This window comes from Brucella sp. GW823-FHT04E01 (genome assembly GCF_058796175.1).
The window spans coordinates 1-57,671 of record NZ_JBXAIK010000004.1 but is presented as its reverse complement, the minus strand read 5'-3'; the positions used below and the strand labels follow the sequence as shown (position 1 = coordinate 57,671).

Genomic DNA, 57,671 nt, shown 5'->3' with positions numbered 1-57,671 from the left:
TGGTGGGCTGATACGATCAAGGAAGGGCATGAGGGCCACCATACCCGCGTCGTGTCGCTGCATCTGCGCTACGGCATGATCATGTTCATCGCCTCGGAAGTTATGTTCTTCGTGGCGTGGTTCTGGGCGTTCTTCGATGCAAGCCTCTTCCCGAATGAAGTGCATCAGGTAGCGCGCGCCACGTTCACAGGCGGCGTCTGGCCTCCGAAGGGCATCGAGGTTCTCGATCCGCTGCACCTGCCGCTCTACAACACCGTAATCCTGCTTCTGTCGGGCACGACGCTGACCTGGGCGCACCATGCGCTGCTGCACAATGACCGCAAGGGCATGATCACCGGCCTTGCAATCACCGTGGCTCTGGGTGTCCTGTTCTCCTTTGTGCAGGCATACGAATATATCCACGCACCGTTTGCGTTCAAGGATTCGATCTACGGCGCGACCTTCTTCATGGCGACCGGTTTCCATGGTTTCCACGTTATCGTCGGCACGATCTTCCTTTTGGTCTGCCTCTTCCGCGCAATCGGTGGTGATTTCACGCCAAAGCAGCATTTCGGTTTCGAAGCCGCTGCCTGGTATTGGCACTTCGTTGACGTGGTCTGGCTGTTCCTGTTCTTCGCCATCTATGTATGGGGTGGATGGGGCGCGCCGATGCACGCCGGCTGATCATTAGCGGGTAAAAATTCCGAGGCGGCCCTGGCAACATGGCCGCCTTTTGTTTGTGAAAAGATATTGAGAAGGGAAGCGTAATGCCGGATCAGAACATTTATCCGCCGGTCGATCCCATAAAGAGTGGCATTGCCGGACACTGCCCGCGTTGCGGCGAGGGGAAGCTGTTCGACGGCTTCCTGAAAGTCGCTCCACGCTGCTCGGCTTGCGGACTGGATTACGCGTTTGCTGATTCCGGCGATGGTCCGGCGGCGTTTGTCATTTTGATTATCGGCTTCATCGTCGTTGGTCTTGCGCTCTGGATGGAAGTGAATGTGGGGCCGCCGCTCTGGGTACACTTCATCCTGTGGGTGCCGCTCGCCATTATCCTCAGCCTCGTCGCCATGCGATGGGCCAAAGGCATCCTTATCAATATTCAATATCGCAACAAGGCAGCGCTGGGGCGGATAGACAGCCGACGGGATGACAGTAAATGACGACAGCACAGCAGTCGCATCGCTTTCCGTGGGGTGTGGTGATCGCATCCGCCATAGCGCTCGTCATTTTGCTGGCGCTTGGCACCTGGCAGGTGGAACGCCTGCAATGGAAGGAAGCGCTGATCGAATCGACCGAACAGCGCGTTCATGAAGCGCCTTTGCCGCTTTCCGAAATGGAAAAAATCTACAAGCAGGAGGGATCGGTCGAATATCGCCCGGTGACGGTCTCGGGCACTTTCATGCATCAGGGAGAGCGGCATTTTCTGGCCACCTATGAAGGAGCCGCCGGATATAATGTCTATACGCCGTTGATGCTTGAAGATGGGCGTTTCGTGCTGGTTAATCGCGGCTTCGTTCCCTACGAAAAAAAAGATCCTTCAACACGTGTTGAAGGACAGGTTGATGGCCCGGTGAGTGTGACCGGTCTGGCACGCGACCCCTTGTCGGTTAAGCCCGGGTTTTTCCTTCCAGACAACGATATCGCCAAGAATATCTTCTATTGGAAAGACTGGACGGCGATGGCCGAAAGCGCCGATCTGCCAAATCTGGATGAGGTCGTGCCGTTCTTCGTCGATGCAGATAACAAATCTAATCCAGGTGGTCTGCCTATCGGTGGCGTGACGATTATCGATTTTCCCAACAACCATTTGCAGTATGCAATGACATGGTACGGCCTCGCTCTGGCCCTGATAGGGGTTGTCGGGACGTGGTTGTGGCGCTATCGCTGTCTTAGGAAAAGTGGAGACCGGTTTTCCGTCCGAGACAGCGAGAATAAAGACGAAGAGCGGTGAGGGGTTGACAACGGCCTCGTTGCAGCCCAACTCCGAGACGAGTGCATGTTTCCCAAAAGAGCGCACCAGTTTTGGGGACAAAGACATGTGTGAAACAAAAACTTAAACGCGTTACGCGCTTAAAGTTTCAAGACACGCCGAACCTTACGAGCACGCTTCATGACCAATCAGCGACCATCACTGGAAATTCGTCTTTGCGGGCCGCGCGGCTTTTGTGCCGGAGTGGACCGGGCGATCCAGATTGTTGTGCTGGCGCTGAAGAAATATGGCGCGCCGGTTTATGTTCGTCATGAGATCGTGCACAACCGATATGTAGTTGAGGGTTTGCAGTCCCGTGGCGCGATCTTTGTCGAGGAACTGCACGAAATACCCGCCGAACACTGTGATCAGCCGGTAGTATTCTCCGCCCACGGTGTGCCGAAATCGGTGCCTGCCGATGCGGAAGCCAAGAACCTGTTCTATCTCGACGCAACCTGTCCGCTGGTTTCCAAGGTTCATAAGCAGGCCATGCGTCATCAGCGCCTCGGTCGCCATGTCATTCTGATAGGCCATTCCGGTCATCCGGAAGTGATTGGCACGATGGGGCAATTGCCGGACGGTGCGGTGACACTGATCGAAACGGTTGAGGATGCGCGCAGCTGCCATTTCGATGATGAGAACAATCTCGGCTTCGTGACGCAGACGACGCTTTCGGTGGATGACACAGCAGGCATTATCGAAGAATTACAAGCACGCTTTCCAAACCTTTCCGCGCCTGCTGCGGAATCGATCTGCTATGCCACGACCAACCGGCAGGATGCAGTGCGTTCCGCCGCTCCCGGATGCGATCTTTTTCTGATCGTCGGTGCGCCCAATTCCTCCAACTCCAAGCGACTGGTTGAAGTGGCGGAGAAGGCGGGCGCACGGATGTCGATGCTGGTTCAACGCGCGGCTGATATCGAGTGGGATCGCATCGGTGATATATCGGTTGTGGGGTTATCGGCAGGTGCTTCCGCGCCTGAAATCATCGTCGATGAAATCATCGATGCCTTTAAGGCACGCTTCAACGTGAAGATTGAACTGGCCGAAACTACGGTCGAAACCGAGAATTTCCTTGTGAATCGCGAGATTCGCGACGTGGAACTGACGGTGCAGGATATGGCATTCGTCAACGGGGAACACCGGGTGGTCGGTATTCCGAAATTGATGCCCAAGATCATACAAGGGAAATAAGCGGCATGGCCGTCTATACGGATATCAATGAAATCGAACTTGGCGCTTTCCTGCAGCAGTACGATATCGGCACACTGACATCTTACAAAGGTATCGCGGAGGGAGTGGAGAACTCCAACTATCTTCTGCATACGACTTCTGGTTCATTTATCCTGACGCTTTACGAAAAGCGCACCAATCGCGAAGATCTGCCGTTCTTTCTCGGCCTGATGCAGCATCTGGCTAGCCGTGGGCTGGAATGCCCGCAGCCTGTGGTTCGCCGTGATGGCACGACAATTGGCGAGCTTGCCGGACGGCCTGCTGCAATCGTCACTTTCCTTGAAGGCATGTGGATGCGCCGCCCGACGGTGGAGCATTGCGAAGCGGTCGGCGAAGGGCTGGCACATATGCATCTGGCAGGAGCTGATTTTTCGCTGCGCCGCCGCAATGGCCTGACGCTGGCCGACTGGCGCCCGTTGTGGAACCTGTCGCGTGAGCGCGCGGATACGGTGGAACCGGGCCTCGTCCGCGAGGCGGAAGCTGACCTTGCCTTTCTGGAAAAGAACTGGCCTGCCGACCTGCCGCAGGGCGTGATCCATGCTGATCTTTTTCCGGATAATGTCTTCTTCCTTGGTGACAGGCTTTCGGGCTTCATCGATTTCTATTTCGCTTGCACGGACACTCTGGCCTACGACGTTGCCGTCTGCCTGAACGCATGGTGCTTTGAGAAAGACTTCTCCTACAATCGCACCAAAGGTGCATCACTGCTGCGCGGCTATACTTCGGTTCGTCCGCTCTCTGCGGCGGAAGCCGATGCACTGCCGGTTCTGGCGCGTGGGGCCGCCATCCGCTTCATGCTCACCCGGCTTTATGACTGGCTGAATGTTCCCGAAGGCAGTTTCGTGGTCAAGAAAGACCCAATGGAGTATGTGCGCAAGATCCGCTTCCATCGCCAGATCGAAACTGCTGCCGAATATGGTCTTGAGCAGCAGGGAGCAACTGCGTGAAGCGGATTGAGGCTTATACGGACGGTGCCTGCTCGGGCAATCCCGGCCCCGGCGGCTGGGGCGCAATCCTGCGCTGGAATGATAATGTCAAGGAACTGAAGGGCGGCGAAGCCGACACGACCAACAACCGCATGGAGTTGATGGCGGCTATTTCGGCGCTTTCGGCACTCAAAGAACCGTGCGAAGTCGATCTTTATACGGACTCGGTCTATGTGCGTGACGGCATTTCCGGCTGGATCGAAGGCTGGAAACGCAATGGCTGGAAGACTGCAGCCAAAAAGCCGGTCAAGAATGCTGAGCTTTGGCAGGCGCTTGATGAAGCGCGCAAGCCGCACAAGGTCAACTGGCATTGGGTCAAGGGCCATGCCGGACATCCGGAAAATGAACGCGCCGACGAACTTGCCCGGGAGGGTATGGAGCCATTCAAGTATGGTGGGCGTAAGTCACTGAAAGTGCAATAATTTTTTTGAAAAAGGGCGGCATTGCCGCCCTTTTTTGTTAGAGCGCCGATCTGATCCAGTCAGATCGAAACGCGCTCTAATGAAATCGTTGGAAATGCTCTAGATCAAAGCTGTTCGAGAATGCCCGACGCAGCCGATGTAACCGCCTGTCCGGCCTGCTCTTCGATGTTGAGCGTTGTGACCACACCGTCTTCCACGATTGCCGAATAACGCTTAGAACGAATGCCAAGGCCGCCAGCCGTTGCGTCGAGCTCAAGGCCTGCCGCTTTTGTGAACACTGCTGAACCATCGGCCAGATAGAGGATCTTGCCTTCGCCGCCCGTGCTCTGTGCCCAAGCGCCCATGACAAAAGCATCGTTCACCGCAACAACCGCGATCTGGTCGACACCCTTGGCAAGGATCGCGTCGCGATTATCGAGATAGCCCGGCAGGTGATTGAGGCTGCAGGTCGGCGTAAAGGCGCCTGGAACGGCAAAGAGAACGACTTTCTTGCCCTTGAAGACTTCGTCGGTCGTCATTTCCTTGACGCCGTCTGCGGTCTTCACCTTGAAAGTCGCTGCAGGCAACTTGTCGCCAACTTTGATCGTCATCTAATTTCTCCTCGGGGCAGGGGGCCGTCTGCTCCGCTGCCTACTGTCAAACTCTAATCGCACCGCGAAGCGCGGGCGGCACAGTTAAACCGATAACAGGTCGCTGGACAATTTTAAAACAAGGATAGAAGCAGGAAAAACTAATCCAGCGTCACCTGACCGGAGACGGCTTTCCCGTTCTGCACGATGGTATAGTCAACGACGGCATTATCTGCCTCCCCGTGCACCTTTGCAGTGAAACGGTGGCCGGGCTGACTACTTTCAATTGCGACGGCATCGGAAATCCTGATCTTGTCGCTGGCGACAAACAGCTCCACAGGGGCGGCGGGGTCGGGAACAGCAAGATCGAAGACGGCTTGGTCTCCTTCCCGCTTCACATCGCTTATGCCGAACGTTGAGGTTGCCGCCGTCGGTAGCCGGTCGAACGCAGTCTCAATGATCGTGCGGGCCGCTATCGCTTGTGGCGAATCCTGTTGTCCATCTTCATTGAGTGGGAATTCGAACGTAGCCTGCACCGGAATGCATATTTTTTCACAGACACCAAGGAAAACATGGCCTTTCAGCCGCGTGTCGGCGGCTGTGAGGTGAAAGACTATCGGCAGTGAAACGGGCTGTTTATATCCAATCCCGCCTTCATCTTCTCCGCCAAACCGGACAGGTGCAGGAAAATCGATCTGTGCTTTCGCCTCACCTTCGATGTTGATCTGCGGCGGAACTCCTGCATCGCCGGGATTACGCCAATAGGTTTTCCAGCCTGGCTGCAACTCAACTTGCAAGGCACCGCGCCGTTCGTTGCTGGTCGCGTTGTTCGGGCTGTTGTCTTCAATGATGACGCGAACACGCCCACCGGGCGTCTCGGTCCAGTCAGAGGTCGAGGCCAATGCCGGAAGTACCAGCGAGGCCAACAGAAACGGTGCGAGTGCAAGAGTTCGGATGTTCATGGGCAAAAGATGGAATGAAAAGATGGTCGCTTCAAGTCCAATAATGTCGAGCTGCGACGTCCATCGGTTGCTTGTGCTGAGGAAGCCTAGTTGGTTATCCGAACGAGTTTTCACGTCGAATCCGAGGCGGGAAATAAATGACCATTGTTATTTCGCGTAGTCTTGCTACCTTCATATTCATGACCATTCTCAAGGCGCCAAACAAGGAGCAGGGTTTTCTCAACGGGCAGTTCCTGCTTGCCATGCCCGGAATGAGCGACGAGCGTTTTGCCCGGTCGGTGGTCTATATTTGTGCGCATTCCGATGAAGGCGCGATGGGCTTCATCATCAATCAGCTTCAGCCGGTCGAATTTCCAGACCTTCTGCGTCAAATCGGGGTCATCGATGAGGATGAGCTGATTATTCTGCCGGATCGCGCGCAGCATATGATGGTACGCAATGGCGGGCCTGTGGACCGCACGCGCGGCTTCGTGTTGCATTCCGATGATTACATGGTTGATTCCACCATGCCGGTTTCGGAGGAAGTCTGCCTCACAGCAACGGTCGATATTCTGCGCGCCATTTACGGGGGCAGGGGGCCGTCACGCGCGCTGATGGCGCTAGGCTATTCCGGCTGGGCGCCGGGCCAGATCGAGGTGGAACTTGCCGAGAATGGCTGGCTAACCTGCGACGCGCCGCTCGACATGCTGTTCGACAGCGACATCGAGGGCAAATATTCGCGCCTGATGCTCCATATGGGCATCGATATGTCCCGGCTTGTTTCCGATGCAGGGCATGCCTGAGAGCAGGATTAAGGCAATAGGGCAGTAAGGCAATATGTTTGAATTGCGTATGGCCGAAACGGCCATATTTTCCTACTGCCCTAATCAGGCCGCCGCAGCGTTGAGCTGTTCACGGATCATGCGGGTTGCTTCGTCGCGGCTCGTCGGCTGGCCGAACATGAAGCTCTGCACATATTCGCAACCCATCTGACGAAGCTGAAGCGCATCGCTTTCGCTCTCCACACCTTCGGTCACGACAGCAAGACCAAGATCATGCGCCATGCTCACAATTGAACGCAGCAGGGTGGCTTTCTGCGGCTGGTCGCCCTTCACGAAGGATCGGTCGATCTTGATGATGTCGAACGGGAAGCGCGTGAGATAAGCCAGTGAAGAATATCCGGTTCCGAAATCGTCAAGCGATAAGCCAATACCCATCGTTTTAAGCCGTGCGAGCACGTGTGTGGATTGCTCCGGGTTCTCCATGAGGACGGATTCAGTCAGTTCAAGCTTGAGGCTGCCCGGATTGAGATGAATGCGCGAAAGCACCGAACGGACATCGTTGATGAGGTCCTGACGGATGAGCTGTGTGGATGACAGATTGACCGAAACGAAAAGGTCGAGCTTCGGGAATTGTTCCTGCCATGCGAACAGATCTTCTGCAGCCCGTTGCATCGCAAACAGGCCAAGCTGGATGATAAGGCCGGAATTCTCGGCAATCGGAATGAATTCCGAGGGCGAAATGGCGCCGCGCCGTGGGTGCTCCCAGCGCATGAGCGCTTCGAAACCGGCAATCGTGCCCTCGTCGAGCTTGACGATGGGCTGATAGACGAGGCTGATCTCGTCGCGTTCCAGCGCGCGTCGCAGATCGGATTCAAGCTGGAGTTTGTCGCTGCCGATGGCCCTGAAGGCTGGACGGAATGGCTCGATGCGGTCACCGCTGAAGCGCTTTGCCTGATACATGGCAAGTTCGGCGTCTTTCACGAAGTCTTCGGCGGTTGTTGCCGTCTTCGTCCAGGTAATCAGGCCGACGGACGCTGTCAGAACAATTTCGCGCTTTGCATAGGCAATCGGTGCACGAACGGCTTGACGCAGAGCCTCGGCAAAGGAGGCGATGCGCCCCGGATCGCTTTCAGAGGCGAGCAGCAGGCCGAACTGGTCGGAAGACAGGCGCGAGAGTGTATCCTGCGGCTTCATGAGGCGCGCCAGACGGCGCGAAATCGTCAGGAGGATCGTATCGCCCGCTGACATACCAAGGCTGTCGTTGACCTGCTTGAAGCGGTCTATGTCGATGATGAATACCGTTGGATGCAGATTGCTTTCACCACGCGCCATGTTCATGACATTGCTGAGACGATCGAGGAACAGTTCGCGGTTTGGAAGGCCGGTCAGATTGTCGTGCACCGCATCGTGCAACAGGCGTTCTTCGGCCTTTTTCTGTTCCGTTACATTGACCAGCGTGCCGACACAACGCACCACTTCGCCATCTGAACCAATGACGGGGCGTGCACGAAGCGCATACCAGTGATAGTGGCCATCATTGGCACGGAGCCGGAAAATCTGACCGATACGTCCACGCCGGTTTTCCAAAATGGCATCAAGCGTCGAGCGGAAGCGGTCGCGGTCGTCGGCGTGCATGGCGGGAAGCCAGTTGCGCACCGGACCTTGCAGGCTGTTGGCCGTATTGCCAAGATAATTGGCTATGTCGGGCGTGGTCACCACGCGGTCGCGCGGTACGTCCCAATCCCATACGATATCCCCCGCACCGATGACGGCGAGAGCCTGTCGCTCCATGTCGGACAGAAGGCCCTGTTGCAGCGCCCCGCCAGCGAAGGCGTGCTGCATGACGGTAAAGCCGATCAGAAGAACGATCAGGACAAGACCACCGCCAAGGGCAGGTTGCACGATATCATTATCGAGCCTGCCCGAAACCGTCATCCAGGCACCCAAAAGCCATATGAGGGTAAGAAGCCAGGCTGGTATCAGCATGACGGCGCGATCATACCCTTTGACCGCCAGATAGCCGATAATAGCGACACCGGACACAACGGTAAGTGCCAGCGAAATACGCGCAATACCGGAAGCCACGGGCGGATCGAAGACGGCAACCCCTGCAAGTGCCAGCAGACCCAGAACCCATGTTACCGCGCCGTAGCTGAAATGATCGTGCCAGCGGTTGAGATTGAGATAGGTGAACAGGAAAATCACAAGTGAGGCGGCAAGTGCCACTTCGGTGCCCGCGCGCCAGATTTGCTCATTGCCCGGCGTTATCTCCATCAACTTGTTCCAGAAGCCGAAATCGACGCAGATATAGGCCAGAACCGCCCACGCAAGTGCGGCGGTTGCAGGGAACAGCGAAGTGCCCTTGACGACGAAAAGGATGGTCAGAAACAGCGCCAGCAGTCCGGAAATGCCAAGCAGAATACCGCGATAAAGCGTGTAGGAGTTAACCGCGTCCTTGTAGGCTTCCGGCTCCCAGAGATAGAGCTGGGGCAAGTTGTGCGAAGACAGTTCGGCCACGAAGGTGACAACGCTGCCCGGATTGAGCGTAATGCGGAAAACGTCTGCATCGGCGCTTGGCTGGCGGTCGAGGGCAAAGCCCTCGCTTGGTGTGATCGATGCAATACGCGGGGAGCCAAGATCGGGCCAAATGACGCCGGAGCCGACAAGACGGAAATGCGGAGCCACAATCAGGCGGTCGATCTGCTCGTCGGTGGGATTTGCAATCGAGAAAGCGGCCCAGTCGCCGGATGCCTTACTGTTCTGATCGGCCTGCACTTCGATGCGGCGGACAATGCCGTCAGGGCCCGGAGCAGTCGATACCTGCACGCTTTCACCCTTGTTGCGCAGAAGTTCGACAGCGCGAGACAGGTCGAGGGCAGTATCTTCCTTGGAAATCTTGATCGGTTCAATGGCCGATGCCTGGACGACCGAAACGGTCAGAAAAACCATGAGCGCGAGAAATCGCACACCAGCAACAAACCACTTATCCGCAAAACCCGTCACGAGCGTCCAACCTTGCCATTGATCATGCGGTTATCCGTCATACGTTTGTCGCTTTCTATAAGGGCGAAAAGCAGGTGGTCCTGCCAGAAGCCGTTTATCTTGAGATAGGAACGCAGCAGTCCTTCTCTCTCAAATCCGGCTTTTTCGAGAAGCCGTATCGAACGCTCATTATGAGGGATACAGGCTGCTTCAATCCGGTGCAACCGGAGTTGATCGAATGCGAAGGGGATAACCAGCGATAGGGCTTCGGTCATATAGCCCTTGCCGGCGTAAGGCTCGCCGCTCCAGTAGCCGATCATGCCATTCTGGCCGACACCACGCCGGATATTACCGAGCGTAATGCCGCCGACAAGTTTGTCGTCACTGTTGCGGAACACAAAAAACGGGTAGCCGGTTCCAGCCGATATTTCATCTTGAAAACGCCGCATCCGATGGCGGAAGGCGCTTTTGGTAAGGTCGTCAGCGGGCCATGTCGGCTCCCATGGTGCCAGAAACGCGCGGCTCTGTTCCCGCAAGCTGGCCCAGCTCGCAAAATCACTCATCATCGGCTCGCGCAGATAGATGCGCTGCCCACGCAGGACGGTCGGATTGCTTCTACGGAAAGGCAGGCCGATCATGACATTCAGGGGAGAAAGGGAGTGGAGGGAGAAGGGAGTAGCAAAGACAAAATGTTCAACGTCACATACTCCCCTATTCCCCTAATTACATATTCCCTTAAACAGCGATCTTTCTCGCATGTGCGCTGGTGGAAAGAGCATCCGACAGCCCATCGAAGCTCATCAGTCGTCCAATCGGGCCGACACCGGCGATGGTGGGCTTGCTGTCAAGGAACAGTCGTCCGGCCAGATCCGTCAACCGTTCAGGCGTAATGAGCGAAAGGCGGTCCATCAGCTCGCTATTCTCGACAGGACGCCCATAGAGCAGGAACTGGCGCGCAACCTGTCCCGCACGGCTCGCAGCGCTTTCCTGTGACATAAGAAGGCTTGCACGATATTGCGCGCGGGCGCGGTCCACTTCTTCCAGGCTGATGGAGTCGGCTGCCTTATGCAGTTCATCGATCAGGACGGGAACCAGTTCGACCAGCTCGTCGCGACCCGTTGCAGCGTGGATGCCGAACAAGCCGGTATCCGAGAAGCCCCAATGGAAGGCATAGACGGAATAGCAGAGGCCACGTTTCTCGCGTACTTCCTGGAAGAGGCGTGAAGACATGCCGCCGCCAAGGACCATGGAGAGAAGCTGCGAGGCATAGAAGTCGCGCACATGATAAGCGCGTCCTTCGAAGCCGATCAGAACCTGTGCATCCATGAGTTCGCGATTTTCACGGAAATCGCCGCCGACATAGTGGGCAAGGTCGAGCGTGGGGGCTGTATTGTGGGCGCGGAAGCCTCCGAGGCGTTTTTCGACTTCCTTCACGAAGGCGTCGTGATCGACGCCGCCTGCAGCCGTCACGACCATGCGGTCGGCGCTGTATTGCTCGTCCATATATTGGCGCAGATCGGCGGAGGTGAAAGACATCACCGTCTCAGGTTCGCCGAGAATGGCGCGCCCGATCGGCTGATGGCGGTAAGCTGTTTCGGTGAAACGGTCGAAAACAATATCGTCGGGCGTGTCGTGCGCCGCGCCGATCTCCTGCATGATGACCTGTTTTTCGCGTTCCAGTTCAGCTTCGTCGAACTTGGAGGCAGTCAGGATATCGGAGAGGATATCGATGGCGAGCGGCACGTCATTGCGCAGAACGCGCGCATAATAGGACGTGGTCTCGACGCTGGTGGCGGCATTGATTTCGCCGCCAACATTTTCGATATCCGATGCTATTTGCCAGGCAGTACGGTTTTCAGTTCCCTTGAATGCCATGTGCTCAAGAAGATGAGCAATGCCATGCCTGTCGGCAGCTTCGTTTCGCGCACCGGCCTTGACCCAAATTCCAAGCGCCACGCTTTCCACGTGGGACATCGTATCGGTGGCTATCGTCAATCCATTGGAAAGACGCGTTACTTCAACACCCATAAGCAAACTGCTCCCTGCATTCCCGCTCTGGTTCTCGTCTCGGAGCCGGTATTTTTATGCTCTCGAATGGCGGCGAACGTATTCTTCCACGATTTTCAGGTCGTTGTGAAGAACTGTGAAGCTTTCTTTTCGTTCCATCAAGTCCGAAAGCCATGCAGGAAGCTGCGGTTCGACACCGCTTGCAGCCTTTACAGCATCAGGGAATTTGGCCGGATGTGCGGTTGCTAGGACAACCATAGGCGCTGCATTGGACACATTTTCGCGAGCGACCTTCAGGCCAATTGCCGAATGCGGATCAAGCAGATAGCCGTCCGCCTCAAGCACGGATTTGATCGTTTCCGCGGTCTCATCGACCGTCGAGCGGCCCGCAGAAAATTCGCTGCGGATCGCCGAGAGCGGCTTTTCGGAGATCGAGAAACCGCCCGACTGTTTCAGGCTGTCCATCAGGCCGCGCAGTGCTGCTGCATCGCGTCCATGTGCTTCGAACAGGAGGCGCTCGAAGTTCGAGGAAATCTGGATGTCCATCGAAGGCGATGTCGTCTGTGCAACGCCGCGCATTTCATACGCGCCGGTTTCCAACGTGCGTGAGAGAATGTCGTTATCGTTGGTGGCGATAATCAGCTGGTCGATGGGGAGACCCATGCGCTTGGCGACGTAGCCCGCGAAAATATCGCCGAAATTGCCCGTTGGTACGGTGAAAGATACCGCGCGATCCGGCGCGCCGAGGCTCAGCGCCGCCGTAAAGTAATAGACGACCTGCGGCATGATGCGCGCCCAGTTGATCGAGTTTACACCCGAAAGCGACAGCGCATCGCGAAACTGTAGGTCGTTGAACATGCCTTTCACAAGGTTCTGGCAGTCGTCGAAATTGCCTTCGATGGAAAGGGCATGAACGTTGGAGAAGCCGGACGATGTCATCTGACGCTGCTGCACCGGCGATACGCGACCGTTCGGGAACAGGATAAAGATGTCGGTATTGTCGCGACCGCCGAAGGCTTCAATAGCTGCGCCACCCGTGTCGCCCGATGTGGCGCCGACGATAGTTGCACGTTCGCCGCGTTGTGCCAGCACATAGTCCATCATGCGAGCGAGAAGCTGCATGGCGACGTCCTTGAAGGCGAGTGTCGGGCCGTGGAAAAGCTCAAGCACGAATTCATTAGCGCCGGTTTGAACCAGCGGGCAGACTGCATCGTGACGGAAAGTACCGTAAGCTTCATGCACCATACGGCGGAAATCCGAATGCGGAATTTCGCCATCGACAAATGGAGTGAGCACGGCCAGCGCGATATCCACATAGGATTTTCCGCGCAGGTCGCGGATCTGTTCTGGTGAAAACTGAGGATAATCCTGTGGCAGATAGAGACCGCCATCCCGGGCTAGACCGGCGAGCAATGCATCGCTGAACCCCAGGACCGGCGCTTCCCCACGCGTGCTTACATATTTCATTTCTTGGGCCTTCATTTCGGATCGGAGCGGTTTTGAGCCGGGTAATGCAATAGAGCGTCCCTAAAAAAGCCGCAAGGTTTTAAAGCATGTTGACGCGGATGGGGGTTGCTCTCTGGAGCAAAAAACGGGAAAACGTCATCGCGCTACACACATGCGTGATGTAAAAGACAGGTCGATCAGTGCAGGGAAGCCCGGTTTATGCAAACAGCACCACAGAATCGTTCATCGTTGTTTCCAGTCTTTGCAACGGTTTTGCTCGCAGCCCTTGCAGGCTGCACAACCAGTGGCACTGATAAGGCCGCCGACGGAGGTCCAGGTTCTTCCTTGACCACTCCCGCCGCCACTGGCGACCAGCGCATCAAGGAATCCGAGTTGCGCGCCTTCTGTCCTTCGGTTTCGCTGCGTGACGGCACGGCCTTCTTCAATACATATGAGAAGGGCGGTGACAAGGATCCCGCGCGTGTGATCTATCAAGCCGCCCTGACCGATACGACCCGCGCCTGCCAACATGGCGCAGGGACCATGACGATTGATGTCGCTGCTGCCGGTAAGGTCGTACCCGGACCAAAATACAAGAGCGGCACCATCACTATGCCAATCCGTGTTGCCGTCCGCCAGGGCGATCAAGTCATCTATTCCAAGCTGCACAAGCAGGCGGTTACGATAGCCAATGGAGATACCGCAACGCAGTTTGTCTTCAATGACAAGGCAATCACCGTGCCGACGGCGGACAAAAACAATATCCAGATTTTTGTTGGTTTTGACGAAGGTCCGTACAATACCAAGTAAGGAATTTCCGATAGGTATTTACTGACAGTATAATTCTTTTGAGTAATGCGCGGAGATTTTATCCCGCGCATTAATTATTGATATTTTATTTTTGGGTGAACTGTCGATGGGTCTGCTGAGTTCTCTTATTTTAATCCTGCATTAATGACAGTTTGAATGGTAATCATGCGATCGATCTGTTCCGTGTTATGATTTTTAATGTCGGGTTTTTAGTGGCATCATTAGGCGGCAGCGATAGCTGGAGACGTTAATACCCGGGCATACTGTGATATATTCTAGGGGCACGGATCATATGCGATTTGATCACAGTAAACTTCTACAGCCTGTTCCGCTTATTTTGCTTTTTATGCTGTTTCTAGGTGCAGCTTTCGGGCAGTGGGTAGGTAACAGATTTCGAATAGTCGATGAAGAGCGGCACATGAATATTTACATGGCCGCGTTGGTTGCTCATGCTAATCGTCTGGCCATTTCGGCCCACGAAACAATCGACGCAGCCAATCGTTCCCCCTATAAAATGTGCTCCGCGGAAGAAATGACCTATCTGCGCAAGCTGGTTTTTTCGGGATATCATATCAAAGATATTGGCAGGTTCCGTGGAGATCGCCTGATCTGTTCGACGCTTCTTAGCGATATTCCAGAGCAGCCAAGCCGATCGCCTGCCGACATTCATTTGAGCGATGGCACCTATGTTTATGGCGAGAGATCTCTGATTACACCGGGCAGCCTTGGTTCGGTGATCGGTAATGGCGGGGCCAATGTTGTATTAAGTTCTGTTGCATTCGATCTACTCCACACGCCGCAATACGGCTTCGCTGTTTATATGCGCGACGCGGATCTGAAACATTTCGCACGCCTTTACGGCTATCCCTCAGGCAATCTGCCAGCCCCGAATTTCACTGACCTCGGGCGAAAATACGATGTTTTGAGAAAAATCATCACGGAATATCGTTGCGATGACAACACCGGCATCTGCATTGCTCTCGAAGTGCGGCTGGACAATTCCAGTGCGTCAGCCCGATGGAAATCCTTCATAGCAATCAGTTTTGGTCTGATTATCAGTGCTTCTCTTGGCTTGAGCTGGTTTGCTTATCGTAATCGCGAGCGTCCTCTGGCTTCCATGCTCAACAAAGCGCTGAATGCCCAGCAGCTTGAGATGGTCTACCAGCCGGTGGTCAATGTGGCAGATGCTAAAGTGACAGGCTTTGAGGCCTTGGTGCGTTGGCAGCTGCAAACCGGTGATCTGATTCCGCCTGACGTATTTATCGCGGAAGCAGAAGAGAGAGGCATGGCCGGCCGGGTAACAGCCTATGTCGTCGAACGTGTTATCGAGGAGATGGGGGATTTGCTCCGTCGCAACCGGAACATTCAGATCAATATCAATATTACTGCGAGTGACGTCCAGGCGTCGTTCTTCCAGAACAGTATCCAGCCGAAACTGCGCGATGCAGGTATCGATCCCAGCCAGATCGGTCTTGAGCTTACAGAACGTACAGCGGTGGATTTCTCGAAAGCGTCGGAAGGAATCAGACGGCTTCGTGAACAGGGCCACAGGGTCTATATCGACGATTTCGGAACGGGTTATTCAAGCCTTGCCTATCTTGGCGAGTTACAGATTGATGCGATCAAAATTGACAAGGCATTCACGCGCACCGTCTGTACTGATAGTCAGACGGTGTCTATCGTTCCGCAGATCATATCGATGGCGCGGCAGCATAATCTTGACCTTGTCATTGAAGGGATCGAGACAGAAGCCCAGGCTGATTATTTCCGCAAGATGAAAACGCCGATGACTGCGCAAGGCTGGTTTTATGGCAAACCTATGCGTGCCGATGACGCCGTGACGCTGGTAACCACCGGTTCGCCCAAAGCCAGGCAAAAGCGTAGGAAAGCTGTATCGAGATCTGTTTGAATGAAATGGTCTGTAGAAAAATGCGGATCGATAAAATTCTAATTAAATGCGACTGCCTGCGTGAAATGAATGGCAACAGGTTTACGCTAGTGTGTTCTCATGAAACACAAATATGAACGCATTCTCGAGCCGACGGACACCTGGGCGATCTTCGATACGTCCACTGGCGAACCCGTCATCATGGGAACCCGTATGCTGATCGGCCTCTCGGAGAGCGAAGCCGAAGAGCTTCTAGCAATTCTCAATGCTCCGCCCAAGGGGCGCAACAAGCAATCCGCCGCCTGACAAAAGCCAGGCGTCGGATTAATTCACTCAGGCATCGGTCCAGACGGACAGGGCCTCGATAACGCTCGGCAGGTCCTTGTGGCGATGGATGACGGTTTCCGCACCGGCATCGGTCAGCTTGTCGGCATGCCCCGGATAGGTGTGAGCACCACCCGTAAAGCCGATCACACGCATGCCAGCGGCGCGAGCGCCCTGAATGCCATGTGCAGAATCTTCAATCACGATGACATCTTTCGGATCGACTCCGAATTGCTTGGCCGCATAAAGGAACACGTCTGGCGCAGGCTTGGTCTTTTTAGTGCCGACTTCCTTGGCCGAAAAGATGTTCGGCACAAATAGTTCGTAAAGGCCGACACGTTTCAGCATGCTTTCCAGCCGATGGCTGGTCGAGTTAGAGCAGATGCACTTCGGCAGCTTTAGCGCCGAGACCACTTCCACGATATCCTCAACCGCCTGAACTTCGTTCTCGAGTTTCTCGTCCAGAATCTTTTCAGACTTGTCGAGAAGCGATGCTGAAAGTGGAATTCCGGCTTCGCGCTCTACCGTCAGAAGAATATCCTGCCACGTCAGACCGGCAAAACGCTCGGCCATTTCATCAGCTGCGATCTGATAACCAGCTTCGGTGAGGAGGGCGGATTCGACTTCTGCCGCGATGATTTCGGAATCCACCAAAACGCCATCGCAATCGAAAATGATGAGGGACGGTGCCGCCATGATCATAGCCTTTTTATTGGGAGGAGTGGGCACCGGCAGCAGCCGGAAACACCGCGATTGAGCTACACCTTTATGGCGAAGCCGTCAAATCGCGGCTGGTTCGAATTCAGACCTCACCGGAAACTTCACGGCGTCGCCGGTCCAGTTCTTCGCTGTAGCGACGCAGCGTGTGCGCTTCACTGAGAAGACCGAGCACTTTGCGCTCCTGCGCATTGTTTACAACAGCCAGCGCTTCGCTTTCTGCCCGGTCGAAACGCGCGACGGCCTCCTTGGCATTCATCTGCGGCAACAGGAACTCATCCTGATATTTGAGAAGCTCGCTGATATTGTGCTCTCCGTCGGATGTGTCGAAGCTGTCGGAATAGACTTCCGGAACAGGGATCATGCCGACATAGCGTCCTTCAGCATCGACCGCGATCACGCGTTGGGTCGATCCTAGCGGGAAATCATGCCGGAATGTTTCGATGTCGGTATCTATCAGGACGGTCCGGACATCGTGACGCATCATCCGGTTTACGGTTAGATTGCGTATCCAGCCGATATCGTGGGCGGACCGGATGGCCTCGCCACGGAGGTGGAAACGCCATGTTGCGAAGGAGTAACCGAAGGTCTTCCGCACCATCAGCGAGGACGAGACGACAGCTCCGAGGACTAGCATTGCGATTGGAAAATCGCCGGTAAGTTCCAATGCAAGGAAGGTCATGGTCATCGGACCGCCAACGACGGCGACGGCAAGTGAGCTCATGCCGATAACTGCATATACTTCAGGCGCAAGTGCCAAACCGGCAGGTAAAACTGCTCCGGCCACGGCTGCAAACAGCTTGCCCGTCAGTGCCCCCAGAAATAGCGATGCGAAGAACAAGCCCCCACGAAAGCCAGCACCGATGGAGACGGCGGAAGCGAGAGACTTGGTGAAGATCAGCAGCAACAATGCCGGTATTGTAATGTTTGCATTCAGATCGAGGTGCAACGCTCCGTGGCCCGATGCCAGAACCTGCGGAGAAAAGAATGCGATCATACCGACAACGGCACCACCGATTGCTGGCGCCAAAACATTGGGCACTACGCTGCGTCGGGCGGCCGTTTCAACAAAAGTGACTCCACGCATGATGAGAATTGCAATACCTGCCGAAAAGAAACCCAGAACGAGTGCTGGCACGTAGTCGCGCGGCGTGATGTCGTTTATCTGACCGATATCGATGATGAACGGCGCCCCACCGATTGCCTGGGTCACCAGTGCACCAACTATGGCTGCCACGACCACGGGCGCCAGCGTGGCAATCGAATAGACGCCGATGATGAGTTCGAATGCATAGAATGCACCAGTCAGCGGGGCGTTGAAGGCGCTTGCAATGGCAGCGGCAGCACCACAGCCGACGAGTGTTCGCAAATCTGCGCGACGAAGCTTGAGCGCCCGGCCGATACGGGATGCGAAACCGCTCGCAAGCTGCGTATAGGCAGCTTCAAGCCCGACCGATGCGCCAAATCCATTGGAAATCAGGTTTTGTCCGACGAGAATGAAGCTGTCTGTCAGCGAGAGACGTCCGCCATGGAGCGCATTCGCCTCGATAGGATCGACGATGGGGCGTTTGCGCCAGCGTGCGAGAACCCAAATCACGATCCCCATCAAAATGCCGCCTGCGAGTGGCGCGATATAGGCGCTGGGTTGCAGTGATGCCGCCGAGCTCAGTTTCTCGCCGGGTTCAAGCGCGAAGATTGCCTGATGCATCCATTGGGAAATGCTGCCAATCGCTGCAACCATCAGCCCTGAAATAATGCCGATGACGGTACCAGCTATAACGAGACCTATTTCGCTGCCGCGAACCAGTGCACGCATGCGAAAGGGTACAAAGAGAACCCGCAAATACCGGTTATGTCGCAGTTCAGCGATATTCATCATAAAATACACCGGGCACGCGGGCGGCCCGCATGCCCGCCACGCAAATTCAGAAGTTGACTGCCGATTATAGGCAAAAAGGAATAACCAAGCCTTATCAAGGGCCAGAAGTTAAAGTTACAATTGCATAGCGATCACGGCGTTAAGATGACGGGCGGCAAAATGTCGAATGTCAATTAACCTTGAAAAGCCCGGAACTGCGGACTTTCCTCCTCGATTAAGAAAAGATTTACGATTTCAATCACTTGGCGTTAACTGCATATTTACCCTGCCCGGTAACCATAAGGACAAGTTTTTTGCGTCCACAGGTAATCGAGTATCCCATGTCTCTTGTACGTCTTGCACATGAGTTGCCCATCGAGGCTCCGCGTACCGCGTGGCTTGACTCCATCATCAAAGGTGATTGCGTAGCGGCTCTGGAACGCCTGCCGGATCATTCCGTGGACGTCATTTTTGCCGATCCTCCCTATAACCTCCAGCTGGGTGGCGATTTGCATCGCCCCGATCAGTCGATGGTCAGCGCAGTTGACGATCACTGGGATCAGTTCGAGAGCTTTCAGGCTTATGATGCCTTCACGCGTGCATGGCTTATGGCCTGCCGTCGTGTCCTGAAGCCGAATGGCACCATCTGGGTCATCGGTTCCTACCACAACATCTTCCGGGTCGGTTCGCAGTTGCAGGATCTCGGCTTCTGGCTCCTGAATGACGTCATCTGGCGCAAGACGAACCCGATGCCGAATTTCCGCGGCCGGCGCTTCCAGAACGCCCATGAAACGCTGATCTGGGCTTCGCGCGATCAGAAGGGCAAAGGCTATACCTTCAATTATGAAGCGATGAAGGCCGCCAATGACGACGTACAGATGCGCTCGGACTGGCTCTTCCCGATCTGCACCGGTTCCGAACGCCTGAAAGACGAAAATGGCGACAAGGTTCATCCAACCCAGAAGCCGGAAGCATTGCTTGCCCGCATCATGATGGCCTCTAGCAAGCCAGGCGACGTCATTCTCGATCCGTTCTTCGGTTCCGGGACAACGGGTGCGGTTGCCAAGCGCCTCGGACGCCACTTCGTCGGTATCGAACGCGAGCAGAGCTATATCGATGCAGCAACAGCGCGCATTCATGCTGTAGAACCACTCGGCAAGGCCGAACTGACGGTGATGACCGGCAAGCGGGCCGAACCGCGCGTGGCGTTCACCAGCGTTCTCGAAGCTGGCCTTCTTCGCCCCGGCACGGTGCTTTGTGATGAACGTCGCCGTTTTGCTGCCATTGTTCGCGCCGATGGTACGCTGGCTGCCAACGGTGAAGCGGGTTCAATCCATCGTATCGGTGCAAAGGTTCAGGGCTTTGATGCCTGCAACGGATGGACTTTCTGGCACTACGAGGAAAACGGCGCGCTGAAGCCAATTGATGCCTTGCGCAAGGTCATTCGCGACCAGATGGCAATTGCAGGCGCTTAAAGCACATCCCGAAAGGTGCGAAGCGGTTTTCGGATAAGATGCGCAAACGACAAGTTATCGGACGGCCTCCAGCATAGTCTGATAGTGAGGCGCTCGAAGCATCGGCTTCGGGCGCCTTCGCTATTTTAGGTTTAGAAAGTGAGGCCCAATGCTTTCAAATCGGCGCTCAGCTTGTCCGCATCCGTAAAATGCAGGGCCTGCCATCCGGCCTGTCTGGCGCCATCCACATTGTGCATCGTGTCATCGATGAAAAGCGTTGCCGCAGGATCGAGGTCGAACGATGCAACGTGATAATCGTAGATTTCCCGGTCAGGCTTCAGCATGCGGACGTCGCCCGATACGGTAACACCTCGGCTTTCTGTCAGAAATGGAAAGCGTGTTTGCGCTTCGCGGAAAGTGTCTGAAGCAAAATTCGTCAGCATGGTGACGTCATTACCATTGTCGATCAGGCCGTGCAGAATGTCGACACTGTCCTCGTACGCATGGGGAACCATGCGGTTCCAGTTTTGCCTGAAGGCACGGATATGATCGCTTTTCTCCGGATATGTATTGATCAGGAATTTTTCCGCTTCCTGCCAGGTTCTGCCGCGATCCTGCTCGATATTCCATGCACTGGTGCAGATGTTTTCCAGAAACCAACGCCGTTCCGAAGCATCGGGAATGACATCCAGATAGGCCAGCTCAGGATCATAGTGGATCAGGACCTTACCGATATCGAAGACAACGTGCTTGACGGGACTACTCAATGGTTTCTCCTCCCTTGTTTGAAAGCTTCTGGTATGGCAGCGGTGATCGCCTTTTTCATGACGGTTGGCAGTGCTTCGTCCGAAAGCTCATCTGGTTGGGACCACCACCCCTCGGTGGACAAAGCCTTACTTACATTCTCAGAGCGATAGACCGACAATCGCAGTTCAAAATGCGTAAAAACATGCGTGATTGAACCGGCAGCGGTCCATTGTGCCGGGAACGGTGCTGCATCGATTGTTGCATCTCCGTCTATACGCGCGGTCCAGTGACTGCCCGGAACCTCGGTCATCCCGGCAAGCAATCCTTCACCCTTTCGCTTGCGCAGGAGGATTGAACCATCTCCCGCAATGGCGACGAATGCCGCGCCGGTGCGAACGGGTTTTTCCGCTTTGGGCGCTTTGACCGGAAACGTCTCCGGATCTCGAGATTTGAGAGCCATGCAATCATCATTGAGCGGGCAGATCCCACAGGCCGGGCGTCGCGGCGTACAAATGGTGGCACCTAGATCCATCATAGCCTGAGCGAAATCTCCCGGCCGGTCGTTCGGGGTCAATTGCCCCATAAGTGCGCGGATTTCCGCCTTCGCTGCGGGTAAGGGCGTGTCGATTGTGTAAAGGCGTGAAATTACACGCTCCACGTTGCCGTCAACGACGGCAACCGCTTCGCCAAAGGCAATTGCTGCAATCGCGGCGGAGGTGTAATCCCCGATGCCGGGCAGATCCTTCAATGCAATGGCGTTGTCCGGAAATCTACCGCTATGCTGCGAGGTTACGGCGTCAGCACATTTCTTCAGATTGCGCGCACGCGAATAATAACCGAGCCCGGCCCATGCCCGCAGAATATCGTCTTCGCTTGCCTGTGCCATGGCCTGAACTGAAGGCCAGCGTTCAACGAACTTCATGAAGTATGATTTGACCGCCTCGACTGTCGTCTGCTGAAGCATGATTTCGGAGAGCCAGACCCGATAGGGATCCGGTTTTGCGCCGGATGCCTGTTCGGCAGGACCTACACGCCACGGCAAAACGCGATGGTGTCGGTCATACCAGCGCAGGAGCTTTGTGCTTTGATCGGAAGGGACAGAATTTAGCATGAAAAAGGCATCGGTTAACAGTTGGGCTGCATTCTGATTAATGCCTTATTTTTACAATTGATAGAAACAATGCTGTGCATATCGGAGCCTAGAGCTTAGAAGTCTCGCATGAGTCTCCTGATGTGCCCCATTGGAAAGAGAATAAGTGGACCATTCTGTACCTGTCTATGTCATCAATCTTGCGCGGTCACGGGATCGCTGGGACAGGTTGAAATCCAATGCGGATGCGCTTTCGATCGAACTCCGGCGCGTGGAAGCCGTCGAGGGCAAGCTGTTGTCTCCGGAAGAACTGACGGATTTTGATGATGCAGGATTCCGCCGTTGGCATGGTAAAGTGGCGTTGCCTGCGGAAATCGGCTGCTATTTCAGCCATATAGGGGCATTGGAAACCATAGCCATCGCGCCAGAACCGTTCGCTGTTATCGTGGAAGACGACGTCGTTTTTACCTCTGCATTTCAACCGTTCCTGACGCATTTGACGAAGGTGACGGGTTGGGATGCGATGAAGCTTGTTAATCACAGAGTAGCTGCGTTTCGATCCTTTCAAAGAGTTGACGATCAGTTCTCCATAGGTCGCTGCCTGCATGGTCCGCTGGGTAGTTCAGCGGCATATGTCGTAACCCGTGAAGGTGCGTCGAAAATGCTAAAGGCACTCCGTCCCATGCGACTGCCTTATGATGTCGCATTGGAAAGAGGGTGGGCTGGCGCGTATCAAATTTTTACGACCGACAAGCCGGTCGTCGAGTTTTCCGATATCGCGATTTCTACGATTGCTCAGGGGCGCGCTACCTACGCCAAGAAGCGACTACCGGCATACAAAAGGATAAGCACCCTTTTGTTTCGAGCAACTGACTATGCCAGACGAATCGCCTACGCTCTTCATAAGAAGAGCTTAAGAGAGGGCCAGGGTTGAGTTATTTTAAAAAGTCTTTTCTGATGCGTCGCCGAGTGGACTCTTGGGTCATCGGGGCTGCGTCGGCAGCCATGCCCGTTCGCATCGGGCTTGGACCGCTGATACTTTTCATCTTTTCATGCATCGGTATTTATCTTGCCTGCGGACGTCACGCAACGACGCGTATGTTCGCCAAGAAATTCTATCTCTTTATAATTTTATATGCCGTCTGGTCATTGGGTTTGATCCTGTTTCGCGGTGAGCCTTTCCAGGACAATCGACAGATCGGCTATACTCTGCTGATCACAATTTTCGCTTTTGCCGGGTCAGGAATGGTGCTCGTTCGCGATCCATTGCGAGCCTATGTTCTTGGCTCACGTGTGGGTACTTTGCTTGCTGTTATCGTCGCGCTTTATCTTGCCGTTACTAATGGCGGGCGTATTGGCGTTGGTGGCAATCAGGCAGTTTTTGCATTTGTTGCAGCAGTGGCCGCGATCTCAGCTGCAATTCCGTTGCGCAAGGCCCCGCGCTACTTGCCGAACGGTCCACATTGGCTGGTTCTGGGGTTCACCGCAGTTTTGACCTCTGAAACACGAGCAGTCATCGTGGTGTTGCCGATATTTGCAGCCGTAGAAATCCTTATTTTCCTGAGGCGGTTCAGCATCAGGCAACAGGGAGCGGCTTACGCTGTACTGTTTGCAGCAATCGCGGCTCTTGTCGTTGTCGGTCCCGTCGGCGATATAATCTCCAAACGGTTTTCCGGAATGGTTGAATATTACGACACCGGCAATAGTTCCAATTGGGAGGATAAGGTTTCTGCTGATATCCGCGAGGCAATGTGGAAAAGCGCGTCCAGTGTTATCGTGGCGCACCCGTTTACAGGCGTTGGTTCCTATTCAAAAATGGAATATGTGCGGGCTGAGGCGGGAGACAAGGCTGCGATGCTGGACGGTTTCCGCCATGTGCACAATACGGTCCTCGATGAATTGCTGAACGATGGCATTGTCGGTCTCATCTTCATGGCTGGCGCTTTTATCTCGATCTTCGTCTATCTGTGGCGAACTGCCGACAGTTGGGCGATGCGGCGAGCCTTGGTTTACTTCGCGGTGGTGTGTGGCAGTTACGGCATGTTGCACAATCCACTTTTGCACGAGGTCACCATATCCTCGACCATGTTCTTCCTCGCAGCATTGAACGCTGCTGCATCTCGGCGGGTCATGGCGGCAAGGCGCACAGGACTCACTTCGTATATTTTTGGAAAGAAATCACCGGCATGAAAGCGATTGTAACGGGTGCAGCCGGATTTATCGGGTTTCATACGGCACAGCGTTTGCTGGATGAAGGCTGGCAGGTCATCGGCATCGACAATGTGAACGACTACTATCCGGTCGTATTGAAAGAAACCCGCCTTTCCAAGCTTCATATGCGTGACAGCTTCCGGTTTGCGAAGGCAGATATCTCCGATGCAGAAGCGTTCAACACGGCAATCGGCTCTGATCGAGATGCGGATGTCATTGTGCACCTCGCAGCACAGGCAGGTGTGCGATATTCCATTGAGAACCCAACGGCCTATATTTCTGCCAATGTGCAGGGGCAGATAACCGTTTTCGAAACCGCATTGAGAATGGAGAAGCGTCCGCCTGTCGTTTATGCCAGCTCATCATCGGTCTATGGTGCAAATGAAAAGGTACCTTTCTCCGAAAGCGATCCTGTCGATCACCCTGTTTCGATCTATGCTGCAACAAAGCGCTCCGGCGAATTACTGGCCTACTCATACCGTCACGTGCACAAACTCTACTCCACCGGTTTGCGTTTCTTTACGGTCTACGGTCCCTATGGGCGGCCTGACATGGCGCCGTGGCTGTTCACATCCGCGATCCTTAAAGGCGAGCCGATCCGCGTGTTCAATAATGGTGAGATGCAGCGGGACTTCACGTTCGTGGAGGATATCGTCAGTGGTGTGATTGGCGCGGTGAGACGTATTCTCGCCAAGCCTGAAGATACAGCGCCCGTTTATAATCTCGGCAACAATCGGCCGGTCATGCTCAACGATTTTATTGCCGCGATTGAAAAAGCGACCGGCAAGGAAGCGATACGCAAGCTGGAGCCGATGCCTGCTGCTGATGTGCCTCGCACCTATGCCGACATAGCACTTGCTGCACGTGACCTTGGCTTTAGCCCGAAAACCACGCTCGATCAGGGTATTCCTTTGTTTGTGGAATGGTTTCGCGGCTATAATGGAGCGCGATGAGCGAACCAACATCCAGACGCGGTTTCAGACCGCTGGCAGATATGGCTTCGGGTCTGGTGGATCCGATGCTGCAAAAGCGTGCCGGTATCAATCTCGCCTTGCTTCAGTCATGGGAAGATATTGTCGGTCCCGCCATCGGCGCAACCTCACGCCCTTTGCGTATTATCTGGCCGCGTCGTCTGCGCGAGGATGATCCGTTTTCACCTGCAACGCTGATTATAGCCTGCGAAGGGTTCGCAGCCCTGCAGGTTCAGCATGAAACAGGCGAGATCATCAGCCGCATCAATGGCTTTCTCGGCTTCTCCGCAGTTGGGCGCATTCGCATCGAGCAGAAGCCGCCGATCATCCCGGTCAAGCGCCGCGTAAAGCGGCTGGCACCGCTTGGGCCTGCCGAAGAGCGTCGCATCGAAAAGGCTACGGACGGTATCGAAGACGATGCGCTTCGTGCAGCTCTTGCGCGCCTTGGCAAGAACATTCTCGCAGAGAAGCGGACAGCGGGTCGAAAAGACAAGGATAGTTGAATTTGGCTCGCTGCCATAAATTTGATGCAAGCTTTCAGCAGTTTGTGTTTGGCATCCTGGTTTATTGTCGCAAATTTGAAGACAAATAATCCAAGGTGCTGACTTTCATGTGAACGCTGTGGGTCTAGCGAAGTGCGGCCTGCCGCTTTAGATTGTGTGTCGAAGTCAACTATTGAAACAGGACTGGATGATTCGGATGCCTGCAGCGTTTAATCGCAGACACGTTATTTCTCTTGCTGGAGCGGCCGCTGCCGGGCTGGCTTTTGCCGGTGGCGCGAATGCGCAGCAGCGCGATCCTGAAGGCACTGTCGATGCGGCCAAGATTGCCGAACCCGGCAAGCTCAAGGACATGGTCTACGGCAAGGCTGATGCGCCGGTCACCATCGTTGAATATGCATCGCTGACCTGCCCGCACTGCGCGGATTTCACGATCAATACATTCCCGAAAATCAAGGAAAAATATATCGATACGGGCAAAGCACGGCTCATCTTCCGTGAGTTCCCGTTCGATCCGCGCGCGACCGCCGCTTTCATGCTCGCACGCTGCGCACCGGAAGACCGTTACTTCCCTATGGTCGACGTTTTCTTCAAGCAGCAGCAGCAGTGGGCGACCGCTGAAGATGGTGAAGCAGCTCTCCTACAAATTGCAAAACTTGCCGGTTTTACACAGGAGTCCTTCAAGGCTTGCTTGACGAACCAGCAAGTTCTCGATGATGTGAGAGCAACGATGGAGCGTGGATCGAAGGATTTCGGTGTGAGTGCAACGCCGACTTTCTTCATTAACGGACAAAAATACGCTGGAGCGCTTTCGGTTGACGAAATGTCGGCAATCATCGACAAGCTTCTCTAATCCGTTTTTCAGATCGAAAAGCGGGCGCTCCTCTGCGCCCGCTTTTTGCGTTTCTGAAGTCATATTGGGAGGGGCATTCTGATGCGCTTCTCCAAGCTGCGCCTTGTCGGTTTCAAATCCTTCGTCGAGCCCATGGAGTTCGTCATCGAAGGCGGACTGACCGGCGTCGTCGGCCCGAATGGCTGCGGCAAGTCCAATCTGGTTGAAGCGCTGCGCTGGGTGATGGGTGAAAACTCATACAAGAACATGCGCGCCTCCGGCATGGACGATGTGATCTTTTCCGGCTCGGCCACGCGGCCCGCACGCAATACTGCGGAAGTCACGCTTTTTCTCGACAATTCTGACCGCACCGCGCCTGCAGCTTACAATGATGCGGACGAATTGCAGATCTCTCGCCGCATTGAACGGGAGTCGGGATCGGTCTATCGCATCAATGGCAAGGAAGCGCGCGCCAAGGACGTGCAACTTCTCTTTGCGGACCAGTCCACCGGCGCACGTTCACCGTCGATGGTCGGGCAGGGGCGTATTGGTGAGCTTATTCAGGCAAAGCCTCAAGCCCGTCGTGCGCTTCTGGAAGAAGCGGCTGGCATCTCGGGCCTGCATACGCGCCGTCATGAGGCCGAGCTGCGCTTGCGTGCTGCTGAAACCAATCTCGAGCGTCTGGACGATGTGGTTGGCGAACTTGGAAGCCAGATCGAAAGTCTGAAACGTCAGGCGCGTCAGGCGAACCGCTTCAAGGCACTTTCCGCAGATATTCGCCGAGCGGAAGCCGCACTTTTGCATTTGCGCTGGTCGCAGGCAAAGATGCAGGAAGGCGAGGCGCAAAGCGCTCTGGCGCAGGCAACCTCGACTGTCGGTGACATGGCGCAAGCCCAGATGAACGCGGCGAAAGTACAGGCGGTCGGCGCGCACAAACTGCCCGAACTGCGTGAGGCTGAAGCGAAAGCCGCCGCCGCATTGCAGCGTCTTTCCATCGCCAGAACTCAGCTTGATGAGGAAGGTGACCGTCTTCGTGCTCGCCGGGCAGAGTTGATAAAGCGTCTTGAGCAGCTTTCCGCCGACATCGCGCGCGAAGAAGAAATAATGCGTGAGAACGCCGATATTCTGGCGCGTCTCGATGACGAAGAACAGGAACTGATCGTTTCCGCCGAAGAATCCGGCGAGCGTGATCAGGAACTGCATGCACTGTTTGAGGAAGCGGAAGTTCGCTTGCAGGATAGCGAGAACGCTTTGTCCCGCGTGACGGCTGAACGTGCCGAAGCTGTCGCAGAGCGCGTGCAGATCGAACGGGCATTGAAGGAAACACGTGATCGTCGTGACCGCCTTTCTGTCCAGATGGAAGCGATCGAGCGCGACATTGCTGCTGTCGCGGAACAGATCGGTGGCCTGTTCGATCCGGCGGAAAAGCGGATCGTGGTCGACCGTTGCACGGAAGCACTGGCATCGGCCGAGGAACTGGTTGCCAGCGCGGAAGAGCTTGTTGCAAGTGCACGCGAAGCGGAAGCTGCCAGCCGCCAGCCTTTGAGCGAAGCGCGCACGGAGCTGAACCGTATCGAAACGGAAGCGCAGACGCTGGCCCGCATTCTAAATGCGGGCGAGACGGGACAATTTCCGCCAGTGGTGGAAGAACTGCGTGTCGAGAAAGGCTATGAAGTAGCACTTGGTGCGGCACTCGGCGAAGATCTCGATGCAGCCAGCGATGAACACGCGCCGGTCTACTGGGCTTACAATCCCGCAGCCAATGCCGATCCCGCTCTGCCCGACGGCGTGACACCTTTGGATCGGCTGGTAGAAGGCCCGCAGCAATTGCGCCGTAGACTGGCACAGGTCGGCGTTGTCTCGGAAAGTGAAGGCAAGCGCCTGCAGGCCATGTTGCGGCCCGGCCAGCGGCTTGTCAGCAAAACTGGTGCGCTTTGGCGCTGGGATGGTTATACAGCGAGCGCCGATGCGCCGACCCCGGCAGCCCAGCGACTGGCACAAAAAAACCGGCTGGCGGAACTAGAACAGGAAGCGATTGCAGCGCGCAGGCGCGTCGAACAGGCCGAGCAGGATGTGCTACGCATAGAGGCCTGCGTCCGCGAGGCTGTAGAGCAGGAGCGTGTTGCACGCGATCAATGGCGTGCCAACCAGCGCAAGCTTGATGAAGCGCGTGAGGCTCTCGCGGTTGCGGAACGTGCAGCAGGCCAGTTGGCAACACGCCGTGCCGGTCTGGAAGACAGCAAGGCGCATCTGGAAGAAAATCTCGAAGAAGCGCAGATCCGTGTCACGGAAGCCGAAGAGCGGCTTGGCGAAATGCCGGATATCGATGCGATTGGCGAACGCCTTGCCGCATTGAGCAGCGAAGTCATGTCGGACCGCACGGCTCTGGCAGAAGCGCGCGCCGCCTATGATGGGCTGCGGCGCGAGGCTGATGCTCGCAAACGGCGGCTGGAAATGATTGCGCTGGAGCGCCGCAATTGGAAATCCCGCGCCGAAAATGCTGACCGCCATATCGCAGCCTTGAATGATCGCCGTGCGGAAACGGCGGATGAGGCGGAGGCGCTTGCGGAAGCGCCTGACGAAATCGAAAGCCGCCGCCGGGCACTGTTGAACGAGCTTTCGCAGGCTGATGCTCTTCGAAAACAGGCTGGCGATATTCTGGCCGAGGCTGAGGCTGCGCAGGCGGAACTCGACAAGACGGCGACCCTTGCCATCCAGCAACTGGCGGCAAGTCGCGAACAGCGTGCGCGTGCCGAAGAACGTCTTGCAGCGGCAGAAGAACGACGCAAGGATGCCGAAGCCCGGATCGCCGAAGCGCTGAACTGTCCACCGCACGAGGCTATTCGCCAGACGGGTTTAAGGCCGGATGAGGCTTTGCCCGATCCCGATCAGCTTGAACGCCAGTTGGAGCGGTTGAAGATTGAGCGGGAGCGGCTCGGTGCAGTCAATCTGCGCGCCGACGAGGAACAGGAGGAACTTTCCGGACGCCTCGATACTATCGTCTCCGAGCGTGAAGACGTGATTGAGGCGATCAAGAAACTGCGCCAGGCGATCCAGAGCCTCAATCGCGAGGGACGCGAACGCCTGCTGGCTGCGTTCGACGTGGTGAACGTACAGTTCCAGCGCCTGTTCACGCATCTCTTTGGCGGCGGCACGGCTGAACTGCAACTGATCGAAAGCGACGATCCGCTGGAAGCCGGTCTGGAAATCCTCGCCCGTCCGCCCGGCAAGAAGCCGCAGACCATGACGCTGCTGTCTGGCGGCGAGCAGGCGCTGACGGCCATGGCGCTCATTTTTGCGGTGTTCCTCACCAATCCGGCACCGATTTGCGTGCTGGACGAAGTGGATGCACCGCTCGATGATCATAATGTCGAGCGCTACTGCAATCTGATGGATGAAATGGCGGCTTCGACCGAAACGCGCTTTGTGGTCATCACGCATAACCCGATCACCATGGCGCGCATGAACCGTCTCTTCGGCGTGACCATGGGCGAACAGGGTGTGAGCCAACTCGTTTCGGTGGACTTGCAGACCGCGGAACAGCTTCGCGAAGCAAGCTAAACATAATCTCTAAGGAGGGCGGTATGAGCGGCGATCATGACCATGGAGACGTCAGCGATACCCCGCTTCCGAGACTATGGATCGCCTTTGCGCTGACCAGTCTTTTCATGATCGCCGAGATCATCGGCAGTTTCGTCACCGGCAGTCTCGCACTTTTATCCGATGCCATGCACATGGCGACAGACAGTTTTGCGCTTCTCCTTGCCCTGATCGCCATCTATCTGGGCCGACGGCCAGCTGATATCCTTCGCACCTATGGCTATGCCCGCTTTGAAATTCTAGCGGCAACGGTCAATGCGCTTCTGTTGCTGGGTGTGGCTTTCTATATCCTCTATGAAGCCTATGAACGACTTTCGCGCCCCGCCGATGTGCAGTCCGTGGGCATGATGGTCGTTGCCGTGCTTGGCCTGATCGTCAACCTGATGTCCATGCGGGTCTTGATGGGGCACAAGGATGAAAGCCTCAACGTCAAGGGCGCTTATCTGGAGGTCTGGGCGGATATGCTCGGCTCCATCGGCGTGATTATCGGCGCTGTGGTCATTTATCTGACCGGATGGGAATGGGTGGATTCCCTGATCGCCATCGGTATCGGCTTCATGGTCTTTCCGCGCACATGGGTTCTGCTCAAGGAATGCATCAATATTCTGCTGGAAGGGGTTCCGGCTGGACTGGACCTGAATGATCTGCAGAAAGCCGTTCTGGCGGTTCCCGGTGTGGGGAACCTCCACGATCTTCATGTCTGGTCGCTGACCAAGAACCAGAAATCCCTGACTGCGCATATCGTGCTGGCCAATGGGGCAGACAGCGAGATCGTGCGTCGCGCGGTTGAGCAGGTATTGCAGGAAAAGTTTGATCTCCACCACACCACCTTGCAGATGGAAACGGTAGATCGCGCTTCCGTCGAGCATATTCACTAAAGCTCGATATACTGCCACCGCAAACGGAATTACCGGTCGCTCCAGACAGCCAGTTCATTTCCGGCCGGATCGGTGAAATGAAAACGCCGTCCGCCGGGGAAAGAGAATATGGGCTTTACGATAGTGCCGCCCGCCTCGGTAACCGCTTCCAGCGCACTTTCCAGCCGCGCAGCGAAGAGTACGGGCAAAGGCTTTGCCGTAGCTTGCCCATCGGCGTCAAATCCGCCATCCAGCCCTTCCGAAAATGCTGAATAGGTCGGGCCATAATCTGTGAAAGACCAGCCAAAGGCCCGTGCATAGAAACTCTTCGTCGCATCAAGCGATCCGTTTGCCGCGGGCATTTCCAGATAGTCGAGCTTTCCTGTGATACGCATTGCATTCACCCTTCATGTTCACTATTTGTTCATTTCTGGCTGAAGGTTACAGGTTTTGTCAAGGCAAAGGAACAAGGCTAATTTTCTCGTGCCGTTAATCCAGTGCCTCTAACATCGTTTTGCGGCCATCGCGCAAGCGCTAATACATCGTTGATGTTGCCTGGTGTCTCGCCATTTCTATCAGCCTGAAGAAACTTCTGATCAACGGAAGATGGCTAGGGGCGAGCCACAATTGCTATTCGAAATTGAGTTTTCCGCGAGCGGTATTGAACAGGGATATGTTTGCCTTCACTTGAAGCCGCTTATCTGGATTCCGCACGATTAGATCTACGAGATGAGATCTCTACCTGCCTGTTCATACATAGAGAAATTCTATGATTGAGATTAACTGTATGAATATTTTCATGTTTGCGTATTTGGCTGATTTGTAAGTTCATGCATTTTCGTCCGGTACTGACGGTCTTTCTTCAGCAGAAAGCTACCTAAACTCAAATTTGACTATATAAAATATTTATAGTTTAATCATCTCGACGGTCAACGTTGGGTGACGTTTCTCCTATGGGGCTGTCTTCGGACGTTTGTTCTAGTGGAGCCTAGTCGCTGGCATTGTCAAATGGACAGGAGAATATTGTGGCGATCATGTTCGTGCGAGCGCAGATGATCAGCAGAGGGGCAGGACGTAACATTATCTCTGCGGCCTCTTATCGTCATCGCACCCGGATGAGAGACGAACAGACCGGAACCTTGTTTAACTATCGCGGCGACGATGATTTGGTCCATGAAGAACTGGCTTTGCCGGAAGATATTCCAGCGTGGCTGCAGACTGCAATCGAGGGGAAAACGGTGGCTGCGGCAAGCGAGACACTGTGGAATGCGGTTGACGCATTTGAGACGCGTGTGAACGCACAGTTTGCCCGCGAATTGATTATGGCACTGCCGGAGGAACTGACGCTTAAGGAAAACATCGCCCTGGTGCGTGAGTTTGTGAGAGACCAATTGACCGCAAGGGGCATGATCGCCGACTGGGTCTATCACGACAGGGACGGCAATCCACATGTACATGTTCTGACAACGCTCAGGCCCCTGACAGCGCAAGGGTTCGGCCTCAAGGTCATGCCTGTCCCCGGCGATGACGGAAAGCCACTGCGTGTGGCGGCCGGGGACCAGCCGAAGGGCAGGATCGTCTACACAGTCTGGGCGGGTAACAGGGAGACGATGAAGGCATGGAAGATCGCCTGGGCGCAGACGGCCAGCCGGTATCTGGCACTGGCTGGCCGTGACATCCGCCTTGACGGTCGTTCCCATGCCGAACAGGGACTTGAGGGGATTGCCCAGCGGCATCTGGGACCCGGAAAGTCGGCGATGATGCGCAAGGGCGTCGAGATGTATTTTGCACCCGCCGACCTGGCACGCCGGCAGAAAATGACCGCCCGGCTGCTTGCCGATCCGGGGCCTCTCCTCAGGCAGCTCGGCAATGAGCGCTCCACCTTTGACGAGAAGGATATCGCAAGGGTGATACACCGCTACGTCGATGATGCGGCAGACTTTGCCAACATCCGTGCACGACTGATGGCCTCTCCTGATCTGGTGCTCCTGAAACCGCAGCAGGCCGACCCGATGACTGGCCCGATGACTGGTCGTGTGAATGGCCGGGTGACTGGCGAGGCAACGGAACCGGCGATCTTCACCACCCGCCAGATCCTGCGCACCGAACATGACATGATGCGTTCAGCCGATATCCTGTCGGGGAGGAGGGGGTTCGGGATTTCGGACGCAGGACGCGCGGGCGCAGTGCGTTTCGTCGAGGGGGACAATCCGCTGAAGCCGTTCAGGCTGGATCCCGGGCAGATTGAAGCCATTCGGCATGTGACGGGCGACAGCGGCATCGCTGCTGTCGTCGGTCTTGCCGGTACGGGCAAGTCGACATTGCTTGCAGCTGCACGCCTTGCCTGGGAGCGCGGGCATCACCGTGTCCTTGGCGCGGCACTTTCCGGCAAGGCTGCCGAGGGGCTGGAGGAGAGTTCCGGTATCAGATCGCGAACGCTTGCCGCGTGGGAGCATGCCTGGAACAACCGGCGTGACGGGCTGATGCGCGGTGACATCCTCGTGATTGACGAGGCAGGCATGGTCTCGTCGTTGCAAATGGCACGTGTGCTGGATGCTGCAGAAAAGGCTGGCGCCAAGGTTGTTCTGGTCGGCGATGCCATGCAGCTTCAGCCGATCGGGGCCGGTGCGGCTTTCCGGGCAATAGCGGAACGGATCGGTTCTGCCGAACTTGCCGGTGTGCGCCGGCAACAGGATCAATGGGCACGTGATGCCTCAAGTCACCTCGCCCGCGGCGACACCGCAGCCGGACTGGAGATCTACGCCAGACGCGGGCATCTGGTCGAGGCGGAAACCCGGGATGCACTGATCGGGCGTCTGGTCAGGGACTGGACGGATGCGCGGCGGAAACTGATCCCGCCATCACAGCCGGGACGAGGCGTGTGGCCCGGGAAGGGGATCGCAGCACCAAACGGTGGTGGCCAGTTGCGGGGTGATGCGTTGCTGGTGCTGGCGCACACCAACAGGGATGTCCACAGGCTGAATGAAGCCTTGCGCAAGGTGATGAGGGAAGAGGGAGCGCTCGATGGCGCGCGCAGCTTCCGGACGGAGCGGGGCATGCGGGAGTTTGCTGCAGGCGACCGGATCATCTTTCTCGAGAACGCCCGTTTCCTCGAACCGCGTGCAGGGGGGAACAGTCCGCAATATGTCAGGAACGGCATGTTCGGCACGGTGGTCTCGACCGGCAATGCGTTGCGCGCGCCGCTTCTTTCTGTCCGGCTCGACAGCGGCAGCGGGATTGTTCTCAGTGAGGACAGCTACCGCAACATCGATCACGGCTATGCCGTGACCATCCACAAGTCGCAGGGCGCGACGGTCGACCGGACCCTTGTGCTTGCCAGCGGCATGATGGACAGGCACCTGACCTATGTGTCCATGACCCGCCATCGTCACAGGGCTGATCTTTATGCTGCACGCGAGGACTTCAGGCCCGGACGCGAGGACAAGGCCCCTGTTGACCACGCGAAGGGGATCACCGGCGAGCTGGTCGAAACCGGGGTGACAAAATTCCGGCCCGGGGATGAGGACACGAATGATACGCCCTATGCCGATGTGCAGGTTGATGGCGGGAAGGTCCATCGCCTCTGGGGTGTCGGTCTGCCGGCAGCCCTGTCGGCTGCGGGAGCTTCCAGAGGTGATATGGTCACGCTTCGCAAGGATGGCGTCGAGACCGTGAAGGTAAAAATTGCAGTCCCTGATGCGCAAGGCGGTGAAAGACGCCTTGAGGAACGCACGGTTGAACGCAATGTCTGGACGGCCAGGCTGCATGAAGTCACAGATGTCCGCCGCAAAAGCATTGAAGGGGAAAGCCACACGCCGGAATTGTTCCGGCAACTGGCCAGACGCCTCGGGCGTTCGGGCGCCAAAACCACGACGCTGGATTTTGCTGGCGAGGCTGGCTACCAGGCACATGTCCGGGACTTTGCCCGCAGGCGTGGCATTGAAGCACTTGCCGAAGTGATGGCCGAAACAGGGGCAGGAGCACGACGCCAGCTGGCGTGGCTGGCACAAAAGCGCCAGCAGGTGGCAATGCTGTGGGAGCGGGCAGGTGCGGCGCTCGGTTTGGCAATCGATCGGGAACGCAGGATCTCTTGTCATGAGAGGCAATCCGGAAGATTCCCCATACAGAATCCGACAGCCCGGATGTCCGTGGATCGAAATTCTCCGGGTTCGTCCCGGACCCGGCCGACTGGCAATATCGGGCAGGGCTCGAAAGCTCGCAACATACCGCCGCTGCTTTCTGCCGTGACAGGGTTTACAACCCCGGTGGAGGTTGAGGCGCGCGAGAGGGCATCCGCGGCAGCCCACTACCGCCATAACCGAACGGCACTTGCCAAAACGGCCTCTCATCTCTGGCGGGAACCCGCCAGTGCTGTCGATACGATCGAGGCACTGATCCGGAAAGGCATTGCGGGCGGGCGGATTGCGGCAGCCATTGCCAATGATCCTGCGGCCTATGGTGCCCTGCGCGGCTCCAGTCGGCTGAGGGACAGGCTTCTGGCCGGTGGCCGCGAGCGAAAGACAGCACTGGAAGCCGTGCCGGATGTGCAGGCAAGTGTCCGCTCGCTGGGATCGGGCTGGGCCTCAGCCCTGAAGGCTGCAACGACAGCAATCGCCGCAGAGCGTCAGCAGATGGCAACCGCCATTCCCGGATTGTCAGAAGAAGCCGGTGAAGAGCTCCGTCGCATCACAGCCGCGATGCAAGAAAAGGACGCACGGCCTGATATCCTCGCCGGTTCGCTCGAACCGCATGTTCGTCGGGAGTTTACAAGCGTCAGCCGCGCCCTTGATCTCAGGTTCGGGCGCAATGCAATCCTGCGCGGCGACAGTGACAACGTCAATCGTGTGTCTCCCGCACAACGTTCCGTCTTCGAGGCGCTTCAGGACAAGTTGAAGATTTTGCAGCAAACAGTTCGCCACCAAGAAAGCCAATGTGTCATGACAGAACGCAGGCAACGCAACATCAATCCGGAGCAGAGCTTATCGCGTTAAGCCGAACGTGATACCTGACATTCGAAGATTTCTGTTAGAACGGTTGGGAAGCCTTCCAAGTTTGTCGACAGTTGCAAGATCACTGGACGAGGCATCATGAATCCCAAATAGCGAGAGACCAGATTAGTCAGTCGTTCTCCATTTGGTATAGAATCTAAGTTGGTCTCATTTTATCCAGATGTTGAGAACACAGTTGCTCTATTTGGGTGATGAGCAGGTTAATCTGCTCTAGGAGCCAGCGCAGCGCTTCCTCGGTGATGTCAAAATGCGGCGAATAGCGCGCTTTCACATAAGCTTCGTTGACGATATTGAACCAGGCTTTGTAACGCTGTTGGTCCTGAGGCCAGGCTTTGGCGAGCTCGTTTTTTTGTCCTTCGGCAAGACGGCGTAGAAATTTGAGATTATGCGAAGCTGGTGAATAATTCGTGGTAACCAGTAGAAAAGTTGAATAGGCCTGCTCGACTGCTTGATGCAGGATGAACGCAGCCTCGTTCAACTCGCCATGGTCGATGCCAAGCTCACCCCATCTGACAAAAGCTTTTGCATGCGGCAACCGTCGGTCGAAATACTCTTTCGCGATGCGATAGGCATCTTTGGGATTAAGAGTGCCGGGTTGGGCGAGCGGTTCGGGCTCGAGTTCGTAAAGCACGATGCCTTCCCGACGGATGTCCGTAAAGAAATATCGCCCTTCCTTAATTCGTGTGTTTACCTCCCGGAGCGAGTGCACGATGAAATTCACAGGTGTTTGCACATCGCGAAGCCGCATCAACCGGTCCTCCGCTTTATGCCAATATGTTTCGAAATCGGCCAGTTTTCGGTTGTTGACGATAATCAACAGATCGAAATCTGAACGGTAGCCTTTGCCAGTGTGCGGTTCGTCAACCTGTGTGCCGCGTGCATATGATCCGAACAGAATAATTTTCAGAATCCGACCGCGTTTTTTAAACTCAGCTGAACCTTCCTTGAGTGCGTCGTCGAACTCCTCAAAAAGAATCTCTACAATACGCCGCAACTCGTGCTGCTTGACGTAGGGCAGGTGATCGATACGGTCTTTCATCAGCACGGGGGGCACCTGTCAGTTTGAAATTCGGACGGACGATTTTGCATGTCGGTACAGGATGCAAAATTCAATGAGGGGGATCAACTAAACGATTGCAAAGTTTTGACAAAGATCCCTTCATAAACTATCTGGTCAACGCTCGTCTGTTTCTAGCTACTGATGTGAATAGGCGCTCATTTTAAACTCTATTAAAAAATTAATTTTCTTCAGGACTAGTGAGTTGAGAGCCTTTGCCGCCGGGAAAAGAAGTAGGGTTCACGATGGATGGCTCTCGCAGGTGCCGTTTCCTGCTGCGTGCAAGTCTTTTGGATCACCCGGTGAACGGGCTTAAATTCTCCTTTCAGTCTTCGTTACATGGAGCGATTTATCTTTCACTTGAATTGTCTTGGTCGCGGTGCACGCGATCAGTAATGCCAATCCGTTGTGGTGCCCCTGCTGGCTGAGCACGTCTCTAATCGATTCTATTGTCGCGGCTCGTCTTTTTTGGTTGGCAGTAGCCTTGCGGATCGCATAAGCAACGGGAAGCAGGTTCTGGGAGTGCTTGCAGCGGTTGCAAGCCTTTCATGGGCCTATCCTGCATCAAGGAGGCCATGATGGCGAAGTGGGTGTACACGTTCGGCGACGGCAAGGCAGAAGGTGCGGCAAGCGACCGCAATCTTCTCGGCGGCAAGGGAGCGAACCTGGCTGAAATGAGCAGCCTTGGTCTTCCAGTGCCTCCGGGCTTTACCATTACGACCGAAGTCTGCACCTATTATTATGATCATGAGCGTACCTATCCGACTGAACTGAACGATCAGGTTCAGGCGGCTCTGGCCCATATTGCGAAAGTGACGGGGCGTAATTTCGGCGATGCCGAAAAGCCGCTTTTGGTGTCGGTGCGTTCTGGCGCCCGTGCTTCAATGCCGGGCATGATGGATACGGTTCTCAATCTCGGTCTCAATGACGAGACCGTGCAGGCTATCGCCCGCGAGGCGGGTGACGAGCGTTTTGCCTATGACAGCTACCGTCGCTTCATCCAGATGTATTCGGATGTAGTGCTGGGTGTCGATCATGGCTTCTTCGAAGAAATTCTCGAAGACAAGAAGGCCGATCTCGGCATTGAGGTCGATACGGCACTGACGGCCGAAGACTGGAAGGGGGTCATCGCCTCCTACAAGGCCAAGGTCGAGGAAGAACTCGGCCAGCCTTTCCCGCAAGACCCGCGCGAACAGCTATGGGGCGCCATCGGCGCCGTCTTTTCTAGCTGGATGAATGCACGCGCCATCACCTATCGGCGGCTGCATAATATCCCGGCGGCCTGGGGCACGGCGGTTAATGTGCAGGCCATGGTATTCGGCAATATGGGTGAAACCTCTGCGACTGGCGTTGCCTTCACACGCAATCCTTCGACAGGCGAGAAGAAGCTTTACGGCGAGTTTCTCGTCAATGCGCAGGGTGAAGATGTCGTAGCCGGTATCCGCACGCCGCAAAACATCACCGAGGAAGCGCGCATTGCGGCCGGTTCTGACAAGCCGTCGCTCGAAAAGGTAATGCCGGAAGCCTTCGCTGAATTCCTCAAGGTCGCTGACCGGCTGGAACAGCACTATCGCGACATGCAAGACCTCGAATTCACCATCGAACGTGGCAAATTGTGGATGCTCCAGACCCGTTCAGGCAAGCGCACTGCAAAGGCGGCATTGAAGATGGCCGTCGAAATGGCAGGCGAAGGCCTCATTTCCGAGGAAGAAGCGGTTCTGCGCGTCGATCCGGCAGCGCTTGACCAGCTTCTGCACCCGACCATTGACCCGCGTGCGGAGCGTCAGATCATTGGTCAGGGCCTCCCAGCGTCGCCGGGCGCTGCAACGGGCGAAATCGTCTTCTCTTCGGAAGAAGCCGAACAGGCAAAGTCGGAGGGCCGCAAGGTCATTCTCGTTCGCATCGAGACCAGCCCGGAAGATATTCACGGCATGCACGCCGCAGAAGGCATTCTGACGACGCGCGGCGGCATGACCAGTCACGCAGCCGTTGTCGCACGCGGCATGGGCAAGCCATGCGTTTCCGGTGCGGGGTCGCTTCGCGTCGACTATCGCAATGGCATCATGCTTGCAGCAGGCCAGACCTTCAAGAAGGGCGATGTCGTTACCGTTGATGGTGGCACCGGGCAGGTCCTGAAAGGCGCGGTAGCCATGCTGCAGCCCGAGCTTTCCGGCGATTTCGGCAGGCTGATGGAATGGGCTGACCGGACCCGCCGGATGAAGGTTCGCGCCAATGCAGAAACCCCGGCGGATGCCCGCACGGCGCGTTCGTTTGGTGCGGAAGGCATAGGCCTCTGCCGTACTGAACACATGTTCTTCGACGGAAGCCGGATCGTCGCCATGCGCGAAATGATCCTTTCCGACAATGAAGAAGGCCGCCGCACGGCTCTCGCAAAGCTTTTGCCGATGCAGCGTTCGGATTTCGTCGAACTTTTCGAGATCATGAAGGGGCTCCCGGTTACGATCCGTCTGCTTGATCCGCCATTGCACGAGTTCCTGCCGCATACGGACGAGGAAGTCGCAGAGGTTGCCCGGTCGATGGGTGTCGATGCGGCAAAGCTGCACGAGCGCGCTGATGCCCTGCATGAATTCAACCCGATGTTGGGCCATCGCGGCTGCCGTCTGGCTGTATCCTATCCGGAAATCGCGGAAATGCAGGCCCGGGCGATTTTTGAAGCTGCCGTCGAAGCAGGCAAAAAAACCGGCGAACATGTGGTGCCGGAAGTGATGGTGCCGCTGGTCGGTCTGAAAGCCGAACTCGATTTCGTCAAGGCGCGCATTGATGCTGTTGCCAAGGAAGTCATGGCCGAGGCAAGCGTCAAGATCGACTATATGGTCGGCACGATGATCGAACTGCCGCGTGCGGCCTTGCGCGCTGCGGAAATCGCCGAAACGGCTGAGTTCTTCTCGTTTGGCACCAATGATTTGACGCAAACGACATTCGGCATTTCACGCGACGATGCGTCGTCGTTCCTGACCTCCTATCAGCAGCGTGGCGTGATCGAACAGGACCCGTTCGTGTCGCTCGATCTCGAAGGCGTAGGTGAACTGGTGGAAATCGCCGCTGAACGCGGACGAAAGACCCGCGAAAAACTGAAGCTTGGCATCTGCGGCGAGCATGGTGGTGATCCGGCGTCGATCGCCTTCTGCGAAAAGACAGGTCTCGACTATGTTTCCTGTTCGCCGTTCCGTGTGCCGATTGCCCGTCTTGCCGCTGCGCAGTCGGCCATACGCAAGGTTTGACAGCACGCCACAATTTGGCTTAGCTGCCGGAATAATCTCCGGTGGTTAAGCCATTTTCAGAAGATATTGTCATGCTTCGTTTTATTGCTTCGGCAGGAGCCGTCATTCTCGCCACGGCTGGCATTGCCAGCGCATACGATATCTCGCCGCAGGAGCGCGCGGAGAATAAGGCTGCGCACGACACGATCAAGATCGTTGAGCCGCAATTGCATATCGCGCGGGGTGGTGCTGCAGCGCCCCAGGTGGCACTGACGCTTGATGCCTGTATGGGCAAGACTGACCATCGCATTCTGGATATGCTGGTGCAGAACCGTATTCCAGCGACGATCTTCGTGACGGGGCGATGGATAAAGCAGAACCCGGCCGCCATGGCGGTTTTGAAGGCCAATGCCGATCTGTTCGATATCGAGAACCATGGCGCAATGCATGTTCCGGCCATTACCAACGAGCAGAAAATGTATGGCATCAAGACAGCAGGATCACTTGAGGCGGTTCATCTGGAAATCGATGCCGGCGCGACGGCGATCACTGATGTCGGAGTGTCGAAGCCTGTCTGGTATCGCGATGCGACTGCCCGTTATTCGACCGATGCCATCAAGCTGGCAACAAGCATGGGCTACAAGATCGGTGGCTATTCGCTGAATGGCGATCAGGGCGCCTCGTTGCTGGCGCCGACGGTTGAGCGCCGCATCGCCGCTGCGCGTGACGGCGACGTCATCATCTCGCATATCAACCAACCAACGCGGTCGGCGGGTGAAGGGGTAGCCAAAGGCGTCCTGGCCTTGAAGGCGAAGGGGATGAAATTCGTGCGCCTCAAGGATGTCGAGACGACGATGACATTCAACCCGGTTGCTCCGCACAATCTTCATGCGGGCGTTCCAAAGCCTGTCGCGCCGAAATAATCCCGTTCAGGCGCCGTTGACTTTTTCCTTCGGGGAAAGACTTTTCATGACGGCGGCGTAGTTGCGGCCAAGGCTTTCAAAAACGGCATTTTCGCCTGTTGGCGGTTCAACGGACAGCGTCGTGCCGTCGTTGCGCAATGTGACGAAGATAACCTGATCTTCCGGTTGCCCGGCAATGGCAATTGCACCGATGCGTTGTGCTTCGCTGGTGTCGAGAGCAGGCATATTGAACAGAACTTCGCCGCCAACGCGTTCTGCTGCCTTGGCGAGCGCGGAATCAAAACCTTCGATAAGGACGTCGATGGCTCCAAGCGCAAACTCCAGTTCGACGGCTTCAAGCGTCATCGCATCCTCTGCGGTTGTGCCGTCCGATGACTGGTTGCCATTTTGAAGGGCGCGATCCATTCCGTCCTCTCCGACGATTGCAATATAAGCCCCCACATACCCAATCATGCCTTCTGTTAGCGGTTGCTGCAATGCCTTTTTATTTGATTTACCTAGCTTTTTCTCACTTATTCTTAAAGCTGGTGATCTTTGCAGGCTAAGAACGCATCCCGAAAAGTGCAAAACGGTTTTCGGATCAGATGCGTGCTGAACAAACAATTGGAGCGCCAATCTGCCGTAATCAGATTGAATTGCGCTCCTGGAGGGTGCTGCCCCTAATGCGATTTGCCTAATCTATCAAGCACGCCAAACGTGCATTAGCTGTTGCTTTTGTAGATCGCTAAATATTCCCCCGACAGGTTTTGATCGCGGTCAATGCTCTTTCATCCCGAATCTTCGACGTTCTCCTCATCACAAGGGAATTGGTGTCGGAGGGCACATGAAACTGATCTGGAAAGCGGCGGTCGGCGGCGCGGGTGCGCTAGCCGCAGCTTGGCTCTTTGCGCTTTCAACACCCCATTGGCTGACGGCGAAACACGAAGCCGCCGTCGATGTCACCGACAAGGCTTTGATCGAGAAAGGCGAGTATATCGCCCATGCGGGCGACTGCGCTGCGTGTCATACGGCTCCGGGAGGCAAGGCGTTTGCGGGCGGGCTTGGCATGCAGACGCCGCTTGGCACGATTTATTCCACAAACATCACGCCAGACAGTAAAACCGGTATCGGCGGCTACAGCTATGCCGACTTCGAGCGCGCCGTACGGCAGGGGGTGCGTCAGGATAATGTCCATCTTTATCCGGCAATGCCCTTTGTTTCCTATACGGTCGTGAATGACGAGGACATGAAGGCGCTTTATGCGTTCTTCATGTCGAAGGTGGAGCCGGTACAACAGGATAACCAGCCCAGCACCTTGCCGTGGCCAACCAACATGCGCTGGCCACTCGCCTACTGGCAGCTTTTCTTTGGAAATTCGCGTCCGTTCGAAATTGCAGAGGACACTGATCCGGTGATCGCACGCGGCGCTTATCTGGTCGAGGGGCTCGGTCATTGCGGCGCGTGCCATACGCCACGTGGTCTCGCCTATGAAGAAAAAGCGGTGAAGAACGATCCGAAGGGCAAGTTCCTGTCCGGCTCGGTTCTGGAAGGCTGGTATGCGAAAAACCTGCGCGATCAGGATACAGGCCTTTCGAGCTGGGCCGAAGAGGAGATCGTCACCTTCCTCAAGACCGGGCGCACCGATCGCACGGCGGCGTTCGGCTCGATGGCCGATGTCGTGCAGCATTCGACCCAATACCTTGCGGAAGATGATTTGCGTGCGATTGCCCGTTATTTGAAGTCGCTCCCACCAAGCGAAGGACGCGAACGTGAATGGCAACCGAAGGAAGGTGTGACGACGGCGGCCCTCAAGGCGGGAGATTTCAGTGCACCGGGCGCTCTGTCCTATGTCGAGCAATGTTCGGTCTGCCATCGTATGGACGGCAAGGGCGCACCGCGCATCTATCCGGCGCTTGCTGGCAACTCGATTGTCTTTGCCGATGATCCAAGCTCGCTCATTCAGGTCACTTTGACCGGGGGCAGGACGCCTGACACGTCGGCGGACAAGATGGCTTTCACTATGCCGGGCTTCGCCGATCTTCCGAACTGGCAGGTCGCCGAAATCCTGAACTTCATTCGCAACGGCTGGGGCAACCACGGCGCTGCCATAACGGAGCAGGATATCGCGCGTATGCGGCGTGAAATCGCTCACAAGCCCGTCCATTACGTTCCGGAGAACAAGCAATGAAAACCAGTACGATTGTCGTTCTTGGTGCCAGTTTTGCCGTGGCAGTAACGGGCGGCGCATTTCTCTTCAATCACCTGCGGCCTTCACTGGATGCCCCGGCTCCCAAAGCCTATGCGGTTCTGGACAAGGACAAAAATCAGGTCGGTACCTATGTCATCCCGCCGGACCGTGACATTCCCAAGCAGCCGAACGCGCCTGAAATCATGCACGGCAAGAGGTTGCTCAACGAAACCGCGCGGCTTCTGCCCGACAATGTCGGCAACGGTCTGAATTGCAACTCCTGCCACATGGGGCAGGGCAAGATGGATAATGTTGCTTCCTATATCAACAGCAGCAATTTCTATCCCGCTGTCATGCCCCGTGCTGGCAAGGAAGTCGATCTGGTGATGCGCATCAATGGCTGCTTCCAGCGTTCGATGAACGGCAAGCCGCTGCCGCCTGACGGGGCCGACATGAAGGCGATGGTCGCCTATATGGACTGGTTGCGACAGGATGTGAAAAGGGGCACCAAAGTGGCGATCCGCAATGCCGGTCCCATCGATGAAAGCCTTGTTCCTGATCCAGTCAATGGCGCCAGAATCTATGCCGCACAATGCTCGACCTGTCATGGCGCGGGTGGCGAAGGCATGAAGGACCAGGCCGGTGACTATATCTTCCCGCCGCTTTGGGGGGATGAAAGCTTCAACATCGGAGCCGGACTGGCCCGGACTTACAAGGCGGCACAATTCGTCAAATATGCGATGCCGCCAGCCCAGAACTACAATCTGCCCATCGGGCAGGGCGGAGTTCTGACCGATCAGGAAGCCATTGATGTGTCGGAATATTTCACCCACATGCCGCGTCCCGACTTCGCAGGCAAGGTGAAGGACTGGCCCAACATGAAGAAGCCGAAAGATGCGCGTTACTAGAGCATTTCCAGCAAAAGTGCGAAGCGGTTTTGCGTGGGACAATGCGACGAAACAAATAGTTAGAGCGGTTCCGGCAACCCCGTTTTGACCGGAGCTGCTCTAAAGAACATCGCCAGGAAAAGTGCCCCGCCATGTCCAAGCCAGGTGGGGCATTTGAATTTCTACGCCGAAGTTTTGCCGAGCGAAAATCTCTCTGCTATTCATACTGCGTGAAAACAGAGAGACAGAGCGGCTCCAATGATTCAGTATAAGCTGGAAATGTTCTCGGAGACTGCATGAGAAAACTTCGCTACCAGCGGCGTCAGTCGCGCTCTGCAGTGTGGGCGCTTCGGCTTGGTGTTTTTGCGCTCGTGCTGCTTGCGATGGCGTTTCTTCTGCATCGCTTCTGGACACTGGAGACACCGGATCTGGTGCTGCTTGCCGGATTGAGCACTGGTCTTGCCGCTCTGGCCCTTCTTTGCTCGGCTAAAGGTTTTCGCAATCTCTGGGTCAATGGCGACAAGGGCGGCGCGCGCTCCTTCTGGGGCGGCATATTCGCTTGTGCAGTGTTGCTTCCAGTCGGGCTGGTAACGTCACTGTGGTATCTCTCTCCGCCGCTTTACGACATCTCCACCGATTTCGAGACGCCGCCGCAATTCCCGTCCAACATGCTGCCACGTCTTCAATGGATGAACCCGCTGACAGTGACCGTGAGTGGCGATTCGCTGACACAGTTGACCGCCTATCCTGATGTGGTTGGACGCCGCTATGAAGCCGCACCCGACCGCGTTGCGCAAGGGGTCGAGACGGTTCTCAGGACTTTCGGATGGCAGGAGATCGCGCGTAATGCTTCTTCGCCGGAACAGAACACCACGCGATTTGCAGTGACGGCGCACAGTTTCATTCTGGGCCTGAAAAGCGATATCGTTATCCGGCTGCTTGACGAAGGCGAAACCACCTATGTCGATGTGCGTTCGCTGTCACGCTATGGCAAACGCGATATGGGGCAGAATGCCGGTTTCATAACCGATTTTCTGGGAGCGCTGGAAGGCGAGGTCAACAAGGCTCCCGCTGACGTGGAATAATCAGCCGGGAAGATAGATACTGTCGAGCGACGGATGGCCATCGGTCGTGACCTCCCCGCGTCCGACAAGATCTTCCAGATGCGCCAGCACGGACAGCGCAGCCGCACCATGCAATCGCGGATCGGTGTCGCGATAGATCACTTTCACCATGTCGCCGATTGTCCGGTCGCCCTGTAGAACACGCTCTAAAATGGCACGTTCGCGCATCTTGCGATGGGCACGCAGGCCACGAACGAAGGCGGCAGGCTTGGTGACAGCGCCGCCATGCCCCGGCAGATAGACCTTGTCGTCGCGTGCCAGCAGTTTTTCAAGTGAGACCATGTAGTCATTCATCGAGCCGTCCGGCGGTGCGACGATGGACGTCGCCCAGGCCATGACATGGTCTGCGGAGAAAAGAATGCCGGTTCCTTTCAGGCCGAATGCCATATGATTGGCGGCATGTCCGGGAGTATGAACTCCTTCCAGAGCCCAGCCATCACCTTCGATCATGCTTCCGTCGGTCAGTGCAACATCTGGAACGAACTCCGTATCGGCGCTTGCCTCAAGCACGTTTGTTTCGCCGGCATAATAGGGGCGGGCAGGGCGATGCGGTCCCTCGGCAACGGTGCGAGCGCCAAGGCTTTCCTTCAGACGCTGGGCCAAAGGTGAATGATCTCGATGGGTGTGGCTGACGAAGATATGGCTGACCGGACGACCGGCAATGGCTGCGATCAAGGCGTTGTAATGCGCCTCATCTTCAGGGCCGGGATCGATGATCGCCAGAGTATCCGTGCCGATAAGATAGCTGTTGGTGCCGTGAAAGGTGAAAGCGCTCGGATTATTGACGGTAAGGCGCAAAATGCCTTTACTCAGTTCAACCGGTTTCCCATATTGGGGCGTGAAACTGCTGTCGAAAACAAGCGCCATTGAAGCGGCTTCCATTCTTCTTTGGTTTGATTGATGAGACGGCATAGGCCTTATATAGTCGGGTTGCAAACGTGAACAGTCACGCGGGCTGACAATCGCGTCAGCGGGCAGTTTCCGGAGAATTTCGCATCCTGGTGTCTGTCGCCGCGTCAAAAGTGGAGTTGGATATGCCTCATAGAGCAAAGTCTCGCGTCGCCACCGCCTCTCTCGCCGCAGAATATCTGCCGACAAGACAACTGGCCCGTGCTTTCTGGTTTGTCGGGCTTGCGCTGATCGGAACGGCTGTTCTCACCATTTCTGCCAAGATCAAAGTCGATCTGGTCTACGTCAATGTGACGATGCAGACCTTCGCTCTCTTTGCAATTTCAGCGCTTTACGGTTCGCGGCTCGCCGTGGCGACTGTCGCTCTTTATCTGCTAGAAGGTGCGCTTGGCATGCCGGTTTTCACCGGAACGCCGGAGAAGGGCATCGGTCTTGCCTATATGGTTGGTCCGACAGGTGGTTATCTGCTCTCCTACCTTGCCGCTGCCTGGATCGTCGGACGTGCTGCCGACAAGGGACTGGCGCGTAACCCACTCGCTCTCGGCGGTGCAATGCTGCTCGCAGAAGCCGTCATTCTTTTGATGGGTGCTGGCTGGATGGCTTATCTTTTCGGTCTGGAAAAGGCGATTGCCTTCGGGTTCGGTGCCTTTATCGTCGGCGATCTCGTGAAACTCGCACTTGCCGCATGCGGTGTCCCTGCGGTGATGTCACTTTTGAAGCGCTGAATTTTTATCGGTTCTGCATGTTGAAAGCCGGGTCGTTGGCCCGGCTTTTTCTTGTTTCGGTTGAAACTGCTTCGCAATTGACAGAGACCTCTTCAACAAGCTTTGTCGTTATAAGAAATCTGCTTTTACGGGGAGGATGATTTGCACGTCGAAACTCTGGTGGTCGAGCCGCTGACAAAAGACGCTTTTGCGCCATTTGGTGATGTCATCGAGACAGAAGGAGCTGAGCTTCGTCTGATCAACAACGGAACGACCGAGCGATACCACGATCTCGCGCGTGTCGAAGCTACTGGTACCGAAGCAAGGGTTCTTGTCAATATTTTCCGCGGACAATCGTTTGAAGCGCCAATCGACATCGTCATGATGGAACGTCATCCTTTCGGCTCGCAGGCATTCGTTCCATTGAACGGCAGGCCGTTCCTTGTGATCGTCGCCGAGGATGACGGAGGCAAGCCTGCACGTCCGCGTGTTTTCCTTGCGCGCGGTGATCAGGGCGTCAATTATCTGCGCAATGTGTGGCACCACCCGCTACTGGCGCTTGAGCAGAAATCCGATTTTCTGATTGTCGACCGGGCAGGCAAGGAAGACAATCTGGAGGAGTTTTTCTTCTCCGATACCGCCTACCGCATTGAAACGACGCAACCTGCCTGAGCTTTATCGAGGGATATTATGGGTAAACTTTCCACACATGTTCTCGACACTGCCCACGGCAGTCCAGCGGCGGCGATGCGCATTGAGCTTTATCGTATCGCCACAAACGGCGTTTCCGAACTCATCAAGCGGACGGTGACCAATCTCGACGGACGCACGGACGCGCCTTTGCTTTCCGGTGATGAATTGCGCACCGGCACTTACGAGTTGCAGTTCCATGTTGCCGAATATTTTGAGGGACGCGGTGCGGACCAAGCCAATCCGCCGTTTCTTGACCTAATTCCGATCCGCTTCGCAATCGCCGATGTTGATGGAAACTATCATGTGCCGCTGCTTGTCAGCCCGTGGTCCTATTCCACCTATCGCGGAAGCTGATCCGGACTTATCCTCTTTTCGGGCAGACGAACTAGACTCCTCGCATTATCCACTGCGAGGAGCTGTTCATGGACCAAACCCCAAATCTGAAAATGCCCTATATTCTGCCCAGTCAGGTGCAGAAGCATGTCACTCATAATGAGGCATGGCGGCAGCTCGATGCCGTCGAGCATCTGAGCGTCAAGTCGCGGAATCGAGCCGAAGCGCCGGAACACCTGTCAGTGGAGATCGCTATCTCGTGGCTGCGCCTGCTATCGGCTGGCAGGCCTATGTCGAGGACGAAGCGCACCTGATCGTTTTTGATGGCCCTCTCTGGAAGGGTGTTTCATCGGTTCCGGAAAACCTGTCCCTGTGGTGCTCGGTGTTCATGCCACTGCCGATGCGGTCAATCGGCTTGCGATCTCGTCGGATGCAAGCTTATTCAACAATGCCGGTGCAGGCCATCAGGTGAAGGTGAACAAACAGGCGGTCAGCGATACCGCAAGCCTTCTGTATCAGACCAACTGGACCGGCTTTGCGGAGATGGGGCTAAACGGCAGTAATGATTTCAGCGTGAAGGTTAGCAGCGATACCGGACAATGGCGGGAGGCAATCCGGGTCGATCACGCGACCGGCAATGTTGCTGTCGGTTCGATCTGGCCGCAGACGCGGCTTGATGTTGATGGTCCTATACGTCCCGCATTCTATACCGTCTCGATGCTGCCCTTTCCCGCAATTCACGGCGCAGGCGCAATGGTCTTCGTGACCAACGCTCCATCCGGTACTGAGATGGCCTATTCTGATGGCACCAATTGGCGCAGCATTCGCACCAACACCATAATTGCCTGACAACAAATGCGGCGGATTGGCCTGCATTGTTGCCTGGACGCAGTCTACAGGCCGTAATTTCGCCAAAAGATGTTTGTTAAGCCTCTGAAACGGCAATTGATATAGTCCTACCGGAGGACTCATGTTAACGGTGGCGTGAAATTAGAATGCTTCGCAGCTACGGCGTGCAGCACGCCGCGAAGGGATTAACTAAGCTTTAATCCCCATTAGTAGTATAAATAGCCTTATGGCGCTGGAATCGTTCCGGTATTTCTCTCCGGCGGAGAGCGGGATAACACGCGTATGAGTTTGAAATATCCATGGCAGAGATTGGCGCTTTTGCCCCGCGCCAGCAAACAGATCATTCTGATGCTGAGCGACTGTGTCCTGCTGTTGTTGAGTGCTTATCTGGCCTTTGTTATCCGTCTCGGCTTCGTTTTCGTGCCGAACGAAGGGCAGACGTTTCTTATTTTCATCGCGCCCGTTCTGGCAATTCCGGTTTTCATTCGCTTCGGACTCTACCGCGCCATCATCCGTTATCTGGCTGAACGTGCAATCTGGCCGATCTTTCAGGCTACCGCCATCGCCGCGCTTTTCTGGGTCGCGCTCGTTTTCCTGATGGAACTCTACGGCAGTGCCGGTCTGCCGCGCTCTGTTCCGTTGCTTTACTGGCTTTTGAGCACTGTATTCATCGCTGCCAGCCGTTTCGGTGCGAAATGGCTTTTGCGTAGTTCCGAGTCGGACAAACGTTATACGAGTTCAGCACTGATTATCGGCGTGGGCGAGCCCGCCCGCCAGCTCGCGACGGCGCTCCGCAGCCATAGCGACACTCTGGTCGTCGGCTTCGTCGATCCCGATGGCCAGCTTAATGGCATGGATATTATCGGGCTGCGGGTCTATGGCGTGGAAGATATTCCCGTCTTGATCGAAAATTACGGCATTAAGCAGGTGGTGGTATCGGAACCGGCGCTGGAACAGAAGCAGCGCCAGGATTTCGCGCGGCTTTTGGGGCGCCTTCCGGTCAATACGCGTATTCTTCCGCCGATCGCCGATCTGACGGCTGGGAAATATCTGGTCAGCTCGCTGCGCAATGTCGAGATCGACGATCTGCTCGGGCGTTCGCCCGTGCCGCCTGATGCGGCCTTGTTGCGAGAAGTGGTCGAAGGCCGGCGCATTATGGTGACGGGAGCGGGCGGCTCGATTGGCAGCCAGCTTTGCCGTACCATTTCACAATGGAACCCGGCCTGCATCGTTTTGTTCGAGTCGAGTGAATTCGCACTTTACAATATTGAAAGGCAGCTCAGGCAGATCGCCAGTTGCGAGATTGTGCCGATCCTTGGGACGGTTAGCAACCGGGACTGCGTCGAGAAAGCCATTCGCGACAACAATGTCGATACGGTCTATCATTGCGCAGCGTACAAGCATGTGCCGCTTGTCGAGAAAAACCCGCTGGTCGGTATATTTAACAATGTGTTCGGCACGCTGGAAGTGGCGCAGGCCGCTCTCAACACCGATGTTGAGCGCATGGTCCTCATCTCGTCCGACAAGGCTGTACGACCGACGAATGTGATGGGCGCAACCAAACGCTGGGCTGAGCTGGTCGTCTATTATTGCGGTTTGCTGGCCGAGCAATCGGGAAAGAAGAAGGCGTTCTATTCTGTCCGTTTTGGCAATGTGCTCGGGTCGAACGGTTCTGTCGTCCCGCTTTTCCGTGAGCAGATTGCCGGTGGTGGTCCGATTACGCTGACGCATGAGGACATGACCCGCTACTTCATGTCGATCAAGGAAGCTGCCGAGCTTATCGTGCAATCTGGTGGCATCGCCGCCTCGGGCGATACGGTTCTGCTCGAAATGGGCGAACCGGTGAAGATTCGTGATCTGGCCGAGAACATGATCCTGCTGGCAGGACTGACTGTTCGAAACAACGAGAATCCACACGGCGATATTGCAATTGAGACGACAGGGATTCGTGAAGGCGAGAAGATGTATGAAGAGCTCTTCTACGATCCTTCACAGGCGAAGCCGACCCGCCATCCCAAGATCATGCGCGCCCCGCAGGGCAAAAAGGCTGCAGTGGATGTTCCGGCAAGTCTTACGGCCCTGCGTGTTGCCATGGAAAGCGGCGATATCGATGCCGTTCGCAAGGTGCTGTTCGACGTTATAGCTTCCTGAAGCGCCCGCGAAAATCCAGCAGCAGAACCAGTGTCGCGACAATGGCCACAAGCAGGAAAGCGATCTGGGTAATTGTGTGATCGAGAGCGAGCAACGCTATGGCACAGGCAATGAGGATCATGTTCAGAAGCGCCACGTGGCCGACGACCTTGAGCACGCTCCAGCCTGAGCGCTTCGCCGTCTGATAGGCATGTTTGGAATGCGCTTTCAGTATGTTCTCTCCTTGGCTTAACCGCATCACGATGGTCGTGCCTGCGTCGAGAATATAATAGAGCGGCAGGATCAGCGCGACGGCGATATGCGTTTCCCGTGCGAGCAGGATTAGCGCTGTTCCTGTGATCAGGCCAAGTGGCAGGCTTCCAGAGTCACCCAGAAAAATCGTTGCTGGTGGACGGTTGAACAGGGCAAAGCCCAGCACTCCACCTGCCGCGATGACGCCGATACCGCCACTTTCGAGCCCGGCAAGGCCAAGGGCGGCCAGAATGCCGATCCCCGCCAGCGGAATCCCTATGCCCGCGGCAGTCATAAGATCGAGACCGTCCATGAAGTTAGTCACATTGATGGCCACCACCAGCGCGAAGACAATGAGAGTTGCCTCCAGCCAGTTGGGCAGGAGGTCCGGCAGCAACCGGAAATCCGGACCCAGGCCGTAGACAACCAGTCCGGCGGCAATGAACTGCGATCCCAGTCTGATGATCTCTGAAAGCTCATAGTGGTCATCCAGTCCGCCGACGATCCAGAGCAGCAGCGAGGCCCCGGAAAGGCAAAGCGCCAGAAATGCGTTGATTTCCAGATCCGGCGCAAAGATCAACAGCGTTGCGATGATTGCGGGAATAAGTGCCAATCCGCCGATCTGCCGCGCTACCGTCGTATGGTTGGAACGCGAACTCATGCGAGCCGCGAGAAAGCGCTCGGGCAGGAGCCGGTTTAGCAGATAGAGACCGATGCCGCACAAGGCAGCGCTGACGAGAAACGAAATCAACAAAAACAGCATAGTGAATACCGAAAACACACTCTTCCGTAGGAAGTAGCAGCTTTGAAGCCGGACGCAAATCAGCGGTTTCGTTTTAGGGAACGAGGAGCGATGATATGCGGTTGAAAACGTTGTTCACAGGGCCTGTAATCCTGAACGGGATTTCGCGATTAGGCGATTGCGCTCGGGTTTCGAAGCGGCTATAAGGCCGCGCAACCGATTGCTTCGGTTTGATTTGTTGGGGCGTAGCCAAGCGGTAAGGCAGCGGTTTTTGGTACCGCCATTCCCTGGTTCGAATCCAGGCGCCCCAGCCATAAATCGTGAGTAAGTTTGAAGTTTGACGCTTCCCAAGTATTTCTGTTTGGGAGTGTTGATATCTATATATTGCTCTACGCTCCACTGCGCAGAATGAGCCCGATCTCATTTCAAGCAAGTCGTCCAGTCGGAAATGAAGAGGCTGGTTGACATGCTCTGGCCAAATTGGTCGGTTTGAATAGGTAGATTCTCATAGCAAGCCGAATCAGTCAGGTTAAGTGCGATAGAATCTAAATGCTTCGCAATCACGAATAAGACAGAGTTGACTCTCGGCCTATGTTTCTTCAAGTACGCTACAGACTAGAGGCAAAATTTCCGAAAAAACGGCTGTTGCGATGAAGACAACCTTGGCCAGGACAGGATCATGAATACCAAACTTTCAGGTGTCGACGATATTGATACGTTGGCTACGGCGGAGCCGACGAGAGGCGTCGCGGTTGCCTTGCGTGATATCGGAGAGGCCCTTTCAAAGTATCGGCTCGCGCTGATCTTTGGGTGGCAGGATGTCGCACAGCGTTATCGCCGCTCGCGTGTTGGAGCGTTTTGGCTCACGCTTAATATGGCTGTTTTCATCGGTGCGCTTGGGTTGATTTTCGGTACGCTTTTCAAAACAGATATGCGCGATTTTCTGCCCCATTTGTGCGCAGGTATTATAATGTGGGGCTTCATTTCAACTTCATTATCCGAAGGGTGTACTGCTTTTAGTTCTTCTGATGGCATCATTCTTCAGGTAAAAATGCCATTATTCACGCACATAATGCGAACGCTGTGGAGAAATATAATTATATTCTTCCATAATATTGTAATATTTCCTGTCCTGATACTCATTCTTGGTAGGGGAGCTAATTATAATATTTTCCTGGCTGTTCCGGGATTTGTACTGGTTTGTATCAATTTGGCCTGGATGATGCTGATACTCGCTGTTCTGTGCGCAAGGTTCCGCGATATGACGCAGGTTGTGGCAAATGTTCTGCAGATAATGCTTTATGCGACGCCGATAATGTGGATGGTCAAAACGCTACCCAGCCACGTTCCGCAAGCGTTGATTTTCTGGAACCCGTTTTATCATTTCATTCAGCTCGTTCGTGCGCCATTATTCGGAGAATCTCCGACGTTGTTGAGTTGGTGTGTCGTCGCCGGGCTGGCAATCATCGGATGGGCGGCGGCAATCGCTTTCTTTGGAAAATACAAATCTCGTGTAGCATATTGGCTGTAAGCAATGAGTTATATTCAACTAAAAAACGTAAGTGTAGAGTTTCCAATCTATAATGCTTCCAGCCGATCCTTGAAAAATCGCGTTCTCAATATTGCAACCGGGGGCAAAATTGAGCGGCGTACGGATAGTCTGGTCGTTATACGTGGGCTCACCGATGTGTCTTTGGCTTTGCATGAGGGTGATCGTGTCGGGCTAATCGGGCACAATGGCTCTGGCAAAACCACAATGTTAAGAGTCTTCTCTGGTATATACACTCCAACTCAGGGCGAGGCCGTGGTGAGCGGTGACTGTGTTTCGCTAATCAATATCAATCTCGGTATTGATCCTGAAGCAACTGGGCGTGAAAATATACGATTGCGTTCGGCGATAATGGGGATGGATCCAAAGGAAACTGTGGCCAAGCTTGAAGATATCGCCGAGTTTTCAGGACTGGGTGACTTTCTGGATATGCCTTTCAGAACCTATTCCTCTGGTATGCAATTGAGGTTGGCGTTCGCAACGTCTACTGCGGTCAGGCCGGAAATCCTCATCATGGATGAATGGTTGTCCACTGGAGATGAAGATTTTAAAGAACGCGCTAATCAGCGCATGCGGGAGTTGGTGGACTCCACGAAAATTCTCATACTAGCCTCCCACTCGAGAGAGCTTCTGGAGAAAAACTGTAATAGAATTATCTGGCTGGAGCACGGTCGGGTAAAAATGGATGGCAGCGTTGATGAAATACTCGCGGCCTACTTTGGTTAAGTTAAATGTGAAATATTACCGTGCTTGGTTGAGGCAAAATGGGTATCTCACAGGAGCAGAGAATGCGTTATAGTTGGCCATATATTGAATGAAGCAAAAAAGAATTCTTGTTGTTATTATGATATTTTGTTTGATGTGATGATAGTATTCATGGAGTCGGAATAAATGAAGCGGGCTGGAATAGCGTTTTTTTACGATGAATATGGTGTTGTAGATGAATATATGATTCATCTATTAAAGTCGTTTAAGCCATTTCTGGAGCGTTTGGTTTTTGTTTCCAACGGCCCTCTTTCAAAAGACGCCGAGCAGGTCGTTTCGAAGGTTGTCGATGATCTCATTATTCGTGAGAATAAGGGTTTCGATGTCTGGGCCTATAAAGAAGGTTTGGACTTTATCGGCTTTGACAAGTTGGCTGATTTTGATGAGTTGTTGCTTTTTAATCATACGTTTTATGGCCCGATTTTCCCATTGTCTGAAATGTTTGATGCTATGGCGGAAAAGCCTATAGATTTTTGGGGTATTTCAACCCACGCGAAAATGAAACCCAATCCGTTTACAAACCAGGGTGTATTACCGGAGCATATTAATTCTCATTTTATTGCCGTTCGACAGCCCATGCTTTCATCAGCTTCTTTCAAAGCCTATTGGGAAACGATGCCGGAGATTAACACCTATGTTGACTCGGTGCTCAAGCATGAATCCCGTTTTACTAAATATTTTAACGATTTGGGATATGAGTATGATGCCTATGTCACTCCTAAGGAGTATGGGTCAAGGTATCCTGTTTTTATCGATATTGCGGAGACAATCAAGAACAGGTCGCCGATTCTTAAACGCCGTTCTCTATTCCATACCCATCTGTTTCATGATCTGAACGGCATAGATGTTCCGAGAGCATTACGGCTGATCGAAAAGAATAGTAATTATGACGTTAATCTAATTTGGGAAAACGCTGCTCGGACTTCCAAACTACGAGAATTGGGAACGAATGCAGCCCTTTTGAGGATTATTGGGAATAACCCGGTAGATATTGGGGTAGCGGATCAGAAGATTGCGGTCTGTGCACATATCTATTATGTAGATTTATTGGATGAAATCCTTTCTTACAGCGATAACATTCCGTGCAATTACGACTTCATCTGTACGACAGATTCTTCCAAAAAGAAGAGTGAGATTGAAACAATCTTGGCTTCCAAAAAGAAAATTGACAATTATGAAGTACGGATCGTCGAGCAAAATCGTGGGCGTGACATGTCCGCACTTTTCATAACGTTCAGAGACGTATTCTTGAGTGACAAGTATGATCTGGTCTGTAGACTACATACCAAGAAATCGCCTCAGGTAGAGCAAGCGCAGAGCCTAGTTTTCAAACGGCATCTTTTGGATAATCTCCTTTATAGCAAGGAGTATGTTTCTGGTGTACTCAAGCTTTTCAAGGAAACTGCGACGGTAGGTCTCGCATATCCACCTGCTATTCATACGGGATACTCCACATTGGGGCACGGTTGGTGGGCAAACAGGCCTTGGGTAAGGGAAATTCATGAGCGTCTCAAGTTGAAAACGCCGCTGGACGACGACACACCTGTAGCACCCTACGGCACGATGTTTTGGTTCCGTCCTATCGCGTTAAGGAAGCTTTTTGAATATGAATGGAAATGGTCTGACTTCAACAAGGAGCCAGATCATGTGGATGGCGGTTTAGCTCACGGTCTCGAACGTATCATATCCTACGTCGCGGGTGACCAAGGCTATATAACCATGCAGATTATGAACGCGGATAGTGCAGCCTATAATTATACGTCACTAGAGTATAAGTATCAGGCCATCATGGCAAAGTTGCCTGCGGGCAGTGTTGCGCACGTCGCATCACTCATTGAAGATTCTAATGTATCAAGCACTGTACGGCAGTCTTTCAAACGGTTAGTTCTCTCAATCAAAAGATCGTTGCTATTCAGGTCACCCACGTTATTTAGATTATTGAGGCCGTTCTATCGGTTGGTTCGCTGGTGTACATTTCCTTTCCGAAAAAAATGACAGCTTTGGGGATGAACTTACACCGCAACAATAAGCAAGGGCTTTACATGAAAATTCTGGTCACAGGAGCGAATGGCTACATAGGTCGCTACGTTGTGAGTTCGCTGATCAGCAAAGGGCACCAGGTGGTGGTTGCTGTCAGAAACGAAACGAAACCCGCAGTTCAGTGTGAAGTTTTTAAAGGCAACATACTGGAGTCCGATTCCGATATCTTCGATAAAACTGGTCGTCCAGATGTGCTCGTGCATATGGCCTGGGAGGACGGTTTCGTTCACAGGAGTGAAAGCCATCTGTCCAATGTCCAAAAGCATGTCAGGTTTTTGGAGAACATGCTCAAAGGAGGTTTGCAGCAGGTCGTTACTGCTGGCACTTCGCATGAGATAGGATATCATATTGGACCGGTGGATGAGGGAACGCCTACGCGTCCCATGCACCCTTACGGCATCGCAAAAAATTATCTGCGCGAAGTGCAGACATACCTCTGCCAGTCATATGGTGCTGTTAGTCAATGGGCGAGGTGTTATTACATCTGGGGTGATGACACTAAGAACAATTCTATCTTCACGAAGATGCTGGAAGCCGAAGCTGAAGGAAAAGAGACGTTCCCGCTAAATCACGGGGAGCTACTTTATGATTTTGTAAATGTAAAAGAACTTGGCAATATGATAGCCGAAGTCGCACTCCAGAAAGAAGTGGCAGGTATAATTAACTGTTCTTCCGGTGAACCTATATCCTTAAAGACCATGGTTTTGAGGTTTATCGAGATGAACAATCTTAAGATCACTCCGGTGTGGGGTGAGTTTCCTATACGCTCTTATGATTCCAGGGCGATATGGGGAGATAATACCAAGATCAAACAGGTCATGGAGAGTGCGGTCCAGAGCTGAGCCTAACAGTTGGCAATGGATACTACTCCTTATGCAGGCGGCAGCAAGAGTGTCGGCAAGAAAGCTGATCACACAGAATAGCAATGAGCTGGACTCCTTCATGCTGTGAAAAGCGCGCTGGGTTGCGTTTGGGCTGTAGCTGTCGGGAAGTTTAAATGTAACTGACGTGCCCCAGTAAAAATGGTCCAGATTTAATATTATTTTTCCGGCGGATTTTCCCTGACGTGCTCCCAATAAATTAGGCCATTCAGAACTGGAATTTTCCACTTATGATCCCTTATCTGGGAGAAGGAGAGT

At 54.9% G+C, this 57,671-nt stretch carries 47 protein-coding genes, 1 tRNA gene and 1 pseudogene (1 of these 49 running past the window's edge); 34 read left to right on the top strand and 15 right to left on the bottom strand.

Annotated features, from left to right (window positions below):
* The 6 genes from AC1RHM_RS15425 to rnhA all read left to right on the top strand — a co-directional run.
* On the top strand, positions 1–663 hold the 3' portion of the coding sequence (locus AC1RHM_RS15425; protein ID WP_012090850.1) for a cytochrome c oxidase subunit 3. Its footprint begins 216 nt before the window's first position; 663 of the gene's 879 nt are visible here — the last part of the coding sequence; its start codon lies beyond the left edge, outside the window; the stop codon is at positions 661–663.
* A gap of 83 nt (positions 664–746) precedes the next feature.
* The gene (locus AC1RHM_RS15420; RefSeq protein WP_029925511.1) at positions 747–1,142 is read left to right on the top strand and encodes a DUF983 domain-containing protein; all 396 of its coding nucleotides are present in this window, start codon (positions 747–749) and stop codon (positions 1,140–1,142) included.
* The gene (locus tag AC1RHM_RS15415; RefSeq protein WP_036581287.1) at positions 1,139–1,933 is read left to right on the top strand and encodes an SURF1 family protein; all 795 of its coding nucleotides are present in this window, start codon (positions 1,139–1,141) and stop codon (positions 1,931–1,933) included. The genes AC1RHM_RS15420 and AC1RHM_RS15415 overlap by 4 nt, the downstream gene beginning before the upstream one ends.
* A 159-nt stretch (positions 1,934–2,092) precedes the next feature.
* Entirely contained in the window at positions 2,093–3,145 is a 1,053-nt protein-coding gene (gene ispH / locus AC1RHM_RS15410) for a 4-hydroxy-3-methylbut-2-enyl diphosphate reductase (RefSeq protein WP_036585942.1), read from the top strand.
* 5 nt (positions 3,146–3,150) lie between these two features.
* Positions 3,151–4,131, top strand: coding sequence for a homoserine kinase (locus AC1RHM_RS15405; protein ID WP_036581282.1), 981 nt, complete (start codon positions 3,151–3,153; stop codon positions 4,129–4,131).
* Positions 4,128–4,592, top strand: coding sequence for a ribonuclease HI (gene rnhA, locus AC1RHM_RS15400; RefSeq protein WP_012090854.1), 465 nt, complete (start codon positions 4,128–4,130; stop codon positions 4,590–4,592). Before AC1RHM_RS15405 ends, rnhA begins: the two co-directional genes overlap by 4 nt.
* Before the next feature lie 104 nt (positions 4,593–4,696).
* Here rnhA and AC1RHM_RS15395 read toward each other — a convergent pair whose 3' ends face one another.
* Both AC1RHM_RS15395 and AC1RHM_RS15390 read right to left on the bottom strand, forming a co-directional pair.
* Entirely contained in the window at positions 4,697–5,182 is a 486-nt protein-coding gene (locus tag AC1RHM_RS15395; protein ID WP_010658408.1) for a peroxiredoxin, read from the bottom strand.
* A 140-nt stretch (positions 5,183–5,322) separates the two neighbouring features.
* Positions 5,323–6,123 carry a protein-disulfide reductase DsbD domain-containing protein gene (locus AC1RHM_RS15390; protein ID WP_036581273.1) on the bottom strand — a complete coding sequence of 267 codons (801 nt, stop codon included), beginning with the start codon at positions 6,121–6,123 and terminating at the stop codon, positions 5,323–5,325.
* Positions 6,124–6,302: 179 nt separating this feature from the next.
* Between AC1RHM_RS15390 and AC1RHM_RS15385 the strand changes: the two genes are divergently transcribed.
* Entirely contained in the window at positions 6,303–6,905 is a 603-nt protein-coding gene (locus AC1RHM_RS15385; protein ID WP_029925498.1) for a YqgE/AlgH family protein, read from the top strand.
* A gap of 84 nt (positions 6,906–6,989) precedes the next feature.
* Here AC1RHM_RS15385 and pdeA read toward each other — a convergent pair whose 3' ends face one another.
* The 4 genes from pdeA to thrC form a co-directional block, all read right to left on the bottom strand.
* Positions 6,990–9,833, bottom strand: a complete 2,844-nt coding sequence (gene pdeA, locus AC1RHM_RS15380; protein ID WP_051517785.1) for a phosphodiesterase PdeA — start codon at positions 9,831–9,833, stop codon at positions 6,990–6,992.
* A gap of 50 nt (positions 9,834–9,883) precedes the next feature.
* Positions 9,884–10,504, bottom strand: a complete 621-nt coding sequence (locus AC1RHM_RS15375) for a GNAT family N-acetyltransferase (RefSeq protein WP_036581253.1) — start codon at positions 10,502–10,504, stop codon at positions 9,884–9,886.
* Between the two features lie 97 nt (positions 10,505–10,601).
* The gene (locus AC1RHM_RS15370; protein ID WP_010658413.1) at positions 10,602–11,894 is read right to left on the bottom strand and encodes a M16 family metallopeptidase; all 1,293 of its coding nucleotides are present in this window, start codon (positions 11,892–11,894) and stop codon (positions 10,602–10,604) included.
* A gap of 54 nt (positions 11,895–11,948) precedes the next feature.
* Positions 11,949–13,340, bottom strand: coding sequence for a threonine synthase (thrC, locus tag AC1RHM_RS15365; protein WP_029925493.1), 1,392 nt, complete (start codon positions 13,338–13,340; stop codon positions 11,949–11,951).
* Positions 13,341–13,538: 198 nt separating this feature from the next.
* Here thrC and AC1RHM_RS15360 point away from each other — a divergent pair, with 198 nt between their 5' ends.
* From AC1RHM_RS15360 to AC1RHM_RS15350, 3 genes are all read left to right on the top strand, one after another.
* Positions 13,539–14,129: a hypothetical protein gene (locus tag AC1RHM_RS15360; protein ID WP_010658415.1), complete on the top strand. Its 591-nt coding sequence runs from the start codon at positions 13,539–13,541 to the stop codon at positions 14,127–14,129.
* Positions 14,130–14,421: 292 nt separating this feature from the next.
* On the top strand, positions 14,422–16,038 hold the full coding sequence (locus AC1RHM_RS15355; protein ID WP_162998247.1) for an EAL domain-containing protein: 1,617 nt from the start codon (positions 14,422–14,424) through the stop codon (positions 16,036–16,038).
* Between the two features lie 99 nt (positions 16,039–16,137).
* Positions 16,138–16,323: a hypothetical protein gene (locus AC1RHM_RS15350; RefSeq protein WP_010658417.1), complete on the top strand. Its 186-nt coding sequence runs from the start codon at positions 16,138–16,140 to the stop codon at positions 16,321–16,323.
* A gap of 27 nt (positions 16,324–16,350) precedes the next feature.
* On the opposite strand, the gene AC1RHM_RS15345 is transcribed toward AC1RHM_RS15350, so the two are convergent.
* Together AC1RHM_RS15345 and AC1RHM_RS15340 are read right to left on the bottom strand one after the other, a co-directional pair.
* Positions 16,351–17,037 (bottom strand): HAD family hydrolase, encoded by a 687-nt coding sequence (locus tag AC1RHM_RS15345; RefSeq protein WP_010658418.1) that lies wholly within the window; start codon positions 17,035–17,037, stop codon positions 16,351–16,353.
* Positions 17,038–17,143: 106 nt separating this feature from the next.
* A complete protein-coding gene (locus AC1RHM_RS15340) occupies positions 17,144–18,934 on the bottom strand; it encodes a chloride channel protein (protein ID WP_029925486.1) in 1,791 nt (596 codons plus the stop codon).
* Between the two features lie 323 nt (positions 18,935–19,257).
* On the opposite strand from AC1RHM_RS15340, the gene AC1RHM_RS15335 reads away from it, so the two are divergent.
* Entirely contained in the window at positions 19,258–20,391 is a 1,134-nt protein-coding gene (locus tag AC1RHM_RS15335; RefSeq protein ID WP_492332583.1) for a site-specific DNA-methyltransferase, read from the top strand.
* 131 nt (positions 20,392–20,522) lie between these two features.
* Here the strand turns inward: AC1RHM_RS15335 and AC1RHM_RS15330 are convergent, their stop codons facing one another.
* Entirely contained in the window at positions 20,523–21,137 is a 615-nt protein-coding gene (locus tag AC1RHM_RS15330) for an HAD family hydrolase (RefSeq protein ID WP_492332582.1), read from the bottom strand.
* A complete protein-coding gene (gene mutY / locus AC1RHM_RS15325; protein ID WP_492332581.1) occupies positions 21,134–22,228 on the bottom strand; it encodes an A/G-specific adenine glycosylase in 1,095 nt (364 codons plus the stop codon). Before mutY ends, AC1RHM_RS15330 begins: the two co-directional genes overlap by 4 nt.
* A 145-nt stretch (positions 22,229–22,373) precedes the next feature.
* On the opposite strand from mutY, the gene AC1RHM_RS15320 reads away from it, so the two are divergent.
* From AC1RHM_RS15320 to AC1RHM_RS15290, 7 genes are all read left to right on the top strand, one after another.
* On the top strand, positions 22,374–23,141 hold the full coding sequence (locus tag AC1RHM_RS15320; protein ID WP_010658423.1) for a glycosyltransferase family 25 protein: 768 nt from the start codon (positions 22,374–22,376) through the stop codon (positions 23,139–23,141).
* A gap of 35 nt (positions 23,142–23,176) precedes the next feature.
* Complete coding sequence (locus AC1RHM_RS15315; protein ID WP_235822938.1) at positions 23,177–24,397, top strand: O-antigen ligase family protein; 1,221 nt, start codon at positions 23,177–23,179, stop codon at positions 24,395–24,397.
* On the top strand, positions 24,394–25,371 hold the full coding sequence (locus AC1RHM_RS15310) for an SDR family NAD(P)-dependent oxidoreductase (protein WP_492332580.1): 978 nt from the start codon (positions 24,394–24,396) through the stop codon (positions 25,369–25,371). Before AC1RHM_RS15315 ends, AC1RHM_RS15310 begins: the two co-directional genes overlap by 4 nt.
* Entirely contained in the window at positions 25,368–25,892 is a 525-nt protein-coding gene (locus AC1RHM_RS15305; protein ID WP_010658426.1) for a DUF721 domain-containing protein, read from the top strand. Before AC1RHM_RS15310 ends, AC1RHM_RS15305 begins: the two co-directional genes overlap by 4 nt.
* A gap of 196 nt (positions 25,893–26,088) precedes the next feature.
* Positions 26,089–26,742 carry a DsbA family protein gene (locus tag AC1RHM_RS15300; RefSeq protein ID WP_010658427.1) on the top strand — a complete coding sequence of 218 codons (654 nt, stop codon included), beginning with the start codon at positions 26,089–26,091 and terminating at the stop codon, positions 26,740–26,742.
* Between the two features lie 81 nt (positions 26,743–26,823).
* The gene (gene smc / locus AC1RHM_RS15295; protein WP_492332579.1) at positions 26,824–30,282 is read left to right on the top strand and encodes a chromosome segregation protein SMC; all 3,459 of its coding nucleotides are present in this window, start codon (positions 26,824–26,826) and stop codon (positions 30,280–30,282) included.
* Between the two features lie 23 nt (positions 30,283–30,305).
* Positions 30,306–31,199 carry a cation diffusion facilitator family transporter gene (locus tag AC1RHM_RS15290; protein ID WP_492332578.1) on the top strand — a complete coding sequence of 298 codons (894 nt, stop codon included), beginning with the start codon at positions 30,306–30,308 and terminating at the stop codon, positions 31,197–31,199.
* A 29-nt stretch (positions 31,200–31,228) separates the two neighbouring features.
* On the opposite strand, the gene AC1RHM_RS15285 is transcribed toward AC1RHM_RS15290, so the two are convergent.
* Positions 31,229–31,573 carry a VOC family protein gene (locus tag AC1RHM_RS15285; protein ID WP_043062658.1) on the bottom strand — a complete coding sequence of 115 codons (345 nt, stop codon included), beginning with the start codon at positions 31,571–31,573 and terminating at the stop codon, positions 31,229–31,231.
* A 630-nt stretch (positions 31,574–32,203) separates the two neighbouring features.
* Here AC1RHM_RS15285 and traA point away from each other — a divergent pair.
* Positions 32,204–36,169, top strand: a complete 3,966-nt coding sequence (traA, locus tag AC1RHM_RS15280; RefSeq protein WP_492332577.1) for a Ti-type conjugative transfer relaxase TraA — start codon at positions 32,204–32,206, stop codon at positions 36,167–36,169.
* 154 nt (positions 36,170–36,323) lie between these two features.
* Here the strand turns inward: traA and AC1RHM_RS15275 are convergent, their stop codons facing one another.
* Positions 36,324–37,226 carry a nucleotidyltransferase and HEPN domain-containing protein gene (locus AC1RHM_RS15275; RefSeq protein WP_492332576.1) on the bottom strand — a complete coding sequence of 301 codons (903 nt, stop codon included), beginning with the start codon at positions 37,224–37,226 and terminating at the stop codon, positions 36,324–36,326.
* Between the two features lie 596 nt (positions 37,227–37,822).
* Between AC1RHM_RS15275 and ppdK the strand changes: the two genes are divergently transcribed.
* Entirely contained in the window at positions 37,823–40,486 is a 2,664-nt protein-coding gene (ppdK, locus tag AC1RHM_RS15270) for a pyruvate, phosphate dikinase (RefSeq protein ID WP_492332575.1), read from the top strand.
* A gap of 71 nt (positions 40,487–40,557) precedes the next feature.
* Positions 40,558–41,388 carry a polysaccharide deacetylase family protein gene (locus AC1RHM_RS15265; RefSeq protein WP_492332574.1) on the top strand — a complete coding sequence of 277 codons (831 nt, stop codon included), beginning with the start codon at positions 40,558–40,560 and terminating at the stop codon, positions 41,386–41,388.
* 6 nt (positions 41,389–41,394) lie between these two features.
* Here AC1RHM_RS15265 and AC1RHM_RS15260 read toward each other — a convergent pair whose 3' ends face one another.
* Positions 41,395–41,793 carry a hypothetical protein gene (locus AC1RHM_RS15260; RefSeq protein ID WP_094513442.1) on the bottom strand — a complete coding sequence of 133 codons (399 nt, stop codon included), beginning with the start codon at positions 41,791–41,793 and terminating at the stop codon, positions 41,395–41,397.
* 418 nt (positions 41,794–42,211) lie between these two features.
* Here AC1RHM_RS15260 and AC1RHM_RS15255 point away from each other — a divergent pair, with 418 nt between their 5' ends.
* The 3 genes from AC1RHM_RS15255 to AC1RHM_RS15245 all read left to right on the top strand — a co-directional run bounded on the left by AC1RHM_RS15255 (position 42,212) and on the right by AC1RHM_RS15245 (position 45,527).
* Positions 42,212–43,555, top strand: coding sequence for a c-type cytochrome (locus AC1RHM_RS15255; protein WP_492332573.1), 1,344 nt, complete (start codon positions 42,212–42,214; stop codon positions 43,553–43,555).
* A complete protein-coding gene (locus tag AC1RHM_RS15250; protein WP_123218573.1) occupies positions 43,552–44,463 on the top strand; it encodes a c-type cytochrome in 912 nt (303 codons plus the stop codon). Before AC1RHM_RS15255 ends, AC1RHM_RS15250 begins: the two co-directional genes overlap by 4 nt.
* A 275-nt stretch (positions 44,464–44,738) precedes the next feature.
* Entirely contained in the window at positions 44,739–45,527 is a 789-nt protein-coding gene (locus AC1RHM_RS15245) for a DUF1499 domain-containing protein (protein WP_492332572.1), read from the top strand.
* On the opposite strand, the gene AC1RHM_RS15240 is transcribed toward AC1RHM_RS15245, so the two are convergent.
* A complete protein-coding gene (locus AC1RHM_RS15240; protein ID WP_492332571.1) occupies positions 45,528–46,433 on the bottom strand; it encodes an MBL fold metallo-hydrolase in 906 nt (301 codons plus the stop codon).
* Between the two features lie 167 nt (positions 46,434–46,600).
* Here AC1RHM_RS15240 and AC1RHM_RS15235 point away from each other — a divergent pair, with 167 nt between their 5' ends.
* From AC1RHM_RS15235 to AC1RHM_RS15215, 5 genes and pseudogenes are all read left to right on the top strand, one after another.
* Complete coding sequence (locus tag AC1RHM_RS15235) at positions 46,601–47,200, top strand: biotin transporter BioY (RefSeq protein ID WP_036578020.1); 600 nt, start codon at positions 46,601–46,603, stop codon at positions 47,198–47,200.
* A gap of 141 nt (positions 47,201–47,341) precedes the next feature.
* Positions 47,342–47,851, top strand: a complete 510-nt coding sequence (locus AC1RHM_RS15230; RefSeq protein ID WP_123218569.1) for an ureidoglycolate lyase — start codon at positions 47,342–47,344, stop codon at positions 47,849–47,851.
* An 18-nt stretch (positions 47,852–47,869) separates the two neighbouring features.
* A complete protein-coding gene (gene uraH / locus AC1RHM_RS15225; RefSeq protein WP_043061880.1) occupies positions 47,870–48,226 on the top strand; it encodes a hydroxyisourate hydrolase in 357 nt (118 codons plus the stop codon).
* 68 nt (positions 48,227–48,294) lie between these two features.
* A pseudogene (locus AC1RHM_RS15220) lies at positions 48,295–49,054 on the top strand (DUF2793 domain-containing protein).
* Positions 49,055–49,336: 282 nt separating this feature from the next.
* Entirely contained in the window at positions 49,337–51,205 is a 1,869-nt protein-coding gene (locus tag AC1RHM_RS15215) for a polysaccharide biosynthesis protein (RefSeq protein WP_431569154.1), read from the top strand.
* On the opposite strand, the gene AC1RHM_RS15210 is transcribed toward AC1RHM_RS15215, so the two are convergent.
* Positions 51,192–52,199 carry an MraY family glycosyltransferase gene (locus AC1RHM_RS15210; RefSeq protein ID WP_492332570.1) on the bottom strand — a complete coding sequence of 336 codons (1,008 nt, stop codon included), beginning with the start codon at positions 52,197–52,199 and terminating at the stop codon, positions 51,192–51,194. The genes AC1RHM_RS15215 and AC1RHM_RS15210 overlap by 14 nt on opposite strands.
* Positions 52,200–52,417: 218 nt before the next feature.
* On the opposite strand from AC1RHM_RS15210, the gene AC1RHM_RS15205 reads away from it, so the two are divergent.
* The 5 genes from AC1RHM_RS15205 to AC1RHM_RS15185 all read left to right on the top strand — a co-directional run bounded on the left by AC1RHM_RS15205 (position 52,418) and on the right by AC1RHM_RS15185 (position 57,374).
* A tRNA-Gln gene (locus AC1RHM_RS15205) sits at positions 52,418–52,492 on the top strand.
* A gap of 365 nt (positions 52,493–52,857) precedes the next feature.
* Entirely contained in the window at positions 52,858–53,709 is an 852-nt protein-coding gene (locus tag AC1RHM_RS15200) for an ABC transporter permease (protein ID WP_492332569.1), read from the top strand.
* A 3-nt stretch (positions 53,710–53,712) separates the two neighbouring features.
* Positions 53,713–54,453, top strand: a complete 741-nt coding sequence (locus tag AC1RHM_RS15195) for an ABC transporter ATP-binding protein (protein ID WP_123218564.1) — start codon at positions 53,713–53,715, stop codon at positions 54,451–54,453.
* 165 nt (positions 54,454–54,618) lie between these two features.
* Entirely contained in the window at positions 54,619–56,487 is a 1,869-nt protein-coding gene (locus AC1RHM_RS15190) for a rhamnan synthesis F family protein (RefSeq protein WP_492332568.1), read from the top strand.
* Positions 56,488–56,534: 47 nt separating this feature from the next.
* A complete protein-coding gene (locus AC1RHM_RS15185; protein ID WP_123218586.1) occupies positions 56,535–57,374 on the top strand; it encodes an NAD-dependent epimerase/dehydratase family protein in 840 nt (279 codons plus the stop codon).
* Positions 57,375–57,671: the final 297 nt, after the last annotated feature.

Coding starts and splice junctions, on each gene's coding strand:
- AC1RHM_RS15420 (WP_029925511.1), top strand. CDS start 747: ATGCCGGATCAGAACATTTATCCGCCGGTCGATCCCATAAAGAGTGGC.
- AC1RHM_RS15415 (WP_036581287.1), top strand. CDS start 1,139: ATGACGACAGCACAGCAGTCGCATCGCTTTCCGTGGGGTGTGGTGATC.
- ispH (WP_036585942.1), top strand. CDS start 2,093: ATGACCAATCAGCGACCATCACTGGAAATTCGTCTTTGCGGGCCGCGC.
- AC1RHM_RS15405 (WP_036581282.1), top strand. CDS start 3,151: ATGGCCGTCTATACGGATATCAATGAAATCGAACTTGGCGCTTTCCTG.
- AC1RHM_RS15395 (WP_010658408.1), bottom strand. CDS start 5,182: ATGACGATCAAAGTTGGCGACAAGTTGCCTGCAGCGACTTTCAAGGTG.
- AC1RHM_RS15390 (WP_036581273.1), bottom strand. CDS start 6,123: ATGAACATCCGAACTCTTGCACTCGCACCGTTTCTGTTGGCCTCGCTG.
- AC1RHM_RS15385 (WP_029925498.1), top strand. CDS start 6,303: ATGACCATTCTCAAGGCGCCAAACAAGGAGCAGGGTTTTCTCAACGGG.
- pdeA (WP_051517785.1), bottom strand. CDS start 9,833: ATGGTTTTTCTGACCGTTTCGGTCGTCCAGGCATCGGCCATTGAACCG.
- AC1RHM_RS15375 (WP_036581253.1), bottom strand. CDS start 10,504: ATGATCGGCCTGCCTTTCCGTAGAAGCAATCCGACCGTCCTGCGTGGG.
- AC1RHM_RS15370 (WP_010658413.1), bottom strand. CDS start 11,894: ATGGGTGTTGAAGTAACGCGTCTTTCCAATGGATTGACGATAGCCACC.
- thrC (WP_029925493.1), bottom strand. CDS start 13,340: ATGAAATATGTAAGCACGCGTGGGGAAGCGCCGGTCCTGGGGTTCAGC.
- AC1RHM_RS15360 (WP_010658415.1), top strand. CDS start 13,539: ATGCAAACAGCACCACAGAATCGTTCATCGTTGTTTCCAGTCTTTGCA.
- AC1RHM_RS15355 (WP_162998247.1), top strand. CDS start 14,422: ATGCGATTTGATCACAGTAAACTTCTACAGCCTGTTCCGCTTATTTTG.
- AC1RHM_RS15350 (WP_010658417.1), top strand. CDS start 16,138: ATGAAACACAAATATGAACGCATTCTCGAGCCGACGGACACCTGGGCG.
- AC1RHM_RS15345 (WP_010658418.1), bottom strand. CDS start 17,037: ATGGCGGCACCGTCCCTCATCATTTTCGATTGCGATGGCGTTTTGGTG.
- AC1RHM_RS15340 (WP_029925486.1), bottom strand. CDS start 18,934: ATGAATATCGCTGAACTGCGACATAACCGGTATTTGCGGGTTCTCTTT.
- AC1RHM_RS15335 (WP_492332583.1), top strand. CDS start 19,258: ATGTCTCTTGTACGTCTTGCACATGAGTTGCCCATCGAGGCTCCGCGT.
- mutY (WP_492332581.1), bottom strand. CDS start 22,228: ATGCTAAATTCTGTCCCTTCCGATCAAAGCACAAAGCTCCTGCGCTGG.
- AC1RHM_RS15310 (WP_492332580.1), top strand. CDS start 24,394: ATGAAAGCGATTGTAACGGGTGCAGCCGGATTTATCGGGTTTCATACG.
- AC1RHM_RS15305 (WP_010658426.1), top strand. CDS start 25,368: ATGAGCGAACCAACATCCAGACGCGGTTTCAGACCGCTGGCAGATATG.
- AC1RHM_RS15300 (WP_010658427.1), top strand. CDS start 26,089: ATGCCTGCAGCGTTTAATCGCAGACACGTTATTTCTCTTGCTGGAGCG.
- smc (WP_492332579.1), top strand. CDS start 26,824: ATGCGCTTCTCCAAGCTGCGCCTTGTCGGTTTCAAATCCTTCGTCGAG.
- AC1RHM_RS15290 (WP_492332578.1), top strand. CDS start 30,306: ATGAGCGGCGATCATGACCATGGAGACGTCAGCGATACCCCGCTTCCG.
- AC1RHM_RS15285 (WP_043062658.1), bottom strand. CDS start 31,573: ATGCGTATCACAGGAAAGCTCGACTATCTGGAAATGCCCGCGGCAAAC.
- AC1RHM_RS15275 (WP_492332576.1), bottom strand. CDS start 37,226: ATGAAAGACCGTATCGATCACCTGCCCTACGTCAAGCAGCACGAGTTG.
- ppdK (WP_492332575.1), top strand. CDS start 37,823: ATGGCGAAGTGGGTGTACACGTTCGGCGACGGCAAGGCAGAAGGTGCG.
- AC1RHM_RS15265 (WP_492332574.1), top strand. CDS start 40,558: ATGCTTCGTTTTATTGCTTCGGCAGGAGCCGTCATTCTCGCCACGGCT.
- AC1RHM_RS15260 (WP_094513442.1), bottom strand. CDS start 41,793: ATGGATCGCGCCCTTCAAAATGGCAACCAGTCATCGGACGGCACAACC.
- AC1RHM_RS15255 (WP_492332573.1), top strand. CDS start 42,212: ATGAAACTGATCTGGAAAGCGGCGGTCGGCGGCGCGGGTGCGCTAGCC.
- AC1RHM_RS15250 (WP_123218573.1), top strand. CDS start 43,552: ATGAAAACCAGTACGATTGTCGTTCTTGGTGCCAGTTTTGCCGTGGCA.
- AC1RHM_RS15245 (WP_492332572.1), top strand. CDS start 44,739: ATGAGAAAACTTCGCTACCAGCGGCGTCAGTCGCGCTCTGCAGTGTGG.
- AC1RHM_RS15240 (WP_492332571.1), bottom strand. CDS start 46,433: ATGGCGCTTGTTTTCGACAGCAGTTTCACGCCCCAATATGGGAAACCG.
- AC1RHM_RS15235 (WP_036578020.1), top strand. CDS start 46,601: ATGCCTCATAGAGCAAAGTCTCGCGTCGCCACCGCCTCTCTCGCCGCA.
- uraH (WP_043061880.1), top strand. CDS start 47,870: ATGGGTAAACTTTCCACACATGTTCTCGACACTGCCCACGGCAGTCCA.
- AC1RHM_RS15215 (WP_431569154.1), top strand. CDS start 49,337: ATGAGTTTGAAATATCCATGGCAGAGATTGGCGCTTTTGCCCCGCGCC.
- AC1RHM_RS15210 (WP_492332570.1), bottom strand. CDS start 52,199: ATGCTGTTTTTGTTGATTTCGTTTCTCGTCAGCGCTGCCTTGTGCGGC.
- AC1RHM_RS15200 (WP_492332569.1), top strand. CDS start 52,858: ATGAATACCAAACTTTCAGGTGTCGACGATATTGATACGTTGGCTACG.
- AC1RHM_RS15195 (WP_123218564.1), top strand. CDS start 53,713: ATGAGTTATATTCAACTAAAAAACGTAAGTGTAGAGTTTCCAATCTAT.
- AC1RHM_RS15190 (WP_492332568.1), top strand. CDS start 54,619: ATGAAGCGGGCTGGAATAGCGTTTTTTTACGATGAATATGGTGTTGTA.
- AC1RHM_RS15185 (WP_123218586.1), top strand. CDS start 56,535: ATGAAAATTCTGGTCACAGGAGCGAATGGCTACATAGGTCGCTACGTT.